We start from the raw sequence: 56,724 nt of genomic DNA, 5'->3' as shown, positions 1-56,724 counted from the left end.
CAAAACGATCGCGACTGGACCATGCTGCTGGCGAGTCATGGCGCCACCGCCCTGACGGGATATCACCCGGATGAGTTAGTGGGGAGCCGTGTCATTAGCTTTGCTGAGCTGGTGCAGCCAGACGACTTTCCGCGTCTGGTGGCTGCCTCGCAGAAAGCCATCGAAGAGCGTTGCCCTTTTCGGGTGACCTATCGGCTGCGGCATCGTGATGGCCGCGAACGCTGGGTCTGGGAGCAGGGCCAGGCCATTTATACGCAGAGCGGCGAGCCGCTCTGCTTTGAAGGCTTCATCACCGATGTGACCGATCAGCAAGTGTCACAGCGAGTACAGCAAGCCGTGGTGGAGGTGGCATCCACGGTGACCTCGCGGATCGGGGACGACTACTTTTTACAGCTGATCACGACCCTGACGCGCCTGCTGGAGGCAGATGCAGGCTTGATTGCCCTGCTGGAGCCCCCTCTGCCCGGTGACGCTCTGCCTGATGCAACCGGTGCCATGGCTGCGACGACCGCCAGTCTGGTCAGCCTGGTCGTGGGCGGCGAGGCTCAGGCGAGCGGGCACTTTGCCTTGCCTGGCACGCCCGCCGAACGAGTGGTCATCGAACAGGAAGGTACCGAACTGCACAGTGCTGACTACTGGCTGCCGGGCAGCGCCCTGAGGGCTGAGGCCTGGATCGGGCGTCGGCTGGATAATGCCCAGGGCGATGCCATTGGGGTCATGATGGTGTTCTACCGACAGCCGCTGTCCACCAATGCCTTCGCCACATCGGTACTGCAAATACTCTCGACCGGTGCGGCGGCCGAGCTGGAGCGGCGCCGAGATCATCGCCGTATTCACCAGTTGGCCTATACGGATACCATCACCGAGCTGCCCAATCGTGCCCATTTCATGGAGCTGTTGGCGACACTGGGCGCCCAGGCCCAGCGTGAGCGTAAGTCGCTGACGCTAGTGCTGCTGGACCTGCGTCGTTTCAAGGAGATCAATGACCTGCATGGCCATCAGGTGGGCGACGTATTGTTGGCCACCGTCGCCAAGCGCCTCCAACACCTGCATGACCTGAGCGGCCACTGCGCACGTCTCTCCAGTGATGAGTTCGCACTACTTCTGCCGCAGCATCAGGGAGTTGCACTGGAAGCCTTCATCAGGCAAGTGATCGAGGCCATCAGGCACCCGATTCATCTGGAGCACCGTGAGTTTCAGTTGGATGCCAGCATCGGTTTCGCGCGCTACCCCAGTGACGTGGCCGCCCCCGCCGAGCTGTTCAACGCCGCTAGTATTGCGCTGCACGATGCCAAGCAGCGCGATACGGGCATATCTCCCTATACGCAGACCATGCGCCGCACGTTGGAGCGCCAGCAGTGGATGACCGAACGCCTGCACCGCGCCATCATCGAGCGTCGTCTGGAACTCTACTTTCAGCCGCAGGTAGACCTTGAGACCTATGCACTGACCGGTGCCGAAGTGCTCTGCCGCTGGCATGACCCGGAGTGGGGCTGGGTCAGCCCCGGTGAGTTCATCCCCCTTGCCGAACAGCGTGGGTTGATACGCCTGCTGAGCGATTGGGTATTGGAAGCATCGGCGCGTCAATGGTCGGCTTGGCAGGCGTCGGGCACCCCCTTGCCTGGGCGGCTGTCGATCAACATGGCCGCCCAGCAGTTTGCCGACCCACGGCTGACCGAGCACGTCGCGCGGCTCACCCAAGGAGTGCCGCCGCAAGCGCTGGCCCTGGAGCTGACCGAAAGCGACTTCATGCGAGACCCGGACCAGGCGGTCATGATTACCCAGGCCATGCGTCAGGCGGGGTATGCGCTGTTGATCGATGACTTTGGCACCGGATATTCGTCACTCTCCTATTTGCGCCGCTTTGCCGCCGATGCCTTGAAAATCGACATCTCTTTCGTGCGCGACATGCTGGACAACCCCCATGATCGTGCCATCGTGCAGACCATCATCGCCATGGCCAACGCGCTGGGCATGAAAACCCTGGCCGAGGGCGTCGAGCAACAGGCTCAAGCAGAACTGCTGGCCCAGCTGGGCTGCCACCAGGCACAAGGGTTCTGGTTTGGCAGGCCATTACCCGCTGCGGAGTTTGCGGCGACCTGGCTAAGCTGCTAGAACACGCGGCACGTCATCTTGCTGTCATCATCCATGGCATACCCTACGCGCGCCATACCGCGACGAGAGGAGTTTGCCATGCGCCTGGCCCTGTTCGACCTTGATGACACCCTCCTGGATGGAGACTGCAGCGACCGCTGGAATTTATGGATGATAGAGCAAGGCTGGGTCAGCGATGCCGAAGGGTTCATGGCCCGCGCGGAAGTGATGCAGCAGGCTTATCATGCGGGCAAGCTGAAACTGGAAGAGTACCTGGCGATGACGCTGGCGCCGTTGCGTGGCCGCCGGGTCGACGACGTTCAAAAAGAAGTCGAGCGCTTCGTGGCCACCCACCTGCAGCCACGCATCTTCGAGCAGGCATGGCGCTGTCTCGATGCGCACCGACAGGCGGGCGATACGCTGATCCTGATCTCGGCGTCGGCCTGCCATCTGGTCGCGCCCATAGCGGCCATGCTGGGGATCGACCACGTGCTGGCGGTGGAGCTGGAACAGGACCGCTTGCCAGGCGGCGCCGTGTACACCGGGCGCAGCGTGGGGGTGCTTTCCTACCGTGGCGGCAAGGTCACGCGGCTACAGCAGTGGCTGGCGGAGCAGGGGCGTCCAGCGTGCCATACCACCTTCTATTCCGATTCCCGCAACGACCTGCCGCTGCTGCAATATGTCGATTGTGCGATTGCCGTCAACCCGGACCCGGTGCTGGCGGAGGTGGCTGGCGTCGAAGGCTGGCGACGCTTAGACTGGCGAGCCGATACCGAGCAGAGCATTTAGCTTTGTGAACCGTCAACTCACCACTCATTTGCCAGCCCATGACGCACGACCCGCCTGATTACCGTTTCGTAGAACACTCCGCTGATCCTGTCCTGGTGGACTCCGTATGAGCCCCACCGCGCTCGCGCTGGTGCTGGTCTCGGTGTGCATGCACGCAGGGTGGAACGTGCTGGGCAAGCGCAACGCGCCCTCGCTTGGGTCGTTTGCGCTGGCTTATGGCGCTGGGGGTGTGGCGCTGTTGCCGTTGCTGGTGCTGGGCCCCTCCTTGACGGCGCTGCCGGGTGCCTTCTGGGGCTGGCTGGTGCTGTCCGGGTTTTGCCAGATGCTCTATATGGGAGGGCTCGCCTGGGCCTACGCCCGGGGAGAAGTGAGCGTCCTCTATCCCATTGCCCGTGCCTTGCCGGTGGTGATGGTGCCACTGGTATCGATTGCCTGGCTGGGCAATCGTGGCCTTGGCCTCTGGGATGGCGTCGGCATGCTGCTGATCATGCTAGGGGCGCTGGGCTTGCCGCTCAGCCGACCCGAGGCTCGCCGTCTTGCTTCGTATCTTTCCCCCGCCATGGGCTTTGCGCTGCTGGCGGCGGTGGGCACCGTGGGGTACTCGCTGATCGACAAGCAAGCCCTGGGCGTCATGCAAGGCGCTGGCCATAGCAGCCTGACGGCAGGGGCGGTCTTCATGGTTCTGCAGGCATTGATGACGCTGCTGTGGGCGCTCCCGCTGTTGGCCGTGTTGCCGGCAGAGCGCCGCCGATTGCCTGCGCTGCGACAGCAGGGGCTGACGATGCTGGTGGCCACGGGCTTGATGATGACCTGCACCTATGGGCTGGTGCTCATGGCCATGGCGCTGACCGACGAGGTCAGCTACGTGGTGGCGCTGCGCCAGCTCTCGATTCCGGTTGGCGTACTGATGGGGGTGCTGTGGCTCAAGGAGCCTGCCTCCAGCGCCAAGACGCTGAGCACGCTGGTGATGCTGCTGGGGCTGTTGATCGTGGCGCTGTAATGCTTGCCGCTAGCGCAGCGCCTGCCAGACCAGATTGAGGCCCACCACGAACATGGCCATGATCACCAGACGATAAAACAGCTTTTCATTGACGCGGCTTTGCAGCCAGAGGCCGTTGCGCACCCCGATCCAGGCAACCGGTACCAGCAGCAGCGAGGCCCAGGCGCTGGTCATGTTGACCTCGCCAAGCCATACGTAAGGGCCCAGCTTGATGCTGTTGACCACGGCGTAGGTCACCGTGCAGGTGGCAATGAACGTCTCCTTGGAGAGCTGGCGAGGCATGAGGTACATGTTCATGGGCGGTGCGCCCGCGTGGGCGATGAAACTGGTAAACCCGCAAACGCTGGCGGCGGGCAGGGCCCAATGGGTGGAAATGGGTTTCTTCGCCACGGGCTTGAGCAGCATGTAGGCCGCAAAGGCCACGGAGAGAATGCCCAACACCAAACGCACGCCCTCTTCGCTGAGACTGCCAAACAGCAGCGTGCCGACGGTCACCCCAATGAACAGGCCCGGCACGAAACGCCATACCTCCGCGCGGGAGTGCTTGCCCCACCATGCCTTGACGGCAAAGGCATCCATGACCAGCAGCAGCGGCAGCAGCAGCCCCGCCGCCTGGGTAGGGCTGATTGCCAGGGCCATCAAGGGCACCGAGAGCGTGCCGAACCCGCCTGCGAATCCGCCCTTGGACACCCCGGTCAAATAGACAGAAAAGATGATCAACAGCCAGGCGATGACGGAGTAATCAGGAAGCATGGGCGCCTCGAATGCTTGGGTCGGTGATATGAAAAGCCCCGCGAAAGCGGGGCAAAAGCATACCATTAGATAAAGGTTAGCGGGCGAAGGTGCTTCCTCAGACGTGCGTCAACCATTCATGATCGGGATCATTGTGAAACTTCCATACTCGCTTGGGCCCCGCCATGACGTTCAAGTAGTACAGTGAGTAGCCATGCGCTGCGCCCACGGGGTGATAGCCTCTGGGGACCAGCACGCAGCAGCCATTTTCTACGGCCATGGTTTCATCAAGGGATCGGTCATCCGTGTAAACGCGCTGGAAAGCAAACCCTTGCTCAGGGTTAAGGCGGTGATAGTACGTCTCCTCCAGCAACGACTCCCGGGGTAAGTCATCCACATCGTGTTTATGGGGCGGATAGCTCGACCAGTTGCCTGCTGGGGTAAATACTTCAACTACCAGCAGACTGTCTGCTGGCTCGCCTTCCGGCAAGATATCGTGAATATGACGTGTGTTGGCTCCTGTCCCGCGAGTACTCTTCTTGATGCTGTCGGGAGAGATCAGTCGTGGGGTGTGATTGCCGTACCCCGGCGCAGCGCATACCGCTAGTTCTAAATCCGTGGTCGCTTCCACCGTGTAACGTACATGGTCTGGCAGGTAAACCGCATAGGGTGGAATCTGCTCGAAGATATCCATGCGCTCGCCGATGTCTTCAAAGCGGTGCTCGCCGCAGACCACATTGGCGCGCCCGCTCAACAACACTAGGCAAATTTCTTGGTCATGGCTATGTGACTCAAAACGCTCTCCTTTGCCGAGTTTATGAACACGAAAGCCAATGTGCTTCCAGCCTGCTGACGCTGGAGTAATGTTAAGCACCTTGCCCTGTTCGTCGGGTGTGCTGGGATGAACCAGTAGTGAGCTCATGACGGCTCCCTTGTTGGTGAAGAATGGTAACCAGGCCGTATTACGAGGCTGCTTTCAGGCGACGACGTTGACGATACTGGTCGATGACGACGGCGGCGACGATGATGGCGCCCTTCACGATATCTTGGTAATAGGCATCGACCCCCAAAAAGGTGAAGCCACTGAGCATGACGCCAAGAATGAGAGCACCAATGACCGTGCCAGCTATGCGCCCGACACCACCGGCTAAGCTCGTTCCGCCAATCACGGCGGCGGCGATGGCATCCAGCTCGTACATTAGGCCCATACCTGCTTGGCCGGTGCCCGCGCGAGCGGAAGCCACAACGCCAGCTAAGCCCGCAAGCAGGCCTGCAATGGTGTACACCAAGATCAAGTGACGACGAACATTGATACCTGAAACGCGTGCCGCTTGGGGGTTGGCACCGATGGCGTAGGTGTATTTACCGTAGCGCGTGTATTTCAGCGCGATATGGAACAGCACCGCCACGGCTAAAAAGATAATGACGGGATTGGCGCCCGAGCCGATCCAGGTAAACTGATCAGTCAACATACTGACCGGTTGACCATCGGTATACGCTCGAGCTATGCCGCGAGCACTCACCATCATGCCCAGCGTGGCGATAAAGGGGGGAATCATCGCAAAGGCGATCAGGGCGCCGTTAACCAGCCCCGCCAATGCACCTATCAAAAGGCCTGCGATTAACGGCAGAAACCAGGGTAGGTCGGTAAGTGCCGGATAGACCGCCCGTAGGTAATCGGATTGCTGGGCAAAGCTAGCAGTGACCATGGCGGTTAGGGCTAGTACGGAGCCTGAAGAGAGGTCGATGCCGCCAGTAATGATCACTTGGGTGACTCCAATGGCGATAATACCAATGATCGACATTTGCAGGATCATGATGAGTAGACGCTGCGGATTCAACAGAAAGGAGTCGCCACGAACGACCCAGCCGAGCGCCTCGAATAAGAGGGCAATGCCCACCAGAACGAGAAAGATGCTTACTTCCGTGGGGATTTTTTTCTTGCGCTTTTTGACCATGCCCAGCTGATCGGCGGTGTCCACTGAATTATTCATTGTTGTTTACCTCAAGATGACCCATCTAGGGAAATATCAGCGCTCGACGACCGGTTCATCCGCCGGTGACGAGGCAAGCTCCATGATATTGACTTGGTTGGCTTCACTGCGGCTTAAGAAGCCCGTGACGCGGCCTTGGTGCATCACCATGATGCGGTCGCTCATTCCCAGCACTTCCGGCAGTTCAGACGAGATCATGATGACAGCGACGCCCTGCTTGACGAGTTCGGTGATGAGCTTATGAATTTCAGCCTTGGCCCCCACGTCGATACCGCGAGTGGGCTCGTCGAGTATCAGGATGCGGGGTTTGGTGAGCAGCCAGCGACCAATTAATACCTTCTGCTGGTTGCCGCCTGATAGGTTGCCAATTCGTTCCTCCATAGAGGGGGTTTTCACTCGCAGACGCTCCTTCATGGCGTCACACTCTTGGTCGAGCCGGTGTTGCTCCACAAAGGTGCCGCGAGTGTAGCCGTCGCGTAGTACGGCCAACTCCATGTTCTCTTCGACGGTCAGCCCAAGAAATAAGCCCGTCTCTTTTCGATCTTCGGTGAGCAATGCCAGACCACGCAGCATGGCTTGGTGGGGGGAGCTAATGAGCACTTCTTGACCATCAATTACAATGCTGCCTGAGGTGGGTGGCGTCACGCCGAATAACGTTTCGGCAATATTGGTACGCCCCGACCCGACGAGTCCCGCGAGCCCCAATATTTCTCCAGCCCGCAGGTTAAAGCTAACGTCCTCAAAAACGTCTTCCAAACCGAGGTTATTGACCGATAACACCACGTCACCGATCGGCACCTCTTCTTTTGGAAACATTTGTGTGACTTCACGTCCTACCATGAGCTTGATGATTTCGCTGGAGGTCATCTGCGAAGCAGGAGCAGAGTGGATAAACTGACCATCACGGAAAACCGAGATATCATCAGCTATTTCGAACACCTCATCCATCTTGTGCGTGATGTAGATGATGCCTTTGCCCTGCGAGCGCAGGTCGTTGATGATTCGAAACAGATGTTCTACTTCTCGGTCGGCCAATGACGACGTAGGCTCATCCATGATGAGCACATCAGACTCGTACGACACCGCTTTGGCGATCTCGATCATTTGTCGGCCCGCCACAGTGAGTTTTCGAACCTCCATGTCCGGGTCCATGTCGATGCCTAGCCGCTCGAACAATACCTCCGTCATCTGGTTCATTTTGTCGTGATTGATCATGCCAAACGCGTTGAGCGGCTCGCGTCGTATCCAGATATTCTCTGCGATGGTCATGAACGGCATCAGGTTGAGTTCCTGATGGATCATGGCAATACCGGCCTCAAGCGCATCCAAAGGACCTTCTAGTGCAAGCGACTGTCCCTTGAGACGTACTTCCCCCTGATCAGGAATATAAACGCCAGCAATAATTTTCATCAGAGTCGACTTGCCTGCGCCATTCTCACCCATCAGGGCATGAACAGTACCTCGGCGCACTTTCAGTTGAACGTTGTCGAGTGCCACCACGCCAGGAAACGCTTTACGTACGTTGGCAACTTCCAGAATGTAATTAGCGGGGGCGGGCGACAGTTTTTCTGCGGTCATTGACGCCATGTTGGCTTCTCCTGAAACATCAAGACTGGCTCGCCAAGAGGCGAGCCATTTGCCTTACTGATTAGCAAGAAATTCATCTAGCGTTTCGGGAGTCACCAATTGGAAAGGCACCAAGGTAGTTTTCTCGACCTCATCGCCTTCGGCGAGACCAATGGCAGCTTTAACCGCGCCACCGCCCTGGCCAACGGGATCTTGGAAAACGGTCACCGCTAACCCACCGCTTTGCACGGACTCGATGGCATCGCGCGTCGCATCTATACCGCCCACAATGATGTTATCGGGACTGATGCCCAGCTGGCGCATAGCGTTCAGGGCGCCAATGGCCATTTCGTCATTGTTGGCGGCGATGGCGTTGATTTCCTGGCCACCCACTATCCAGTTGGTCATCAGGTCGATGGCTTGAGTGCGCTGATAATCGGCTGGTTGCTCGGCAACAATCTCAATACCAGGATACTCAGCGGCTACCTCTTTCACCCCTGCCGTACGTTGGTGTGTGGCACCCGAGGAGAGCTCACCAAGCATAATGGCCACGTTGCCTTCGCCACCGATCCTCTCGGCGAGAGCGCGCATTTGCATTTCGCCCGACAGCTTCTGATCGGAGCCCACAAACACCACGCCGTCGTTCTCTAGATCATTGCCCTCCGGCTCACGGTTGACATACACCAGGGGAATATCTTGAAGCACGGCCTCTCCCGTCATTCGAGAAGTGGCGGCCGTATCGACGGGGTTAATAATAATGGCATCGACGCCCTGCGCCGCCAGACTCTGCACTTGATTGAGCTGGCGTCCGATATCGCCCTGGGCATCCAAAAATTGTATTTCATAGCCTTGCGCCTGCGCTTCGGCCTCCATCGCTTGACGCATCGAGGTCAGAAAGTTGTCGTCGAACCAAGCGACGGAGACGCCGATCGACTGAGCCATGGCAGATGAACAGGTCGCAAAAAGAGCAGCACCGAGCAGTAAGCGTTTCATTGAGCTATCTCCAGAGAGTTATTGTTGTGATGGTTGAAGCCGTTGCGAGCTTGGTTGTAGCGGGAATGAGGTTAGTCAAAACCCATGAATGGAATTTAGATTCCATTTTGAATAAATGCAAAATTATTGTTCTATACTTTGGTATAAATGGAATTTTTGTTCTCTTTGCGTGTGGGTGAGACGTCGCTCTTACAAAAAAATGCCCGGCCAATCGCCGGGCGTCGTAACGTAGGTCAATGCAAGCACGGCTAGGCGCGTTTGGGACTATCGCTTTTAGGCTGCTGTTCAAGCGCTTTGTCTTGGCGCATGCCAAGCGCGATGGCTAGCGTTTGAGACAGGCATAGAGAGGCGGTGAGGCCACGAAAGCTCTTGACTTCCGCTTCGTGGACCAGCAAGGCGACGTTGGCCAAAGGTACTAATGGACTGAGGTTGGAGTCGGTAATGACCACGACAGGAATGTCGCGCTCGTGTGCCGCTTCCGCCACACTTCGTGACTCCTGAGCATAGGGGGCAAAGCTTATAATCAGCAGAGCATCGTTGTGATCGATCGACTGCACTTGCTCGCCATACATTCCGCCTAGGCCGTTAACAAGAAAAGCCGGTTTTTCAATATGGTGAAGTGCATACGTCATCCCGGCTTATTCATGAGGCCGACCTGAAAACGAAGATGGCGAGTGGTTTTCTCTTGTAGAATCAGGATATTCCTGCCAGAACACGATTCAAGAGGACCACTCGCCATGGGTGAAAGCCTATCCACCTGGACGCCCTCATGCAACGGCTCTGTCCGTGTTGAGCTGAGCGGCCAGCGCACCACCAGCGACAGCGGCGCTCTGCTGTTGCGTGAGGCCCTCGACAACAGCGGCGTGATTGAGGCGCTGGAAGACAATCTGGTCGATCGACGCCACCCGCTGCGCATCCTTCATTCGCTGGCCAGCCAGTTGCGTACCCTGGTGCTGCAGCGTGCGATGGGCTGGATCGATCTCAGCGATACCGACACGCTGCGCCGTGACCCGCTTTGGCAGTTGGCCTGCAGCGATGCACGCGGGACGACGCCATTGGCGCAGGACAGGCCGTCTCAAGCCACGCTGTCGCGGCTGCTGACCTGCCTCGGCCGAGACGACAACATCGATGCCGTGCACGAAGGCCTGCTGCGACTGGTGGTCTGGCGCCTGACCTCGCTGAAGAACGGCGAGCGCCCCAAACAGCTGACGCTGGACATCGATGGCCTGCCGATCGAGGTGCATGGCCATCAGGGCGGGTCGGCCTATCATGGCCTTTACGGGGCCCGCATCTACTCGCCGCTGGTCGCATCGTTGGCGGAGACCGGCGACATGGTGGGCGGCCTGCTGCGCGAGGGCAACGCCGGCCCGGCAGAGAACGCCGACACCTGGATCCCGCATCTGGTACGACGACTCAACGAGAGCACCGGGGCACAGGTTCGTGTGCGCATCGACGCCGGTTTTACCGATAACGCGACGCTGGAGGCCCTGGAGGATCGGGAGATCGAATACCTGGGCCGGTTGCGCAGTCACACCGGTCTACAGAAGCTGGCAGCACCGCTCCTGAAGCGGCCACCCGGCCGGCCACCCGAGCAGCCTCGCGAGTGGTGCCACGATCTGGAGTACCAAGCCGGCTCCTGGTCGGCACCGCGGCGCGTAGTGCTGGTGGTGCAGGAACGCCCCGATGACCTGCTGCTGCATGCCTTCTTCCTGGTCACCAACCTCAGCAAGTTCGACTGGCCGCCAGAGAAGGTCCTGGCACTCTATCGCAAGCGCGGCAGCGCCGAGGCGCACATGGGCGAAGTGAAGTCGGCGCTCGACGTGCACCTCTCGTCGACCGATCGCGGCGCCTCCACCGTTCAGAACGTGATGGCGCGCAACGAGGTGAGCCTGCTGCTCAGCCTCTACGCCTACCAGGTCCTGCATGGCCTGCGCTGCCTCCTGGAGCGGCAAACCCGACAAGGCTGGAGTCTGAGTCGGATGCGCGAGCAGGTGCTCAAGGTCGCCGCCACGCTGAGGCTGCACGCTCGGCGAATCACCGTTCATCTGGGTGCCGCCGCCGACAAGTGGTGGCCGACGCTGCTGAAGGGGCTACCGAAGCTGACCGCACTGAGCTGACGCTCCTGCGAGACCACCACAGCATCAGAAAGCGAGCGACCGGAGCGGCGGTCGGCGATCACGGCTGCTTGGACGGCCACCATTGATTCCAAAGAGCTATAAGTAAGTAGGAAAAGGGCTGCGTTCAGGCATTACTCAACAGCCACTCGCGCTGAAAAGGCGAATCCTGATGAGCAATGCCAACAGCCAGTACCTTCAGACCGCTCAATCAGCGCCCTCGTGAATAAGGCGGGGTCATGTAGCTGGCCACCACAAAGCTACGGCGAGCACCCATGACATGGACGGCTCTAGCTTTTTCGAAAATATCTAAAGCACTTTCTAAATGTTGCTCGTTAATGCGGCTCGGTAGTTGGTTCAATGCCTCTTGGTTAGCATCCGCGAACTCCCAGAGCAACTGAGTGCTATTGGGGGTTTCTCCCGTTGCGGTACGAACGGCGCGTATGCGCTCATTGTAATTAGGTAATTCGTCAAATAGTCGCGCCCGAAAGAGCTGCTGCATCTCTGAGAAGCCAGAAAACCCGAAGCTATTAGAGAATCGGATCAGCGTTGAAGGCGTGACACCGGCCTTTTGTGCTAGCTGAGCGACGGTGGCAAAAGCAACCTCCTGAGGGTTGTCTAAAAGAAACTGCGCTGTTTGCTTCAAGCGGCGACTCAAAGTGGGGTAGTCAGCGGTGATACGCGCTTCGAGGGTCGCAAAGCTTTGCGGTACTTGGGTCATGAGGTTGCCCTGCCGGTCGCAGTGAATGTTGTCATCGTTGGAATCTATTCATAGCGTAGTGAAATGGGAATATAAATTCTATATGTAGACGCCATGCTGCTTTGCTAGAACGTGAAATAGCTGCTGCTTTGGTCGAACATTGAGCCGATTTTAGATGTATTTTTATTTTTAAGATATTGATTTAATTGAACATTATCGATTTGCTAAACAATTTTTTTTGAATTGAATATTCTGTGTATTGAACGACTGGAATGTATGTTCTATTCTGTTTTCAGCGTTGGTTAGCGCTGCCTCTACGTTCGTCTAACGTGTTGGGCGTCGGCTTATCCTTACTTCACAGCGATACACTCACTATCTGGAGACCACCATGGCGCAGCACAATATAAAATTAGCGCTAAATCATATGGTAAACCCCCGTTGGTCACCGCAGCAGTTAATCGAAACTGCCTCTGAAATGGGCATTGGTGCCGTAGAGTTACGTAACGATGTCGGCGAGAACAGCATCAACGATGTGGCGTCCGCACAGCGTGCCGGTGAGCGAGCAGCGGCGCTAGGGATTGAGGTGTTGAGCCTGAACGCGCTTTACCCTTTCAATAGTTGGAATGAAGAGCGCAAGGCGCAAGCAGAAACCTTAGCGCAGTGGGTGCACGCCGCAGGAGGGAAAGGGTTGGTGCTTTGCCCATTGGTGGATGCCAATACGCAATACAGCGCCAGTGAACGACGAGTGAATCTCGAACACGCCCTTACGGCCTTGGAAAGCATTTTGGGTCAGTATAACCTTCAGGGCTTTGTTGAGCCGCTGGGCTTTCCGATTTCCTCATTGCGCTATAAAGCTGAGGCCGTAGACGTGATCCGCTCGCTTGGCCTCTCCTCTCGCTTCTCGCTAGTACACGATACCTTTCATCATCAGGGGGCAGGGGAAGTGGAGTTTTTTGCCGATCAAACGGGCCTGGTCCATATTTCGGGCCTGGAAGACCGAGGCGTCACGTTTTCTGAGATGTTGGATGGGCACCGCGTTCTGGTCGGTGAGCGTGATCGGCTTGATAACCTCGGCCAGCTAAAGCAGCTACTGAGTGATGGTTACGCTGGCTATGTCTCTTTCGAGCCTTTTGCTGAGTCGGTGCACGCCGCTCAAGACCCGGTGAAATCACTACGAGACAGCATGGATTTTATCCAAAAATTCATTAACTGATTCGTGAGTGTCTACTTGCCAGCTCGTCAAACGATAAAGATGAGAGGAGAGTTCGATGAAAATCGCCCTTGACCCGCATATGCATCGGCATCTTTCTTTACCCGAAATCTGCCGCCTAACGAAAGAGCTTGGATACGACTATATCGAGCTATCGCCACGTCCCGACTTTATGGTGTGGTGGACGCGTCCTCGCGCTTATCCAGAGGCCATCAAGGCGTTTAAGAAGGCTATGAAAGAGCATGACGTTGGCCTAGCCACCATGCAGCCCATGTACCGCTGGTCCAGTCCCTACCGCGACGAGTGGGAAATGGCCATGGATAACTGGAAGCGGATTATCGAGGTAGCGGTAGAGCTGGATAACCCGCTGTTGATCTCTGAGTTTGGTCGCGGTGGCTCTGTGGAACGCTCGCAGGCAGACCGCTCGGGTCTTCATACGCCTGAAGCGTGTGAGAACGCATTTTGGCGCTCCATGGATGTATTGGTGCCCATCCTGGAGCGCGAAGGGCTAACGCTGAGTATTGAGCCACACCCCGAGGACTGGATCGAGACCATGGAGCCGGCGGTTGAGATCATCAAGACCATTAATTCTCCGGCTATCAAAAGCTCTTATATTGCCCCGCACTGTTTCTTCTATGGCAATGATTTGGAAACCACCCTGCGCTCGACTCAAGGTGAGTTGGTCCATGCCAGGGTTGCTGACACGTTCAATCATAAGGCCTCTTCCGAATTGCGCTATATCGTGAATCCCCCGGGCTCTACGGCGCGCGTTCACCAGCACCTGGATATGGGGGAGGGAGAAATTGATTGGGATGTCTTCTTTAAGACGCTGCATGACATTGGGTTCGACGGCGTGCTCTCCAGTTGCGTCTTCGGTTGGGAAGAGCGAGCGGAAGCCTCCAACCGGTTCATGCGTAGCGAGATTCAGCGTTACGTAGACAAGTACTGGAAATAAAAAGGAAAATAATCATGTCTGTAAATATCGGAATCATTGGCACCGGGATGATCGGTGAAGAGCACGCCCGTCGTATTACCCAGCAGCTGACTGGCGCCCGCATTGTCGCCGTGACGGACGTCAATCTCGAGCAGGCCAAAGCCGTGGTCGAGCGTCTGGGCGTTGATGCCAAGGTCTATGAAGACGGTCAGTCGCTGATCGTAGCTCAGGAAGTGGATGCCGTGATGGTGACCTCTTGGGGACCTACCCACGAAGAGTACGTATTAGCCGCCATCAAGGCGGGTAAGCCCGTTTTTTGTGAGAAGCCATTGGCCACCACGGCGGAAGGATGCCGCCATATCATCGATGCGGAGATGCAGGCAGGTAAACGTCTTGTTCAGGTTGGCTTCATGCGTCGGTACGACAGTGGCTATCGCCTGATGAAAGATGCTATCGATAACAATCGACTGGGCGAGCCGCTGATGGTTCACGCTGCTCACCGTAATCCGGAAGTGCCTGAGCGGTACATCACTCCGATGGCGATTCATGACACGCTGATTCATGAGCTGGATACATTCCGCTGGTTGCTGGACGACGACTATAAAAGTGCTCAGGTGGTGTTCCCACGTAAGACACGCCACGCCCATAGTCAGGTAGCCGACCCTCAGATTGTCCTGCTGGAGACGGTGAAAGGGGTGCGTATTGACGTCGAAGTTTTTGTCAACTGCAAATACGGCTATGACATCCAGTGTGATGTGGTCGGCGAAGAGGGCGTTGCCCGCTTACCCGAGCCGCAAGCCTTGCAGTTCCGTCAAGCTGGGCAGCTCTCCAATGAAATTCTCATGGATTGGAAAAAACGTTTCGGCGACGCCTTTGATGTCGAACTGCAGGCCTTCATTGATGGTGCTGCTGTTGGCGAACTGAGTGGCCCTTCTTCTTGGGATGGCTATGCAGCGGCCGTCGTGGGTGATGTCTGTGTTAAAGCCCAAGAAACCGGCGCCATCGAAGCAGTCGATATGCCCGAACGCCCTGCCTTTTACGCTTAACTACCGGCATGCGGTACCTCGGCTCCGCGTTGAATGGCGGGGCCGTTTTTTCTCTTAAGTGTGTTCGCACCCCCGCCTTTACCACCCAGTGGTAAGCGTATTGATTACGACCAAAGCATATGGAATGCTTGTTTTCATTTGTTGAATTTTTGGAATAAAAATTCTATATTGAGTTGAGTATCATCCAATAACAACGCCCACTCTTAGCCACCTGCATTCAAGTAACTCAAGTATCAGGCACTGCAGGTATGAGAACGGATAATGCGCAGGACGAGATGTCATGAACAAGACCAAGACACTGGACCTAATTTGCCTCGGTCGAGCGGCTGTTGACCTCTACGGCAACCAAGTGGGTAGCCGCTTGGAGGACATGAGCAGTTTCGCCAAATACCTGGGGGGGTCATCAGGGAATATCGCTTACGGAACGGCGCGACTAGGATTGAAATCGGCCATGTTGACGCGGGTTGGTGACGAGCACATGGGCCGCTTTGTCCGCGAGGAGTTGTCACGGGCAGGCGTCGATGTCAGCCATGTCGTCACCGATAAAGAGCGACTGACGGGCTTGGTTATTCTTGGCATCAAAGATCGTGAGACTTTTCCGCTGATTTTTTATCGCCATGAGTGCGCGGACATGGCCGTCGATAGCGGTGATTTCGATCCTGAGTTCATCGCATCCAGTAAAGCGTTGCTCATCACAGGAACGCACTTCTCCACCGAGCAAACCTACCGTACCAGCAAAACTGCGATTGAGTATGCAAAGGCTGCGGGCACCAAGGTGGTCTTGGATATTGATTATCGTCCTGTGCTGTGGGGATTGACCACCCTTGGAGATGGCGAAACCCGGTTCATTTCCGACGAGGGCGTCAGCCGTCACCTGCAAACTATCTTGCCTGATCTCGACTTGGTCGTGGGGACAGAAGAAGAGGTGCATATCGCAGGTGGAAGCACGGATACCATAACTGCGCTGAAAAAAATCCGTGAGCTGACCGACGCGACCATTGTGCTGAAACTCGGTGCCCAAGGATGCACCGTGCTAGATGGCGAGATCCCTGACACCGAGGCGGAGTTTGTTGTGCATACGGGCGTCAAGGTGGATGTACTCAACGTGTTGGGCGCAGGCGATGCATTTATCAGCGGCTTTCTGCGCGGCTGGTTGAATCAAGCGTCCCACACGCAAAGCTGTGCTTATGCCAATGCCTGTGGTGCCTTGGTCGTATCGCGCCACGGCTGCGCGCCTGCCATACCCAGCGCCGAAGAGCTGGACGACTATTTGTCGCGCGCCGAGAGCATTCCCCGTCCAGACCTCGACACACGGCTGAACTATTTACATCGCGTCACCACGCAGCGTCATCCGCAGCAGTGGGATGACTTATGCATCTTGGCTTTTGATCATCGCAAACAGCTATTTGATATGGCCCGCGAGGAAGGGGCCGACGTTGCACGAATCCCCTACCTAAAACAGCTGCTCGTCAAGGCTGCTGAGCAGGGTAGTGAGCGGCTAGGCAACAGCCAAGTAGGGGTATTGATCGATGATACTTATGGGCAGGATGCGCTTAACGATGTCACGGGACGCAATTGGTGGATTGCACGCCCGGTAGAGCTGCCAAGCTCACGCCCGATCGAGTTGGAAGGCGGACGCAGCATTGGTTCACGTTTACAGCATTGGCCGAAAGAGCACATCGTTAAATGCCTGGTGTTTTACCACCCTGAGGATCAAGTCGCGTTACGCCAAGCGCAAGAGCGGCAGGTTATAGAGCTTTATCGCGCCTGTGCGGACGCCGGTAACGAGCTGCTGCTTGAAATCATTCCCCCCCGTGATGTAGAGGCTGATGACGATATCTTCATCAATGTCATGCAGCGTTTTTACAACCTGGGCGTGCAGCCCGACTGGTGGAAGCTTCCCCCGCAAACGCCCCTCTCTTGGCAACACATCAGCGCTTTGTTGAAAGCGCGTGCGCCCCACTGTCGTGGCGTTGTCATGCTGGGCTTGGACGCCCCTTTGGAAGAGCTGAAACAAGGCTTGATGGACAGCAAAGGAGTCGACGTGTGCAAAGGCTTTGCCGTAGGTCGCTCCATTTTTGGTGAACCTAGCCGACGCTGGCTGCGTGGCGATTACGATGACGAACAGTTTGTCCAAGCGGTGTTAGATAACTACATGGCACTGGTGAATGCTTGGCAGATGCGCCAGCAAGCAGCCTAACGTATTCCTAATGATGACAAGAGTGATAGGGCTATGAATACTATTCGACTCACCATGGCGCAGGCTGTTGTACGCTACATGATGGCCCAAAAAGTAGAGGTCAATGGCGATATCAAGCCACTGTTTCCGGGCGTTTGGGCCATTTTTGGTCACGGTAACGTAGCGGGATTGGGCGAAGCGCTGTACCAAGCGCGTGAGACACTGCCCACTTACCGGGCCCACAACGAGCAAGGCATGGCGCATGCGGCCATCGCTTATGCCAAAACCCTCAATCGTCGGCAGGTCATGGCATGCACCGCCTCTGCAGGCCCTGGGGCGACGAATATGGTCACCGCTGCAGCAGTGGCCCATGTTAATCGGCTGCCCGTCCTATTTCTGCCGGGAGATACTTTCGCCACGCGCATGCCCGACCCCGTACTTCAGCAGGTGGAGAACTTCCACGATCATACGCTGACGTCCAATGATTGCTTCAAGCCGGTCAGCCGCTTCTTTGATCGTATTACGCGTCCTGAACAGTTGCTGACGTCGCTGCCTCAGGCGGTGCGGGTGCTCACGGACCCGGTCGAGTGTGGCCCGGTGACACTCGCCTTACCGCAGGATATCCAAACCTTTGCCTTTGATTATCCAGAGCACTTTTTCGACGAGAAAGTACACCGAATGCGTCGTCAATCTGCGGACCGTCGAGAGTTGGACGATGCGCTGCAACTCATTCGTCAGGCCAAAAAGCCGCTGGTCATCGCGGGTGGTGGTGCCCATTACTCAGGCGCGCTGCCGGAATTGGACACGCTGGTCTCACGTTACCAGCTCCCCGTGGGTGAAACCCAGGCGGGTAAAGGCGCCTTGCCCTGGGACCACGCCCAAAACGTGGGCAGTATCGGTGTGACCGGCGGCGCGGCAGCCAACGCGCTCGCCGCAGAAGCCGATCTCATCATTGCCGTAGGCACTCGGCTCGGCGACTTTGCCTCGGGCTCTCGAGCCATGATCAACCCCCACGCCAAACTATTGAGCATTAACGTGGCTTCATTCGACGCGGTGAAGCACAAAGGCCAGTCGCTGGTAGGTGATGCCAAGCTCACGTTATCAGCATTAGTCGATGGTTTAGACGGCTGGAAGCCTGCTGACAGCTGGGTTGAGCAAGCCGCGGAGCTACGCGCCGACTGGAATGACACGGTCAATAGAGTGACCGCTGATCGTGGCACGAAGTTACCCTGCGATGCGGAAGTCGTTGGCGCGGTTAACCGGGCAGCCGGTGAGCAGGATATCGTGGTTTGTGCTGCCGGTGGCCTGCCGGGCGAGCTGCAAAAACTCTGGCGTACCCGGTTTGATCGCGGCTATCACATGGAGTACGGCTATTCGTGCATGGGGTATGAGTTGGCCGGTGGCTTGGGCGTCAAGATGGCGAAGCCCGATTCAGACGTCTTCGTCATGGTAGGCGATGGCTCTTATCTGATGCTGAATTCGGAAATCGCGACGTCCGTGATGCTTGGTCACAAGATTATCGCAGTGGTGCTGGATAACCGTGGCTACGGCTGTATTCATCGACTGCAACAATTCTGCGGTGGACCCGGCTTCAACAACATGCTGGAAGATTGTCTTACCGTCGAGGCGGGTGCACCGAAAACCGATTTTGCTGCCCATGCAGCGGCTCTCGGGGCCCGCAGTGAGCAGGTAGAAAACATTCAAGCGCTGGAAGCCGCGTTAGAACGTGCCAAGGCCTCTGACACGAGTTATGTGATCGCCATTGATACCGATGCCTTGGCGGATACACAAGATGGAGGCTCTTGGTGGGACGTCGCGGTGCCCGAGGTGTCCGATCGCGCTGAAGTGCGCACGGCTCGAGAACGCTACGAAACCTATAAAGCGCGTCAATTCCAGAACCTGTAAACGATCCACTTTCCTCTTGATGTCATCGACATAATAACAGTACCGGAGACCGCCATGAGCGTAAGACTCGGAATTAACCCGCTCACCTGGACCAATGACGACATGCCCGCCTTGGGAGGCGATACGCCGCTGGAGACCTGTCTTTCAGAAGGTAAAAAAGCAGGCTTTTCTGGTTTTGAGCTAGGTCATAAGTTTCCCCGTGAACCGGACGTGCTGGGGCCGATTTTAGACAAACAGGGGCTTTCCCTGGTCTCTGGGTGGTACAGCAGTGAGCTGCTTACCCGCAGTGCCGAGGAGGAAATTGAAGCGCTCAAACCTCACCTGCATTTGCTCAAGTCCCTGGGTGCGACTGTGATGGTGTTTTGTGAGGTGACCCACTGTGTTCACGGCCAGCGTGAGACACCTCTTTCGCATTCGCCTCGTATGAGTGAGGAGGGCTGGAAAACCTTCATTCCCCGGCTTAATCAAGTGGCTGATTACTGCCTAGAGCAGGGCGTGCAGATGGCTTATCACTACCATCTGGGCACCGTGGTGGAAACACCCAGCGAGATCGACCGGCTGATGTCCGAGGCCGCACCGTCGGTGGGGCTACTTCTCGATACCGGTCACTTGGTGGCCGCAGGCGGCGATCCGGTGGCCTTACAGAGGCAATATGCAGACCGAATCGTCCATGTGCATTGCAAGGATATTCGCAAGGAAGTGCTGGCTGATGTTCGGAACCGGGATCTTAGTTTCCTCGACGGTGTATTGAATGGCATGTTCACCGTGCCGGGAGATGGCTATATCGATTACACCACCCTATTTGAAGGGCTTCGCGAAAGCGGTTACTCCGGGTGGATGGTGGTGGAAGCAGAGCAAGATCCTTCCGTAGCCCATCCGCTTACTTACGCCTGTTTAGGCCATGACAATTTGCGTCGTTTTTGTGCCGACGCTCGTTTGACCGTAGACGCGTAACCCGACCACCAAGAGGACTGCATCATGAGTACGCTAGGTAACTTCATTAACGGCCACATCGTGACCAGCCAGAGCGGTCGTACAGCCCCCGTTTATAACCCCGCCACAGGGGAGAAGGCGCTGGACGTGTCCCTCTCGACCGCTGCAGAAACCGCCGAAGCGGTGCGTGTTGCCCATGAGGCGTTTGCCGCTTGGGCCAAAGTGTCGCCCCTCAAGCGCTCACGTATTTTGTTTAAGTTCAAATCGCTGGTAGAAGAGCATACCGACGAGCTAGCGCGCCTGATCTCGAGCGAACACGGCAAGGTGTTCTCGGACGCCAAAGGAGAGGTCACGCGTGGACTCGAGGTCGTCGAGTTCGCCTGTGGCATTCCGCATCTGCAAAAGGGCGAGCACTCCATGAACGTGGGTACTGGAGTGGACAGCTACTCGATGATGCAGCCGCTCGGCGTGTGCGCGGGTATCTCACCCTTCAACTTCCCGGCGATGGTGCCGATGTGGATGTTCCCGATTGCACTGGCCTGTGGCAACACCTTCGTCATGAAGCCCTCGGAGAAAGACCCTTCCACGCCGATGCGTCTGGCGGAGCTTCTCAAGCAAGCCGGTCTGCCGGACGGCGTATTCAACGTAGTGAACGGCGATAAAGAGTCGGTCGACGTTCTGCTCACTGATGAGCGGGTGCAGGCGGTGAGCTTCGTTGGCTCGACGCCGATTGCTGAGTACATCTACGCCACGGCATCTGCCCACGGCAAGCGAGTGCAAGCCCTAGGGGGCGCCAAGAACCACATGGTGATTATGCCCGATGCCGATCTCGACCAGGCGGTGGGCGCGCTGATGGGGGCGGCCTACGGATCGGCGGGTGAGCGGTGCATGGCAATCTCCGTCGCCGTCCCGGTCGGTGAAGAGACCGCCAATCGCTTGCGTGAGAAACTCGAGGCAGAGCTTGCCAACCTGCGCGTCGGGCCTGGCCTGGTCGACGGCCCGGACAACGATATGGGGCCATTGATTACGCGGGAGCACCTGGAGAAAGTCAAAGGGTACATTCAAACCGGTGTAGATGAGGGTGCCGAGCTGGTGGTCGATGGTCGTGAGACACGTATCGACGGCGCGGGAGACGGTTACTTCGTTGGCGGCACGCTGTTTGATCATGTGACGCCCGGCATGCGCATCCACTCTGAAGAGATTTTTGGTCCAGTGCTGGCCATTAGTCGCGTCGCAAGTTTCGACGAGGCGGTCGCGATGATCAACGCCCACGAGTACGGCAACGGTACGGCGATCTTCACCCGGGACGGCGACGCGGCGCGCCAGTACTGCGAGCAAATCCAGGTCGGCATGGTTGGCGTCAACGTACCGATCCCGGTGCCGATGGCGTTCCACAGCTTTGGCGGCTGGAAGCGTTCGCTGTTCGGTCCCTTGCATATGCATGGCCCGGATGGAGTGCGTTTCAATACGCGCATGAAGACCATTACTCAGCGCTGGCCGAGCGGCATCCGTGAAGAGACTAATCACTTTACCATGCCGACTCTCTAAACCCTGCACATGGCCCCAACGTGTAAAACGCTGGGGCCATCACAAGGGAGCTAAGGCATACTGACATGTCGAGGTGCCACTAAGGGCGCCTATAGGCTTTCCGGTGTGTAAATATCGATCGGCAAGATGAATTGCCGCGTCCCTTCCAGTCTATTCTTCGATGTAAACCAGTCCATCATGGCGTCCACGGTGCGCTCTGCCAGCTCCCGACGGGGCAGAGAGAGCAGCATATTTAGGGTGCCGTCTATCAGCGCTCCACGTGTCGTCGCGGTCAAATCATGCCCTAAGACGAAGAGGTCGCTTCGTCCGCTGGCACGCAGTGTTGCCACCACGCCCTCAATGCCACCTCCCGCGACATAAAGCCCTGTTAGATGTGGTTCGGCTTCTAGCAGCGCCTGAGTCGCTTGGGCAGCCAGCGTGGCTTCCTCTTGGCTAAATATCGGCTCGATGACGCTAAACTGCGGTGCCTTCTCGCGAAAATAGCCGCGAAACCCTATCTCGTAGAGTTCCTGGCAAACGTAGCGATGACTGCCGGTGATAATGCCCACCGGGCCCGGTTGGGTCATCTGGCTCATGGCCCATCCGGCAGTGCGCCCCATTTTTCGAGCATCCTGACCAATAAACCCGGCACTGTGCCCGCCTGCCGGTAGTTCCGACAAGAGTGCAAAGACGGGAATGTCGCGCTGGCGAAGCCGCGCAATGGCTTGCGATACCTCGGGATGATCGGTCGCCACCACGCCAATCGCATCCACTTGTTCGCCAAGACGTGACAGCGCCTCAGAGACCTGTAGCGGGTCCAGCGTGTCGCAATACTCGATTACCGGTGTGATGATGCATTCTTGATAGTTTTTTGATGCTTCGATCAAAGAGTCTGCAATCAGGCGATACACCGGGGAACGACGCTTCTGAAGGAGAAAGCCAAGTCGTCTCGCTGGGCGATTCATTGACTGAAATAATGCGTGTTCCTCTGTTTTCTTTGATTCGTAACCTAATGATTTAGCTGCTTTTACAACCCTTTCGTAAGTGTCCTTTCGCACCTTTGCGCGGCCGCTGAAAACGCGATCAACGGTTGCAACACCGACGCCTGCTGTTTTAGCAATATCGACCATAGTAGGGGTCGACGAGGGCTTCCTGGTCATGGATTATCGCCTTCAATGATGTTTTTATCAATAATCTATCATTATCTATCAAAAATCAACGGTCAGAGGTCGATATGCAGCCCACACTCGCCGATCTACTAACGCCCCACCAGTTAATGCTGGGTATTAATCCGCTGAGCTGGACCAACGACGTCATTACCGAGTTTGGTGACCACACCCCCGTGGAAACCTTCTTGAGGGAAGCGGCAGAGTGCGGTTATCAGGGCGTAGAAATGGGACGACACTTTCCTCGCAATGCGGCTGTGCTCAAGCCATTACTCGCCGATTTTAACCTATTGTTGGCCAGCGGCTGGTACTCCGGGTTTTTGGCAGAGAGAGATGTGGACACCGAACTTGAGGAGGTGGCACCGCATGCCGACCTTCTGGCGGCATGCGGTGCCAGCGTCATGGTGTACGGCGAGTGCGGCCTGATGCCTGGGAGCGCGCCGCTGGATGCCTCGTTGTCACAATCACCCGCGATAGCGCAAGCCGACTGGCAGCGCTATGGCGAACGCATGACGCGCTTTGCCGAAACGCTCAAGGCTCGTCACGGGATCGCGCTGGCCTATCATGCCCATCTTATGATGGTGGTTGAAACCGAAGCCGAAATAGACGCCCTGATGGCTCACACGGGGGAATCCGTCGGCCTTTTATTCGATGCCGGTCACGTCGTTGCCGGTGGCGGAGACTTGAGAGGCCTTCTTTCGCGGCATGGCAAGCGTATCAATCATCTGCACTTTAAAGATATTCGTCGCGACGTCATGGCAAATGTTCGTCAGAACGATCTCAGCTTCAATCAAGGCGTGCGCAACGGCATGTTCACCGTGCCTGGCGATGGCTACCTGGACTTTTCACCGTTGATCGATTTTGCCATGAGCGCAGATTACCAGGGCTGGATGATCGTCGAAGCGGAGCAGGACCCAAGCAAAGCGCCGCCTAAGCAGATGGCCCAGATCGCCTACCGTCACATGACGAATCTACTCGCGCATCGTTAAGTACTTGACGTGCAAAGAACGCTAACAGCGCCGTCTGGCGTTTCGTAATGGACAGGAGATACCCACATGACAAAAACACTCAATATTGGGTTGATTGGTAGCGGTTTTATGGGGCAAGCACATGCGGATGCCTATCACCGGGCGCGGATGTTGTATCGGGATTTGCCGCTCTCGCCACACCTCTATGCTATCGCTGATCAGGGGGCCGAGGCAGCCGAGATGGCGCGCAGCCGTTTAGGGTTTGAGAAGGCCTACGGGGACTGGCGCCAGCTAGTGGACGACCCCTGCGTCGATGTGATCGATATCACATCGCCCAACTCACTGCATCATGAGATGGCAATGGCCGCGATTGCCGCAGGTAAGCACGTGTATTGCGAGAAGCCGTTGGCGATGAACGACGAACAGGCCCGTGAGATGCATGAGGCTGCCGAGCGCGCTGGTGTGAAAACCATGGTGGCCTTCAACAATATCAAAACCCCTGCCGCACTGCTGGCCAAGCAGCTGATCGATGCAGGTGATATCGGGCGCCCGATTCGTTTCCGCGGGACCTTTGATCAGGGCTTTTTCAACGATCCCGCGCTGCCTTGGTCGTGGCGTTGCTCTCGAGAGGGGGCCGGTACGGGGGCCTTGGGCGATCTGGGCGCGCACATCATCAGCGTAGCCCAATTTCTGATGGGCGATGTTGATCAGGTCAACTGCCAGACGCAAACACAGATTACCGAACGCCCCGTGCCCACCAATGATGCCGGGTACGCCAGCAAGGTAGACAAGGATGCGCAGATGCGTCGGGTGGATAACGACGACCAGACGCAGGCGCTAGTGAAGTTCACCTCTGGCGCCGCAGGCGTCATTGAAAGCTCCCGCGTCGCGGCAGGACGTGTGTTCGGCGTGTACTGGGAAGTGTCAGGTACCGAGGGCACGCTCTACATGGACGGTGAGCGTTTCAACGAACTTCAGGTGTATCGCTTTAATGACGATAAACGCGATCGTGGTTTTAAAACCCTGTTGGCTGGTTCTCAGGTGCCTCAATACAGCGCTTTCTTCGGCTTTGACTTTGCTGGCGGTGGCCTTGGTTTCTTCGATATCAAAGTCATCGAAATTTACGACCTTATACAAGGCATTGCTCACCTGAACGACTGTTATCCGAATTTTGCCTTTGGGCGCGATAACCAGCGCATCATTACGGCAATGGACGATTCCTCACAAAGCGGCCAGTGGGTTTGTATTTAAGAGACTTAATAGAAGGAGCACGACATGGTGGCGCAAAAAATTCGTGTCGGCATGGTGGGCGGTGGTCCTGGCGCTGGCATCGCGAAGGCACACCGGATGGGCATGCGGCTGGATAATCGCTATGAACTGGTGGCAGGGGCTTTCTCCCGATCAAGGGAGAAGTCACAGCAAGCGGCAGACGAGCTGGGGGTGGATGCCTCGCGGGTCTACGAAAACTACGCACAAATGGCCCAGGAAGAGGGGCGTCGAGAGGACGGTATCGAGGCCGTTGTCATCGTCACGCCCAATGATAGTCACTATCCGGTATCTCTCGCTTTTCTGGACGCTGGCATTCATGTGATCTGTGACAAGCCCATGACGGGAGATCTGCAGGAGGCAGAGCAATTGCATGCGTTGGCCGAGTCGCGGGGGCTGGTGTTCGCTTTGACACATAACTACAGCGCCTATGCCATGGTTCGTGAAGCTGCTCATCTGGTGCGAACGGGGGGGATCGGGGCCCTGCGAATTGCCATGGTGGAGCATGCTTCTGGCTGGGCCGCCGCCAAAGAGGAGGATGATCCCAATAACAAGCAGGCAGCTTGGCGGCTCGACCCGTCGCAATCCGGCACCACCAGTCTCATCTCTGATTTGGGGACTCATGCGCACCAACTCTTGCGCTTCGTCAGTGGTCAGGAAATAACCGCTGTTTCCGCAGAACTGAGTACGTGTGTCCCTGGCAGGCGTGTGTTTGACGATGCCCAGCTGCAGGTACGTTTAGCCAATGGTGCTCGCGGCTCGGTATGGGTCAGCATGGCGGCAACTGGCCATGAGCATGGCTTGCGCATCCGCTTGTTTGGCGATAAGGCCTCGCTGGAGTGGTGCCAGATGGATCCACACTATCTGGTCATGAAATATCCTGACGGGCGACGAGAAACCCTTGTGCAGGGGCACGCGAGTCAGAGCCATGCCCAGGCGCGGCTGACGCGCGTAGGACTGGGCCACCCTGAGGGATTTATCGAATCGTTCGCCAATCTGTATAGCGATATCGCCGATGTCATTACGCGTTATCGTCACACGGGACAGGCGGAGCACCCGGAAGTGCCGCTTCCAAACAGTCGCGATGGGCTGCTTGGTGTGCGCTTTGTCAGCGCTGTCGAGACGTCCTATCAGCGAGAGGGTCGCTGGGTCGATATCCCTTTGTCCACACCCCTTTAAAGGAGGGAGTTACATGCAACGTTTTGCCTTAATAGGAGCTGGTTTCATTGGCTCCCTCCACGCCCGGAACTTGTTTCGTCACCCTGGCGTTTCATTAGAGGTCATTGCTGACATTGATGCCGACAAAGCGGTATCACTGGCCAAGCAGTATCAGACGAGGCCGGCATCCATCGATGAGGTATTTGCAAGTGATGTCGATGCCGTGCTGATCGCTTCCTCAACCGCTACACATGCCGAGTATGTTGAGCGTGCTGCCAATGCGGGTAAGGCGATTTACTGTGAAAAGCCGATTGACTTGAGTACCCAGAGAGCCGAGCAAGCGGTAGCGGCCGTCCGTGAGGCGAAAGTCCCCTTTATGATCGGTTTCAACCGCCGCTTTGATGAAAGCCATGCTGCTCTAAAAGAGGCCATGATGGCGGGAGAGATCGGTCGCGTTGAGCTGGTTCAGATGACCTGTCGATCACAGGCCACCCCACCGATGGAGTACATAAAAACGTCGGGAGGACAAATGCACGACCAAGCCATCCACTTTTTTGATCTGCTTTGCTGGCTCACCAATGATGAGCCGGTGGAAATCCATGTCTTTGGTGGCGCGTTGTCGGATCCAAAGATCGGCCAGCTTGGTGATGTGGACACGTCGATCATCACGTTACGTATGGCCTCTGGTGCGCTGGCGCAAATCGATTGTACTCGGCGTACTGGTTACGGTTACGACGAGCGAATAGAGCTTTTTGGTTCAGAAGGCATGGCTGAGTCGCGTCGCCAGCCTTCTCGACACTTATCGGTATATCGTGGGAAACACGAAAGACGTGATGGGCTGGATGATGACTGGCTCGCACGCATCGAGACATCGTTCTCTATTGGGTTAAATGCCTTTGTGCGTGGTTTGGAAGGTGAGGACGTCAGCTACCCCAACGTGACGTCAGCGCTTCGAGCACAAGCTATCGCAGATGCTGCTGTACGCTCTTTACAAATAGGGGAGCGAGTAGCAATCGCAGGACTGATAACGTGAGAGGTCGACCAAAGTATTGAACGTTAAGTTTGAAAATGGGAATAATAGAATATAAATTCCAATCATGATCTGATTGTTGATTATATTCAAACTCTCAGTGCTTATAGCCCCAACAACAATAGGAGATGCGCATGAGCACCCACTCTCCAGCGCTGGCGTCCCATACTCGAATGGGCGCCCAATCCGCTGCCTCAACGCCGTCAGGTGAATTCGAACGCCAGCGTATCCCGACTAGCCACCAATTGAGCGGTAAATACTTTCTGGGCTCTTATGCCGGTGAGCATGTAGCAGGCACCGAGTTTGTGATCGGCGCTTCACTCGTTGCGCTCGGTGTCAGCACCAGCGACCTGCTGTGGGGGTTGCTGATTGGTAACCTGCTGGCAGTCCTGTCCTGGGCATGGGTTTGTAGCCCGGTGGCCGTTCGCTCAAGAATGACGATCTACTGGTATCTGGAACGGCTGGCCGGTAAGCGGTTCTCGACGATTTATAATTTGCTTAACGGCTTAATCTTTGCGGTGGTCTCGGGGGCGATGATTACGGTCTCGGCCTCTGCCTTTCGAGTAGTGACCTCTATCCCACCCCAAACCGCTTGGTATCCGCAGAGCCTGAGCTTCGTCGCGCTAGTGCTGTTCGTAGGTGCGATCACCGTGTGGATGACCCTGAAAGGGTTCAAGTTGATTGCGAACTTCTCCACCGTCTGCTCACCCTGGATGGCGACGATGTTCTTGGCCAGCGGCGTGGTAGCGATACCGGTGCTAATGCACATGGGCGAGCTGGATGGCTTAACCACGCTGTCCGGCGTGGTAGACACGTTTGTATGGACAGGTGCGACGCCTGATGGAGCACCGGGCATTTCGGTTTGGGTCATTGCGGCCTGGGCCTGGGGGGCGAATCTACCCATGCATCTTGGTATGAGTGACATGTCGATTCTGCGCTTTGCGCGTAAGTCCTCCTACGGCTACTTTTCTGCAGCAGGCATGTACATTGGTCACTACATGGCGTGGGTGTGCGCGGGCTTGATGGGCGCCACTGCCGCACTGCTGGCAGGCGATCAGTTGACCCAAATGGACCCCGGTGGCGTTGCCTTCCGTATTCTTGGCGCAATGGGGCTCATTGCGGTGGTGATCGCGGGGTGGACGACATCAATTCCAAGCCTTTACCGTGCAGGCCTTGCTTTTCAGGCGGTTTTTCCCCAGCACTCCCGCGTTCGAGTGACGGCGATTACTGGCGTTGCCACCACGCTAATTGCGTGTTTCCCGTTTGTGTTTACTCAATGGCTGAACGTGCTGTCCTACTTCATTATGCTCATTGCCCCGGTGGGTGCCATCATTGCTGCTGAGCACTTTTTGCTGCCGCGTATGAACATTCGTCCCTTCTGGCGTGAACACCAAGGCCTAGCCAACAACCGTCCCGCCTTCATGGCCTGGGGCATCGGGGTATTGGCGGGTGTGATGCTGCTCGTCGAGGGGTCGCTGCATCTGTTTACGCTGTTTATTCCCGTGTGGATTACGAGCTTCATCGCGTATCCGCTGCTTTGTCGACTCCAAACCGGCATGGTCGAGGACAGCATTGACTTCTATCATGAGGCCTACGGACCGACGAATCCGAGCGCGCCAGGAAGCGATAAAGCGGCTTCCCACCTGGCGGTACGTCGGCGCGACCCCTGGTACTTTATCTCTGTTGCTTGCTTGGTCGTCATTTTGGGCATGGCGGGTTGGTCTTGGTGGCAAGGCGTTGATGCCACGTCTCATTTAGACAGTTTCCAAGTGCTGATCGTAGTGCCCACTTTGGTTTACTTCGTGGCAGCCACGGTATGGATGAAGCGCCGCCGTTTACCGCGTAGCCAGTAAACAACCTCGTTGATCTAGACACGCAGTCGCCACCCCTAGTGGGTGGCGATTGTCTGAAAGGGAAACTGCTTCCTTCTCAATCCTTATAAGATAATCATCGTCGCCAGCCCCAAGAATGATAGAAAGCCCACCACATCCGTGACCGTCGTCAGAATGACCGCGCCAGACAGCGCCGGGTCGATCTGCAGGCGCTTCAGCACCAGCGGGATCAGTACGCCCGAGAGGTTGGCGAGGCTCATGTTGATGAAGATGGCGAGGGTAATGACCAGCGTGATCAGGGTCTGGCCAAACCACAGGTAGGAAATACCGCCCACCACCAGGGCCCATACCAGGCCGTTGCTCATGCCGACCCAAAGCTCCTTGTTATAGAGCCAGCGTTTGTTGTTACCGGCAATTTGCCCCAAGGCCAAACCGCGTATGACCACGGTCAGGGTCTGGCTTCCGGCAATCCCACCCATGCTGGCCACGACCGGCATGAGAATGGCGAGCGCCACGATCTGGTCCAGCACCGCCTCGAACTGGCCAATGACGAAGGCCGCCAGAAACGCCGTCAGCAAATTGATGCCCAGCCAGATACCCCGGCTTTTCGCGCTGCGTACGATGGGGGTGAACACTTCTTCTTCATCGCTGACGCCGGACATGTGTTTCAGCGTCAGGTCTGCGTCATCCTGGGTGATTTCGAGTATGTCGGCGGCATTCAATTGGCCCACCAACTGCCCTTCGCTGTTGCACACGGGCACGAAGTGAAGCTCTTTCGAGCGCAGCAGGCTGGCAGCGTCGCTGACCTTCATCTGGTCATGCAAGGTATAAGGCGCGCTATCCATGAATTCGTCGACGGAGCGCTCCTGCTACTGCTTGACCAGGTCGATCAGCGTCAGCGTACCGAGCAGGCGTTTATCCTTGTCGGTCACCATGACCTGCTGAGAGTCGACATCCAGCAGCCGGTGTATACGAATGTAGCGCTGAACGGCCTCCAGGGAGACGCCTTGTTTTACATTGACCGTTTCCGGGTCCATGTAACGGCCCACCATGTCCTCTTCATAGGTGTAGAGGTTTTCGACCTGGGCGCGAATCTCCTGGTCCAGGCTGGCATAAACGGACGTTTTGATCTCTTCGTCCGCAACATCGAGAACCTCGGCGACTTCCTGAGCGTCCAGGCCTTTGACGATCTGCTCGACATCGCTGGCGGTCAGGTCTTCGATGTAGTCGGCGCGGATGTCTTCGTCGACTTCCGCCAGCACCTCACCAATGATGGTTTCGGGAATGTAGTCCCATAGCTGGTCTCGGGTTTTGGCAGGGAACGACTCGAGGGTGCGCGCGATGGCCAGAAAGTCGAGCTCATTGAACAGTTCGTGCAGGGCTAGGGTGTCTTCGTCATCCAACAACTTTTGCAGGTACAGCAGTTGTTCTTCGGTATTGGTGTACTTCTCTTCGTCACGCATAGAGCCCATCCTCTGGGAAAACTTTTTGAAACAACTGCTTGGAAGCCCATGATGGCTCATTGACCATCTTATCGGCAGGTCAGGTCGAAAGCCACGAGGGGATTGCGCCTTGGGCAGGGTTGACCGCGATGGCCGCAACGGCCGCGACGGGTGATGCCTCAATGCCGCGTGGCAAAGGCCACGCGGACGCCCTGCTGAAGGCGCTGTTGGTCAGAGACGGGGGGCGTGGGGTGGCCAATCATTTCATCGGCAGCCTCTGCCCAGGTCAGCGTGCCATGGGTAAAGCCCAGGGGCGCCAGGGCGCGGCTGACCCACTGGGTGCCGCTGAAGCGCTGAGTGTCGCCTTGGGCCGTGCTGAGCAGGCTGACGGAGTGGTCACGATGGAGCCGGACGATATACCAGCCCATGTCGAGCCCGTGCAGTTCGACCTCGGGCCGCGGTTCGGCAAGATGGGCCAGTTCGTCCAGGGTCAGGCGAAGGGGGAGTGGCGATGGCATGGTGTCACCTCATTGGCTTGCAGGCATGCCAGATGAGTCTAATAAATGTGACATATTTGTATAGCTTTTGTTGGATTGGCCACCCCTCGCCAAAAAGCCCGAGCAGTTGCCCGCTCGGGCGTGGGCATGGCCCAACCGCACTCGTCCTGGTCAGCCGTTGCGGAACAGGAAGCTGTAGGCATTGAGGGCGGGCACGCCGCCCAGGTGGGCATACAGCACCTTGGAGCCTGCCGGGAACTCGCCGTTGCGCACCCTATCGATCATGCCGTGCATGGACTTGCCTTCGTACACCGGGTCGGTGAGCACGCCTTCCAGGCGGGCGCAGAGGCGAATGGCCTCTAGGGTGCCTTCATTGGGCAGGCCGTATTCGGGGCCGCCGTAGCGGGTGTCCAGGATCACGTCGTCATCGGCAATGCCGCCTTCCAGTTCGACCAGCTCGGCGGTGTGGCGGGCAATGCGCAGAATCTGCGCCCGAGTTTGCTCGGGCTTGGCCGAGGCGTCGATGCCGATCACACGCTGGGCGCGGCCATCGGCGGCAAAGCCCACCACCATCCCGGCCTGGGTGCTGCCGGTCACCGAGCACACCACGATATAGTCGAAGGTGAAGCCCAGCTCTTTTTCCTGCTGGCGCACCTCTTCGGCAAAGCCGACGAAGCCCAAACCGCCGTAGGGGTGTTCGGAACAGCCCGCGGGAATGGGGAACGGCTTGCCGCCCTGCTGGCGCACATCCTCCATGGCCTGCTCCCAGCTAGGGCGAATGCCGATATCGAAACCGGCAGCATCCAGGCGAACGTCGGCCCCCATGATGCGCGACATCTCGATATTGCCGACCCGGTCATACACCGCATCGGAGTAGTTCACCCAGTTCTCCTGAACGAGAACGCACTTCATGCCCAGGTGCGCCGCGACGGCAGCCACCTGACGCGTCTGGTTGGACTGGATTCCGCCAATCGACACCAGCGTATCGCAGCCTTGCTCCAGCGCTTCGGGAATGAGGTACTCCAGCTTGCGGGTCTTGTTGCCGCCGAAGGCCAGGCCGCTGTTGCAGTCCTCGCGCTTGGCATACAGCTCGACCTCGCCGCCCAGATGGGCGCTCAGCCGTTTGAGAGGTGTGATCGGGGAGGGGCCGAACGTCAGTGGATAACGGGGGTAGCGTTCAAGGTTCATGGCAAGCTCCTGCATTGGCAGTCAACGCGATAGACAAGGATCGCGGGGTAACGGTGGTTGGAACGTTGGCGTGCTCCCTGAGGTTTATAGTAGGCGCTTGCCTATCCTGGCGGGTTGCGAAATGAGGGCTTTATAAACAACAATGGATTGTCTAGTTGCGTTTGTAGGTTTGATTAATTCGTAAATTCGTTATTTTAGTAAATAATAATGTGTGCCAAGCGAGCGGGAGGGGCCTCAGAGCCCCATGCCATGGGCGGTGAGCTGGATCGTATCGACAAGCGTATTCTCAAGCTGCTTCAGGAGGATGCGACGCTTTCCAATGTGGCGCTGGCCGAGCAGGTGAACCTCAGCCCTGCGGCCTGTTTGCGGCGTGTCGAAAAACTGAAGCGAGACGGGGTGATCAGCCGAATCGTGGCCCACCTGAACCCGGAGCCCCTGCAGGCAGGCATGGTGGTGTTGATTGGCGTAGTGCTGGACCGCTCGACGCCAGAATCTTTCGCGGCGTTCGAGGCGGCGGCTCAAAAAGTGTCGGGCTGCATGGAGTGCCACGTGGTCACCGGGGAGTTCGACTACTTCATGCTGGTGCGCACCAGGGATAGCCAAAGCTTCAACCGGCTACACGCCGAGCAGTTGCTCTACCTGCCCGGCGTGCGTCAGATTCGTTCGTTCATGGGGCTGCGGGAGGTGGTGTCGACTCATAAGGTGCCGATCTAATCCCTGGGAAAACGCGCTTCCAGCTCGGCGACCTGCTCCGGCGTCAACCCGCGCGGGTTCTCGCCTCGCAGCAGCAGGTACAGCTTGGCGGTCTCTTCCAGCTCTTCGGTGGCATACACCGCCGCTTCGAGGGTATTCCCCGCCACCACCGGGCCGTGGTTGGCCAGCAGCACCGCGCTGTGCTTGCCCGCTAGCCCACGCACGGCCTCCCCCAGCTGAGGGTCTCCAGGAATGTGATAAGGCACCAGCGGCAGCTTGCCCACCCGCATCACGTAGTAGGCGGTGAGCGGTGGAATACAGTCGCAGGGGTCTACCCCCGGCAGGCACGACACCGCCACCGAGTGGGTGGAGTGCAGGTGCACGATGGCGCCAGACTGCGGGCGCTCGTCGTACATGGCCATGTGCAGGAACTGCTCCTTGGTGGGCGCATCACCGCTGAGCAGCTGGCCCTGCGGGTCCAGGTGCGAAATACGGGCCGGATCTAGCCGCCCCAGGCAGGCGTTGGTGGGGGTCATCAGCCAGCCGCCATCGTCCAGCCGCACGCTGATATTGCCGCTGGAGCCCATGGTCAGGCCCCGGTCGAACAAGGATTTACCGAGCGTGCTGATCTGCTCGCGCAGGGCGTTCTGATGCCGGTGGCGAAGGGGCGTGCTCATGCCAGCACCTCGAAGGCCCGGGTGAAGAAGTCCACGCCGCCAAAGTTGCCGGACTTCAGCGCCAGCGACAGCGGCGCCTCACGGCCTAGCCACGGGGACTGGGTCCAAGGTACGCCGGGGTCGATCTGCTCACCGATGCGCAGCGTGGTAATGCCCAGCGCCGAAACCACCGCGCCGGAGGTTTCGCCCCCCGCCACCAGCAAGCGGCCCACGCCTTCATTGACCAGCGTGACCGCCAAGTGGCTCAGTGCGGTTTCCACCAGGTGCCCGGCCTGGGCAACGCCCAACGCCGCCTGGGCCGCTTTCACCTTGTCCGGGTCGGCCGAAGCGTAGATCAGGGTGGGGGCCTGCAACGGCAAGCGCTCCAGGGCGAAGGCCAGCGCCTGCTCCCACTGCTTGTCGCCTTCGCTCAGCGATAAAGGGTCCAGTGCAAAGCCACCGTCCGGGTGCTTGGCCAGGAAGTCGGCCACTTGCGCCAGGGTGGCCCGTGAGCAGCTACCCGACAGTACCAGCGCCCCGCCCGCCGCAGGCGCTAAACGCCCCGGTTCGGTGATCGTCTCCAGCCAGCCTTGGGCTCGGTACTGCGCGGGCAGCGCCTGGCCCAGGCCTGAACCGCCAGTGACCAGCGCCATCGAGACGGTGGCTTCGGCCAGCACGTCCAAATCCTGCTCATCCAGGGTGTCACAGATCACATGGCGTACGCCCTGTTCGGCCAGGGACGACAAATGCGCCCCGGTGGCCTCGGCACCGTTCGCCAGCACTTGGCGGCTGGCCAGCCCCACGGCGTGAGGCGTTTGGCGGGAGAGCACGCGGACCAGATCGGCATCCTGCATGGGGGTGAGCGGGTGGTGCTGCATGCCGCTGTCGTTGAGCAAACGGTCGCCGACGAACAGGTGCCCCTGGTATACCGTGCGGCCATTGACCGGGAAGGCTGGCACCATCACGGTTTGAGCTGCGCCCAATGCCTCCAGCAGGGCATCGGCCACGGGGCCGATGTTGCCCTCGTCGGTGGAGTCGAAGGTGGAGCAGTACTTGAAGAACAGCTGTCGGGCGCCCTGGGCGCGCAGCCAATCGAGGGCGGCCAGGGAGTCGGTCACGGCCTCTTCCACCGGGCAGGAGCGCGACTTGAGCGCCACCACCACGGCATCGATGTCGCGAAGGTCCACCGCTTCTTGCGGCACGCCGATCACCTGCAGGCAGCGCATGCCGCCGCGCACCAGGTTATTGGCCAGATCGGTGGCGCCGGTGAAGTCATCGGCGATGGCACCAAGGAGAAGAGTCATGGGTCGCTTCCGTGGTCAGAGGTTAAGAAGTCGCTTTATTCAGGCGCGCGCGCTTGATGAGCGGCATGACAATGGTGATGGTCAGCAGCAGCGCTGCCACGGCCAGTAACGAAGCGCTGATGGGTCGCGTGAAGAAAATCGACAGATCCCCCTGCGACATGGAGAGCGCACGGCGAAGCTCGCTCTCGGCGATGGGCCCCAGTACCAAGCCAAGAATGATGGAGACCAGCGGGAATTTGAGTTTCTCCAGCAGGAACCCCAGCACACCGAAGCCAAGCATCAGCCACACATCGAACATCGAGTTGCGCACCGAGTAGGTGCCCACGATGCAGCACATGATGATGATGGGCCCAAGAGCGGAATACGGAACGTTCAGCAGCTTGGTAAACAGGGTGATGAAGGGCTTGGAGAACAGCAGGATCATGAAGTTGACGATGAACAGGCCCGCAAACACGGCATAGATCAGACTGCTGTGCGTCATCATGAACATGGGCCCTGGCTGCAGGCCGTGCATGATGAACGCCCCCAGAATCACGGCCGTCGTGCCACTGCCGGGAATGCCCAGAGCAAACAGCGGCACCAAGGCGCCCATGGCGGCGGCATTGTTGGCCGACTCAGGCGCCGCAATGCCCTCGGGTGCCCCTTTGCCAAACTTTTCAGGATGTTTGGACCAGCGCACCGTCTCGCTATAGCTGACCATGGCGGCGGTGCTGGCACCGATGCCCGGCAGAATGCCGATGATGACGCCAATCAAGGAAGAGCGCGTCAGCGTCGGGCCGATCTTGCGCAGGATGGGCAGGTCGAAGATCTTGACCTTCACCTTCTTGAGCGGCTGATGGGTATCTTGATCCAGCGCGCGCTTCATGACCTCCGAGACGGCAAACAGGCCCACGATCATGGGAATCAGCCCGACACCTTCCATCAGGTTCAGGTTGTCGAAGGTGTAGCGGCTGGTGCCGGTGAGCGGGTCGATCCCGATGGTGGCGATGAATAGCCCCAAGGTCGCGCCGATCAGGCCATATATCAAGCGTCCGCCGAGTGACGCCACCACCGTCAGCCCTAAAACCGCCAGAGCAAAATACTCCGGGGACGAAAAGCGCAGCGCCATGGTGGCCAGCATCGGTGTGAAAATGATCAAGGCAATGGTGCCGACCAGCCCGCCAATGGCCGAACTGAGCACGCCGATGCCCAGCGCTTTGCCAGCCTGGCCTTGCTGCGTCATGGGGTAGCCATCGAACGCGGTCATGACCGCTTCCGGGGTGCCCGGCGCACGGTAGAGAATGGCCGTGATCAGCCCCGAGAAAACCGTGGCTCCATAAATGGCCGTCAGCACCATGAAGGCCGTGGTGGAGTCCATGCCGTACGTGATGGGCAGCAGAATCACGACCAGAATCACACCGCTGATGCCCGGCAGGGCGCCACCGATGAAGCCGATGAACACGGCAGAAGTCAGCAGCAGCAGGTTCAGGGGCTGCATCACGACGGCTAACCCGCCAAGAAAATTCTCAAGCATGGGTAGCTCCTTGACAGAAAACAGTGATGACAAGGGAGAGCATCAGGCGTAACGCGCTCATAGCGGTATCCCCAGCAGCATGACGAAGACGCCTTGCATCAGCAGCGCGGCGATGACCACCGTGGCCGCGATGACCCGCCAGGAGCGTGCGCCCAGCAACAGCGTACATACCAGCGTGAACGCCACGCTGGCCGCCAGAAAACCGATCAGGCCAATCAGCCAGGTGTAGACGAGCGTGGCAGCGATCAGCCACCAATGGCGCGTCGATGCCAGCGTAAAGCGCCACGGCGGTGGGGTTTCGTCAACGGGGTCGTCGTCATAGCGCTTGCCTTGTTTGGCATCCCGCCAGGTGGTCAGCAAAAGCGCCGCGCCCAAGCCAATCAGCGCTAACAAGAGGATCAGCGGCCAGACACGCGGGCCGATGAAGGTCGACACTTGCTCCGAACTGGGAAACTGCAAGGTAGGCACGAGGCTGGCAAGGCCGAGCACTACGATGGCTATCGCAAAGAAAGAAATCCTGGCGTACATGATCAACCCCGAAGGGAGCATGGCGCGAACAACCCGCAACGCATTGCTCGTGCCGATGAATATCGAAAGGCAAGCAGCGGTGGCTGCCTGCCTTGCCCTGGTACGAGTGGCTTACTGCTCGTTGTTGAGCAGCCGCGAGTAAAGCTCGTAGTTGTGCTCGAGTCGCTCGCGGTAAGCGTCGCCTGCCATCCAGCCGTCGCGGTAGGTCAGGTTCACGCGCTCGGCATAGGCCTGGTAGTCTTCCGAATCGAAAATGCCCTTCAGCACTTCTTCCAGCCGTTGAACGAGCGGGGCCGGGGTATCCGCATGGACGAACACGGCCCGGTCGTTGCCATCGGTCAGGTCCCAGTCATGCTCCACGGTAGTGGGGACATCGGGAAAATCTGCCAGGCGCTCATCGCTGAACACGAGAATCGGCATCATTTGACCCGCTTCGATGTAGCTCAGCAGTGGGCTCAGCGAGGTCGTGGTGGCATCGATATTGTTGCCCAGGACATTGGCCGTGGCGTTGCCGGTGCTGTCGTAGGGAATGAAGCTCATGTCCAGGCCAGACGCGTCACGCAAGGAGAGAAAAGCCACGTGGTCGGGGCTCGCCGTGTGCGTGCCGCCCACGGTGACCTTGCCGGGGTTGGCTTGGGCATACTCCAGGAACGACTCGAAATCCGGGTAACGCTGCGGATTGACGAACAGCGCCATGACGTCCGACTGCATGCGGGCCACGGGGGTGATCTGATCCAGGCCCACCGGGTTCTGCCCAGCCGCCAACGAAGTCACGTAAGTGGTCGAGGCAAAGTCCAGCGTATGACCATCCGGAGCGCCATTGGCGGTGCGCTGGTGGGCCAGTGCGCCAGAAGCCGAGGGCAGGTTGACCACCGTGATGCGCGCGCCTCCCAGGGCCTCTTCGAACATGGGGCGAACCACGCGGGCGAAGTTATCCACGCCGCCTCCGGCACCCGCGGCCACCAGGAACTGGATCGGCTTGGTCGGGTAGTCGGCGGCTTCATCGGCCTGGGCGACCATGGCGGTGCTGATCAGGGCAACGCCCAGGGTCGTCATTTTCAGTGCGTGCGGTGTGAGCAAGAGCTTGGTAAGCATGGTGTTTCTCCTGACGGATTATTGTTGCTTTATTGTTTTGCGCTAGGTGCGCAATGGGCCCGTGGCACCAGCGACCCTCAGGCCAGCGTGCTGGCGTGTTCGGCGTTATCGACAGCGTATTGTTGCTTGAACAGCTCATCCTGCTGGTATCGCAGCTGCCTGAGTGTAGAGTCCGGCAGGGCGACATCGGCCAGCGTGATGGGCTGCTGGGGTGCGATATCACGAATGACCTCGGCACCGGGTAGTAGGTAAAAGGGCACCTTGGCGCTGGGTGAGAGCGGCTCGGCGGGATGAATTTCAGGGCGCAGGCCTTCGATGTGGCGATGATGCCCGCGCATCTCCAGGCGCTGGCCAGCCGCGATGGGCTGGGTAGCCCGTGCGGTCAGGTCGAAGCTCGGTGTGGTGGCGTGGCCGCCGCCGGAGGTCTGTTGATTGAGCACCACATCGAGCAGCGAGATGGGTGCTTCCAGCCCCAGCAGGTGGCGCGGCAGGTAGATCATGGCGCTACGCTCGCTGCGGCTCAGCACATGCCCCTTGTCGCGCAGCAGTGTCCAGACATGCGGGTCTTCACAGCGCACCACCACGAATACCCCACCGGCAAAGCTCAGCTCATCCGGGCGGCGCAGGCAGTTGAACACCTCAAGGCGCTTCAGCCCTTGCAGCATACCCCCTTCCGCCTGCAGGTCGAGCAACGTAGGGACTTCGGCGGTACGCAAGACCATGGCGTGAAACTCAGGCCGATCCGGGCACAGCCCGGTGGCGTTGGCCACGTTGACCATTTCGCACAGGTCCGGCACAGAAATTTGCGGAATGTCGGCCAGCAGGCGGCTGCGTGCCTCGACCACCTCGCGTTCGCCCCCTGGAGGCAGTTCCCACAGGTCGCTCAGGCCTGCGGCAGGGTAGCGCACGCCATTGCACTCGACCGTGGCGTTGGCCTCATCCCAGATGAAGTCGTACTCGCTGCTCTTGCCCGCCGCAATGATCTCGAAACCCAGTGTCTTGGCCCAGGTGAGCAGGCCAATCAGCAGGCTGGGCTGGTCGCCATCCATCGGGGTAAACAAGCGGCCCTGCTGATAGGCCAGGCGGGTCAGGTAAGGGCCCACCACGGACTCGGTCTCCTTGGTGGCAATGCCAACGTGTTTGCCGGCCAGCAAGGCCGCTTCGGCGTAGCGTGCGCCAACGTCCGGAATGCCCGTGGACTCGACCAGGATATCGAACGGCAGCGCCTTGATGGTTTCAAACGAAGCGGTGGCGATAAAAAAGCCGCTTTCCCAGGCCTGTTCGGCGTCGCTGGCAGAATGGCATACCATTATTTGAGCTTCTGGAACCCCCGCATGGCGAAGCGCCTCGACCGCTTTATCGGCATGGATATCGATGGCGATACGCGCCGATAGGCCACGCATCTGGCGTGCCTGACGCAATACGCCACGACCAAAATCCCCTGCGCCTGCGATGCAGGCTTCTACCACCTTGTCGGTATCGAAATGTTGTAAGTAGTTCATGAGGTGTGGGTCTTCCTGTGTCGGGACGCTCAGCCGAGGCCATCGCTTGGAGTGGCGTTGTGTGGCGGCAAGGCCTGGGTTGTCATTTGCATGAAATGTAGTGGTATACCATTTTGAGGGTCAAATTCTGAAGGGTTATACTTTGGTATCTGTTGGTCTGTTTTTGGCTCTATATGGCTGAAAATAATGATTTTTAATTTTCACCTAAATAGCCTTTAGCTATTTGAAAGCCAAGTTATGGTATGCCATTCTTGTGGCTCGCACATCACATGAAGACAGCCATGGAAGACATCACCCCGCCGAGCCAGCCGGGCCTGGTCGAAAAAGTCGCTCATTACCTGCGTGAACACATCGTGATGGATCATTTTCAGCCAGGGCAGCGGCTGCCTGAACGCACCCTGGCAGACGAGCTCCAGGTATCGCGCACGCCCATGCGCGAGGCCTTCAAGATCCTCGCTGCCGAAGGGTTGGTGGTGCTGTCGCCCAATCGTGGAGCCGTAGTGGCCGAGGTGAGCCCCGAAGACATGCAGGAGAAGCTGTATGTCTTGAGTGTGCTGGAGCAGGCGGCGGCAGAACTCACCTGTTCCCACGCCAGCGATGACGAGCTGGCAGAGCTTCAGGCGCTGCATTTCGAGATGAAAGCGGCCTTTCTGCGCCGCGACCGACAGAACTACTTCCGTCTGAATCAGGCCATCCATCGCCGTATCGTCGAGCTGGCCCGCAACCCGACGCTGACGGACATGCACGCCACCCTGAGTCGGCAGCTGTACCGCGTTCGCTACCTCTCCAACGACAAGAACGAAAAGTGGGCCAAAGCCATGGAGGAGCACGAAGCCATCATGGCCGCGCTGGAATCGCGCGACGCAGAGCGAGTAGGCCAAGAGCTGCGCCGCCACCTGGCCAAGACATGGGTGAAATATACCGATGACGATGTAACGGCATCGGGGTGAGGTAGTGGTCATGCAACGACGTCATGCTTTGAGCGCTTTGCTGATAAAATCTAAAAAGCGATGGTCGTTGGCATGCGCAATATTGATGCGCATGGAGTTGGCGTCAGTACTGTCGGGGCGAAGCGAGAAAATGGCACCAGGGGCAATGAAAATGCCTTGTTCGGATGCCTGTTTGGCCAGCTCGGTGGTATTGATGTGCAGAGGAAGTCTGGCCCATAGGTAGTAGCCTCCACCGGGGCCAGTTACATCGCTGACCCCGATCTGGCCGAGCACTCTGATGGCAGTGGCGCTTGCCTTGGCTACACGTTCGCGAAGCTGTGCCAGATGGCGCCGATAGCGCCCTCTTGCCAGCAGGTCATGAATGATCATCTCATTGAACGTCGAGGTATTCACGACCGTCAGCATCTTGATATCGATCAGTGCTCGGATCACTGAGCGGCTGCCCGCTACATACCCGCAGCGCAGGCCAGTGGAGAGCGTTTTCGAGAAAGTACCCACATAGATGACTCTTTCCAGGCCATCCAGTGCGGCAAGGTGGGGGCTGCCTTTGGGTAAAATATCTGCGAACACATCGTCTTCTACCAGTGTGACTCCATAGTGGTCCGCGAGCTTCAAGAGCCGATGCATGTTGCTCAGTGACATGGAGCTGCCGGTAGGGTTATGAGCGTTGGGCTGCAAGAAAAACAGCCTCGGCCGATATTGCCTGGCTTTTCTCTCGAACTCTTCCAGGTCTGGGCCACTCGCGGTACGTGGCACGCCCACCAATTTGGCTTTTGCAAGCCGCAGCTTTCCGAAAAGAGGGTAGTAACCTGGTGTTTCAACCAGCACGTTCTCGCCGGGTGCAATGAAGTGGCGGATAATCAGATCAAAAGCGTGGTTCGCTCCGAAGGTCATCATGATTTGATCATGTGAGGCGTGAATCGAACGCCCCGCCAGTGACATTGCCAGGCTCTCTCGTAAAGGAGAGTAGCCCTGAGGCATGCCGTATTCGACATCACTCATTTCATCGGATAAGCCGGTGCGGCGTCTTATTAAACGCATCAATTCGGTGCCGCCCATCCAACTGGCTGGTGCGCGTCCATCCCCCACACGTACTGCGAAGTTGCCGACCAGCTGTTCTCGCAGTAGTGAGACGCTGTCGACTGCCTCAGAAAGGTCGTGCGTGGACTTATCCATGGGTGAGGGACGTGGGCGCGTGACAAAGAATCCTGCCCCCTGGCGAGCGCTCAAGTGCCCCTGCGCCACTAGCTGATCATAAGCATCTATTACTGTGTTTTTAGATACGCCAAATTGTTGGGCTGCTTCTCGGATAGAGGCTACTCGTGTGCCCGGAGAAAGCCGCCCATCGTCGATGGCTTTCAAAAGAGCAGTGGCGACTTGGCGAGATTTTGACATGAATGCTCTCAAGGGAGGTAAAACTGTACCCTTCATTGGATGGGTACAGTACTTCGTACAATTCCAGTCTTTGTACCTTACTCAGCGCCTTGTCTTTCCACAAGCTAGGGTCAGCCTAATTGGGTATACAACACTAATAATGATCTCCGCGGAGAATAGGCATGTCTGATAAAATAACGAACTACCTTACCGTTTGGGACGATACGGTGACAGGTAAAGACCTGATCATTGCGCTATCGATCTCTACCCCACTGACACTGGGCGGGTTCATTTTTACTCCGTGGCCAGCCCCTATGCCGTTAATTATCGGCCTGTGTGGAGCGCTGCTGGGATTTTTCATCAATGCGATCTGTCTGCGTCCTAAGCGCCAGCTGGATATCGAAGGTGAGGTGTAGTCATGGATGCACTTATCCTCCTGCAGATGTTGATCGCCGCGTTGATAGGCGTGGTTGTCTATACCGCTATTGGGGTGGCGCCGGGTACCGATGAAACGGCAGTCCTTGCCCCCGTCACACTGGCATTAGTCGTCGCAGGCATCCCTTTGCCTGTCGTGCTGGCTTTTTTCATGGCGGCGATTGTGGCGAAAAAATTGACGGATTCGATACCCGTGTCGGTCGCAGGTATACCCGGTGGGGTCATGTCGGCTCCCATGGTCGAGCATGCCATGATTTTGAAGCGTGAAGGGCATGCTACCTTGGCGATTCGCAAGATGGCTTCGGGGTCGGTCATCGGAACGCTCGTGGCGATTCCGGTCAGCTTGTTTCTGGCTTTCCTGCTGACACCCTTGGCGGATGTATTGAGCCAATATGCCAGCCAGATATTCTTCGTAGGTGCCGTTTTTTTGGCGCTGATGAGTCGCGAGAAAGTCATCAGTCTGATCAGCATTGTCATACTGGCTGCGCTGATTCAGGCCCTGCGTCATTTCTACTGGGGAATGGGCGTCATCCCTGAAGGGCAGGTCGTCTTTATCTCTTTCTTCCTGGGCATCACGATCGGCCCGATGATTTTCAATCTGGCCCAGCTAACCGTTCGTGAAGAGCGGCGCAAAATGTCGGTACCCGAGCCCAAGACCATCAAGATTTACGCGGCAAATGATGGTAGTGATGACCAGCGAATTCCCAATCCATTTCGGATTCTGACGCGACAGGAAGCGGTATCCGCGACGGCTGCCTCGGTGCTTGGCTCGGCTACTTTCTTCATGAGCCCGGTTGGGATCACCATTTTTCTGGGCGAAGTGGTGTCGAGCTGGGTGAAAGGTACGGTGGAAAAGGCGAGTCGTGCACTCTCGTCAATGGATGCGGTCACCAATGCTGCCTATATCGCGGGCATTTTGATACCGCTGGCGGCCTTGGGTATTCCGATGAGCCCCATGGCCATCGGTCCTGGTAATGCATTCTTTAATGCTCCTCCCGTGCTCACTCTGGAGCAGAATGCCCACCATCTTATGAGCTTTGGAGAGATCGCCATCGCCACCATTCTGGGTGCTGGGGTCGCTCTGTTGATTACCTATCCCATTGCCGTTCGCTATGCACGGCATATATGCGTCTTCGTGTTCCAACGTATCCCCCATGAGGCATTTCTGGCGATGTTCTTCTCGCTGGTGATGCTGCTGGCTTATATGGATGCCGGGGTGATGGGCATTCTGGGGGTGGGCGTGCTCGCTCTGGTGGCTGGGCTTTTGAACCGCTGGGGCGTGAACTACGGCGTACAGTTCATGACCCTCTACGCAGCTCCTTGGCTAATGGGCTGGATGGCTTGAAAGCACGATAGAGTACGGCAACGAAATTTTATCCACATGTAGGTACCAATGATGACAACAACGACTTCACGCATACCGGGCTTTTATCAACTTTCTCCACGCGAGCGGCTGCGCAAAGTGGCTGCCATGAGTGGGCTGGATGCCGACGGCGAGGCACATCTGGCAGACACCGGTAATCTCCCAGCCGAGATCGCTGATAGCATGATCGAAAATGTGATTGGTACCTTGAATCTGCCGATTGGGGTGGCCACTAATTTATTGATCGATGGTGAAGAACCTCTTGTACCCATGGCAACGGAAGAGTCATCGGTGGTGGCAGCCGTATGTAATGCGGCGCGGCAGTGTCGCGAGTCAGGCGGTTTTCATACCGATACCTCCTCTCCTGTCATGATCGCTCAAGTGCAATTGATTGGCGTGCCTAACCCCGTTTTTGCTCGCCTGCGGCTGCTGGAGGCGCGAGCTGAAATCAAGCGAATCTGTGACGCTACAGACCCCGTACTGTTAAAGCACGGAGGGGGCTTTCGTGATCTGGAAGTGCGTGTCCTGGAGGATATGGTGATCGTACATCTACTGGTGGATGTGCGTGATGCCATGGGTGCCAATGCCGTGAACTCAATGGCTGAAGCGGTGGCACCCTCACTGGCAGAATGGTCGGGGGGTGAAAGCCGTTTGCGAATCCTTTCCAACTTGGCGGACCGCCGTATAGCCAGGGCACGAGCCACGTGGCGCCTGGATGAAATCGGGGGTGAGTCGGTGCGCGATGGCATGCTGCAGGCATTTCGCTTCGCCGATTTAGATCCTTATCGGGCGGCGACCCATAATAAAGGGATCATGAATGGGGTCAGCGCGGTGGTGCTGGCAACCGGCAACGATACTCGGGCAGTGGAAGCTGGCGCGCATGCCTATGCTGCACGTACAGGGCGTTATCGCTCGTTGACTCACTGGGAAGCAGATGGCGATGGCAACTTGACCGGCACCTTGGAAATGCCCATGCCCGTAGGGTTGATCGGCGGAGCCACCCGTGCGCACCCAACCGCTCGCCGCTGTCTCGATATCCTGGGTGTTAGTAGTGCGGATAAATTGGCACGTATCATCGTTGCGGTAGGGCTGGCGCAGAATTTTGCAGCGATGAAAGCGCTGGCGACGACCGGAATCCAAAAAGGGCATATGGCGCTGCATGCTAAAAACATCGCTTTGATGGCCGGGGCCGAAGGGGAGGAGGTGTCTCAAGTCGCCGATGCGCTGGTGCGCCGGGGCAGTGTGCGAGTCGATGTTGCCCAGGGTGAGTTGGCTCTGTTGCGCAAACAACGTGCCTCCACGTGAAATGACGTCGCCTTTCAGGAGGATAAAACCAGTACGTGCTGCCCCTTGGGACCTCGTGGCGTCTGCTGCAGTTCGGCATCATAGATCTCAGCGATAGTGGAAGATGTGAGTACGGAGTGTGGTAAGCCACGCGCCACCCGCTGCCCACGATGCATCAGCCATACGTGGTCCGCGAAGGTGCTGGCCAGGTTCAGGTCGTGCAGGACGCAGGCGATGGCCATCTGGTGTTGGCTGGCCCAGCGGCGTAGCTGGCGCATGAGGCGTTGCTGTTGGCCAATGTCCAGTGCGCTGGTGGGTTCGTCCAGCAGCAGCAGGCCGCCGTCGGTGGCGTCAGGCAAGCGGCGTGACAGCAGTTGGCAGGCACCTCGGGCAATCATCACGCGCTGGCGTTCGCCGCCGGATAGTGAGAGGACGCTGCGGCGAGCCAGGTGAGTCAGGTCCAGCTCGTCCAGCAACTGTGCCACCAGCGCCTTCGACGGCTGGCTGCCCAGGCTCACCAGCTCTTCGGTGTGCCAGTCAAAGCCTGGGGGCTCCTGCTGGGCGACCAGTGCGCGACGGTTGGCCAGTGCCGCGATGGGCCACGTAGGCAGGGGGTGGCCATCGAGCAACAGCTGCCCGGTTTCGCAGGGACGAAAGCCCGAGAGCAGGCTGAGGAGCGTACTTTTGCCTGCGCCGTTGGGGCCGACGATGGCCAGCAGTTCTCCCGGCAGCAGCGTGCCGCTGAGCGGTGTAAGGGCGGGGGCACGCAGCAGGCCTGCGTCGCAAAGCGTCAGCATGGTCGGTTCCGGCGCATCAGCAAATAGAGAAAGTAGGGGCCGCCCAACAGGCTGGTGAGCAGCCCCACGGGCATTTCGGCCGGTGCCCCCAGCGTGCGTGCCAGGGCGTCGGCCGCGACCAGCAGAATCGCACCGCCCAGCATGGAAGCCGGTAACAGCAGGCGATGCCCTGGGCCTAGCCATAGGCGCAAGCAGTGGGGCACCAGCAAGCCAAGAAAACCGATGACCCCGGTCAAAGCCACGCATAGGCCGACCCCAAGCGAGGTGGCGATCACGACCCGGCGCTTCAGGTGCGCGATTTCCAGCCCGGCGGCGTGGGCGGTGGCTTCGCCCAGCTGGAGTAAGTCGAGCTGCGTCGCGCTGCGCAGCAGTAGCCAAAGCGAGAAGGCCACCACTCCCAGGGCAACGGCGGTAGTACGCCATAGCGCATTGGTCAGTGTGCCCATGCCCCACAGGCTAAGCTGGCGCAGCTGCTCGTCGCTGGCCAGAAAGGCCAACACTCCGCCGCCAGCGCCTGCCAGGGTATTGATGGCCAGCCCCGCCAGCAGCAGCGACATCACCGCCGCACTGCCGCCGCCTTGACGGCTGGCGATACCAAAAATCAGCAGGCAAACGCACAATGCTCCCAGAAACCCTGCGGCAAACTGACCATACAGGCTGCTGGCAGCGCTGCCCTGTACCAGCACAATCCAGAGCGCCACGAACAGACCGGCTCCGCTGGCCAAGCCCAGCAGCGTGGGGTCGGCCAGCGGGTTGCGAAATAGCCCCTGCATGGCGGCCCCGCTGCCTGCCAACATGGCCCCCACGGCCATGCCCAGCAGGAGCCTGGGCAGGCGAAGTTGCCACCATACTTGCAGGCTCAAGGAGTCTGCCGTGCCGCTCAGCGCTGCCCACGGGGAGATGCCGAGCACGCCGGTGCTGGCGCTGATGGCCAGCGTGGCTACCAATGCCAACGCCAGGCCGCTCAGAACCCGGGTGGAGCGGCTCATGGTCGGTCGGCCTGGGCGCACGGAGATATAAGCGGGTTGTCGTGGGTTCATCGGCTGGCCTGTGCGGCGTGGTGACTGAGCAGGGCTTCCACCTGCTGGCGCAGCGTCAACAGGGCCTCGGGCGTGCGAGGCCCAAATCCCAGCAGTGCCTGATCATCCACCACGATCAGGCGCTGGTCGCTTCCCGCCGGGGTCATGGCCATGCCGGGCAGGCTCCAGAGTGCCGCCTCTCCGCCGAGTGCCTCCAGGCCTCGTGTGGACATGACGACGACCTCGGGGGAGTGCTGAACCAGGGCTTCTGCCGACACATTGTGGTAGCCCGTCATTTCCGCAAAAGCATTGTGCAATCCCACGGCTTGCAAAGCGGTATGGACGGCTGTCTCACGTCCGGCAGCCCTCGGGGTCAGGCCGCTGCGTTGCAGGATGAACATGGCTTGAATGTCGGGCAGTGGGGGCAGGGCGGCCAATCGCTCAAGGTCGCTGGTCAGCGACTCCGCCAGCGCTGAGCCGGCCTGCGGTTCGCCGATGTATTCACTGATATGGCGCACCTTGTGGGCAATGGCCTCCAGTGAGGCTGGGGCACTGACGACCTCTACCGCCACGCCCACCGCAGCCAACTGCTCCAGGACTTCGCGGGGGCCCGCCTGCTCGGCGGCCAGAATGCGTGTAGGCGAGACGGAGAGCACGCTTTCTGCCGAGAGCTGACGCAAATAGCCCACGGAGGGCAAGGCCGCCATCTCGGGAGGGTAGACCACCGTATCGTCCCGGGCGACGACGTGCTGCTCGGCGCCCAGGGCGCTCAGGGTTTCGGCGATATCGCCTCCCAGTACCAGCCAGCGCTCGCTGGCCAGCGCGGAGGCGCTCAGCGCTAGGCTCAGCAGAGCGACTCCCATGGCTCGAAACGGCCTGAATGCAAAGGCGTGGCCTACGAGTCTCATGCCACGGCCTCACGCTGGCTCAAGGTGTTCAAGAGTTGCCGCCACTCCCGCCGTTCGCTGCGCCCTTCCTGACGCTCTGCGTAGAGCTGCAGCACCAGTGAGCCCTGCGCATCGAAGGCCTCGACACTGGTGACGCCGCCATCGCGGTTGGGTTTGTTGACTACCCATAGCTGCTCGATAGCCGTGTCGTTGAGGTGCAGCGTGAACTGCTCGCCAAATAGGTTCAGCCAGCCTCTGGCGCGCACGGCTGCGGGCAGCGTGCCCGTTCGGATCTGCACGCAGCCTGGGCTGGCTACAAATAGCATCAGCGGTAGCGCTTGCCGGTGGACCTCCAGGAACAGAGTCTCCAGCGCATGGACAGGGAGCGTGTAGGTGTATTGGCCTTCCATGAGCTGATTGGCTTCCAGCCGCTCCAGGCGATGGCGCTGTAACAGAGCAAAGAACTGGTGGACGTCGCTCATGGCCGCCCACTCCTGGGCCAGGGTGGGGGCGCTGGGGAGCGGTCGCTGGGGGCGCGGCATGCTGTGAGTAAAGGCCGGGGTGTCCAGTGTGCCCAGGGCGGCCAGCGTCTCCCAGGCCTCGGTGCGCGGTTCGTCCAGTGCGAAGCACTTGTGAATGGCGCAGCCGTGCTGATCGAATACCTGCAGGCTCCAGCGGTGCGTGATGGTGCCTGTATCGGTAGGCATGGGGTCGCGTATCAGGCAGGCCCAATGCCAGTGGCTGTATAGCAGGCGCAAATCCAGCCCGCCGGGGTCGAGCATCAAGCCGGTGTGGGTGCCTCCCGCCAGGCTTGGGTAGGTGCCGTGCTGCTCCAGCACGGCCAGCCGCGAGCGGGTCAGTGCCTTGACGTGGCCCAACTGATGCCACCAGGCTGCCAGCGCCCTGGGGGCGAGTGGCAGTGTCCATACTTCCCTGCCCAGCCGGGCGGCCTGAAGCTCGCCCTCACTGATGCCAAGCCGTTCGGCGATCTCGATGGCCGGTAGGCGGGGTTGGGCAGCCCGTGCGCTGCTGAAGGCTTCCAGAATCGCGGTTTGTTGGGGGTGTGTCATGGTCGGTCTCCTGATTACCACTGCCAGTTCAGCGTGGCGAACAGGCTGCGGCCATCGCCCAGACTGCCATCCGGGCGGTACCACTCCTTGTCGCCCACGTTGGCCAGGCGCAGCGATGTGTCGAGGGCAGGGGTGACTTGCCAGGCCAGATGCAGGTCGTGCAGGCCATATCCTGGCAGCCGTTCGTCGCTGCTCTGTTTGTCGAAGTCGCGGGCGAACCGGCCCTGCCAGCCCACGCGCAACGCGCGGTCGTAAAGGGCCAGCTCGCTGCCCAGGGTCATTTCCAGAGGCGTCTGGCTGCCTAGCGCTTCGCCGCTATCGCGGTCCTTGCCCGAGACCTCGGAAAGGCCTGCAAAGCTGGTGAGTAGCGGGAAGGCGCTGGGCTGCCAGGCAAGGCGAGCGTCGTATCCCCATAGCTGGGCACGCTGCACGTTCACCGCCTGGGTGGTGCCCGCCATGATATCGACCTGGGTATCGATGAAGTCGTCTGCCCGCGTATCGAAATAGCTGGCGCGCGCTTGCCAGTCGCCCTGGTGCCATACCACACCGCTCTCCCAGGTATGGCTGGTTTCCGGGGCCAGCTCCGGGTTGGGGATCCAGAAGTTGTCCGGAGTACAGAAGAACGGGCCTGCACAGAAGCCCGCAAAGTGCCGCTCACTGGCGTACAGCTCGGACAGGCTTGGCGCGCGGAAGGCCTCGGCATAACCCGAGAACAGCATCACGCCTTGCTGCGGTCGCCAGGCCACTCGGAAACGTGGCGATACTCGGTCGTGGACGCTGGCATCGCTGGCTTGGCCTGAGGCGTCGTAGCGGTCATAGCGCGCGCCCACACCCAAATCCCACTGCCCGGCGCCGCCCTCTGCCAGATAACGCCCCGCCGTGAGGGTGGTATCCAGATAGGCCGCTTGCGTGTCGATGTCGGCATGCGGGAAGCCGTTGGCACTGCCTTCCGGACGCTGGCGTGCCTGCTCCAGTTCGGCCCCGAAAACCAGCGTTTGTGATAACCAGCCATGCTCCAGGCGGTGATAGCCGTCGCTTTGCAGGCCTACGCGCTCCAGCGTGCGGCTTGTCTGAGGCTCGCTAATCTCCTGCTGGCTGAAACTGAGGCGTGAGGTGATGTCGGTTACCGGGCTGGGCTGCCAGCGATGACCCAGCTGCAGGTTATGGCTCTCCACCTCGCGATCACGCAGCGGATTGCTGGTGGTGACATCGCGCTGCTGAGGGTTGGCGGGCTGGGTAGTGTCCTCATCGTAATACTGCCAGCCGATGAACAGCCGGTGCTCGTCGTTGGGTTCCCAGCCACCTTTGACGAGCAGGCTGTTGAGGCTGGCATCCTCCTCGGCCTTATCGCCCCCCGCCCGACGTATATCTCCCGACTCGCTGCGCCCCACGGAGAACAGTCCATCTACCTGTCCTCTCGATGTGTCCTGTCGGCCAAAGGCGCTCAGGTTGCCGCGCAGTTCACCGCTGGCGGTCGCCCCGCCCACTGACAGCCGAGCCCCGCTGTTTTCCCCAGCGGCCAGTAAGTCGCTGGCTTCCACCGTGGTGAAGCTCACCACGCCTCCCATGGCATTGCTGCCGTACAGGCTGGAGAGCGCCCCCCGCGCCACCTGCACCTCCTGAACAAGGGCCGGGTCAAGGAAGAAGTTGCCAATGTGGCCTGTGGTAATGTCCTGGCGCACGCCATCCAGCCGCACCAACACGCCATTGCGCCCAAAGCCGCGCATGCTCAGGGTCTGGCCGTTGCGACGCCCTTGGCCTGCCACATGCAAGCCAGGCTGACGGCTGAGAATGTCCTCCACGCGGCTGGCGGTTGCGAGTTCCGTATCCGTGCGGTCAATGATGTCGATGATCAGCGGAGCGGAGGAGAGGTCTGTCGGTGCCCGTGTACCGGTGACCGTCACCAGATGAAGCGACGAGTCGTCAGCCTGTACCGAAAGCAGCGGCAATAGGGTGAGGCAAATGCCCAGAGAGTAGGATGGTTTCATGAGCCAGCAATATCCAACGTAGCGTGATGGAGTAATTCGCTGGCTGGGTACGCAGGTTACCTGGCTGGCTGAAGCAAAAGGAAAATCAAGCGGTCAGGATCAATTTGCCGCTTTTCGTACGACGAAGCACATAGCGCCGCTGTTCGTGATGAATTACCAGTTGGCCATCCTGATCGAGCAGTGCCTGACTGGTAACCTCACGGGGCGAGCCAGATGAGCCTTCTGTCGGGGCATCTTTTTTATCGGGCTGCATGAGAGGATATTCCCTGTGTTAATGATAACTATTGCTATTAAGTTAACAGGGTTTGGCAATGTGCTCAAGAGGGGGAGGATCGAAAGGCTGGCAACACTCGGTTCATGTTGATGGGAAGGGGAAGAAGAAGGGGGGAAGGGTAAAAGCATCGCCGAGCAGTCTCGCCTGCTCGGCGATGGGGTACAAAAGCCGAGGGTGTGAACGATCACGCCACTTGTTGAGCGTGTTCCGTCGACGTCGATAGCAGGAAGCCGCGCAGTATCTTTTCCATGCGCCTGCGCGCATCTGCATGTTCCAGATCGAGAAAGTGGCCAGCGCCAGGCACTTCCTCAAACAGGCAATTTGGCATGTAATGGCTGGCCGCCTGGATATCTTCGGGGGATGTGTACTCATCCAGCGTACCATTGACGAACAGAGTGGGTACTTCGATATTGCTGAGTACTTCTTTATAGTCGGTATCGTTCATGGACAAGATCTGCTCGATATGAAAGCACGTTTGTGATAGTTCTTGTTCATCCAATCTGGATAAGTGTCTATAGTTGATATGCTTGAGCAGGCGAGGCAAGTATTTGCCCACTTCGTCATTTAACAAGTGTGCAGCTGCCTGGATTTCACCTGTCTGGATATAGTGTCTTGCGCCATGTATATAGCGCAGCATGTCATCATTCAACTGCGTGGAAAACGATGCAAGTACCGCTTTTTTGATGGAGCTGGGTGACTGGGCAAGTGCCATCATGGCGGCATATCCCCCCCAGGAAACCGACAGCAATGACGTGGGTTCGTAGCGTTCGATCAACGCCATGAGAATGGCGACTTCGTCTTCCTTGGTAATGATGTCCGTGTTTGGGTTGTGCGGCTTGGATTGCCCGGAGAAGGGGAGGTCGAACAGAATGACGTTCATGTCTCCACTTAAGTATTTGACACAGTTGGTAAAGGAGGCTGTGGTCGCGAGTGCCCCGTTGACCATGATGACGCTTTCCGCATGGCTGGGGTGTTGGTACGTTTCTACGTGAATGCGGTACTTGCCTATCGGTATGACGCTTTTATCGGCTTTCATGATGTTTCCTCACTGCGGCTTGTACATCGGATGATGTGAGCTCGTGCGTGCTGGTATCAGTGCTGAAAAAAGTCAGCGCATTTGCTGTCACGGAGATCGCAAGTAAGGTTGTTATTGTTGGAGAGTTGTTGTTTCTCTCTGATCTTCATCCAACGGGACTGTCATGTATGTAAGAGAAAGACGATAAAGCTTGTAGGAAATACGCTACTTCAATGTAAGTTTTATCTTATATGTAATATTTAAAATGAATTTTGTGTGGTTGTGTAATGAGATGGCATTAAAGGGTAATGGGAGGTTTTGATAAGCAAGGAACGTTTGGTGAAGCAATGCAACGCCGTTTTGCGGCATGATCAACGAGCGGCCCCATTTCCTGACGGAGAAGAGGGCCGCTCATGCTTGTTCACCGTCAGCGCGTGGCTGCACTCAAGTCGCTGTCGCCTTCGTAGGTCAGGTTGGTTTCCCAACTTTCACTGCTGACGGCAATGGCGGCGTGAATGCTTGGGCTATCACCTGCCTTGAAGGCCTTGTAAATCGCTTTGTGGTCTTTCAAGGCGGTTTCAGGGAGAGAGCGCATGGATGTTTCCAGTGCTGCTTCGATCAGTTGCAGCAGCGTTTCTCCCACTCGAATCGTCATGGGATTATGGGTGCTGTGCAAGATGGCGCGATGGAAGGCAATGTCGTGTCGTGACGTTTGCTCGCCTGCTCGGATGGCTTCTCCGCACCGCCATCGGGGTGGCGACGCTGCCCGGCAATGCTGCGGTGGAAGTCGAAGCGATCTTTGAAGTGCGCTAAGTACCCCCTCGGAGGAGAACGCATGCAGGATTCAGTGATTTTTTTACCGTTACGTGAGCAGCGCGCGCGCCTGCGGGCTGGCACTCTCACCGCCACCGAGCTGGCCGAGGCTGCGATAGCGGCTTACCACCAGCGCGGCCAACACGATCATGCCTATCTTACCTGGAACGGAGAGCAGGCACTGGCGATGGCAAAGGCGGCCGATGCCGTGCTGGCACAGGGGGGCGATGCGGGGGCGCTCATGGGGATGGCGGTATCGATCAAGGATATCTACGCCGTGAAAGGGCTGCCGACGTATGCAGGCTCGGCCCAGCAACTTCCCAAGCGCTGGGAGCATTCAGGCCCGGTGGTGAGTGCGTTGCTGAAGCAGCTGCCTTCCGTCATGGGTAAAACCCATACCGTCGAGTTTGCTTTTGGCGGATTGGGCACCAACGCCCATTGGGGAGCCCCGCGCAACCCCTGGGACGCGATGGCTCACCGCACGCCCGGCGGCTCCAGTTCCGGGGCGGGGGTGTCGCTGGTGGGAGGCACCGCCAGCCTGGCATTCGGTACGGATACCGCAGGCTCTGTACGTATCCCTGCTGCCATGACCGGCGTCGTTGGTCTGAAGACCACTGCCGGGCGCTGGTCCACGGAGCAGATCGTACCGCTCTCCAGCACGCTGGATACCCCAGGGCTGCTGGCGCGCCGAGTGGATGATATCGCTTTTGCGTTCGATGCCCTCGACCCGGTCCTGAGCGGCAGCGATAGTGGTGTTCCAGCGACCCCCTGTCTTGCGGGCCTGACCTTTGGCGTGCCGGAGACGTTTTTCTGGGACAACTGCAGCCCCGGTATTGCGGAAACGGTGCGCGCTGCAATCAAGCGATTGGAAGCTGCCGGTGCTCGGATCGTGACGCTGGAGCTGCCCGGTATCGATGAGGCGTATGAATTGTTCAAGCTGGGCGGGGTGGCAGCTGCGGAGCTGGCAGCGTTCCTGAAGAGTGAGTTGCCCGAGATGATCGACTCCCTCGACCCCAATGTCGCGGCTCGGGGGGCGGCAGCCGATACGATGCCTGCCTGGGAGTATGTGCGTCGTCGCACGATCCTGGATTCGCTCTATCAAACTGCCGCTGCGCGTATGGCGGATGTGGATGCGGTGCTGACCCCTACCGTGGCGATTACCCCGCCTACCCTGGAGAGTCTGCAGCCCGAAGGCGCATACCCCAAGGCCAATATGCACGCCTTGCGCAATACGGTCATTGCCAACTTTCTGGGGCTCTGTGCCTTGACGCTGCCGGTAGGAAAAGACGCCGAAGGCATGCCGGTGGGCCTGCAAGTGCTGGCCGGGCCATGGCAGGACGCGAAACTGCTGGCCATCGGGCAGGCCATTGAAAACGAGCTGGGCACAGGTCTGGACATTCTTGGCCAGCCGCCCGCAGTGTGACGGCCGGAGCTAGGCTTTGTACGAAAAGTCGGCGAGCGTAGGCAGTATTCGTACAAAGCCTAAGTGCTCCCGCCTACCTGCAGCGTGAACCCCACATCGTGTTGGCGGCGGTAGACGTGTTTACCGCTTAGCCTGCGGATCAGCTCTTTGGCGGCCAGCCGCCCCATCTCTTCTCTGGGCGACAGAATGGTGGTGAGCGGTGGGGTCACGTGTTGGCCAAGGGGCAGGCCGTTGAAGCCAGCAATGGCGATGTCGCCCGGCACATCGAGCCCCTGGCGCTGCGCAGCCAGCAGCGCACCGGCGGCCAGGTCGTCGTTGGCGAAATGGATGGCCTGGGTGCGCGGGTAATGCGCCAGTACCTGGGCCAGGCTGTCTGCGCCCGCTTGCAGGCTGCCCAGCGTGTCCAGCTCCACCAGCGAGGCGTCCAGGCCGTGGGCCGTCAACACCGCCTTGTGCCCTTCGTAGCGCATGCCCGCTCGGTAATCCTGAGACAAGCGTGCGCCGACATAGACAATATGGCGATAGCCTCTGTCGATCAGGTGGGTAGCCATGCAGCGCCCCGCCGCCACGTGGTCCAGCCCGACGTTCAAGTCCATGCCCTTGCCCAGCTCCATCACCTCCATGATGGGATGATCCCAGTTGTTCAGCAGGGTCTGGCAGGCGTGGTTATGTCGCAGCCCTGCGGTAATCAGGGCCGAGCATGACCAGCCCAGAAAAGTGCGCACTAACTGATATTCGCGGTCCAGGTCGTAGTCGGTGTTGCCCAGCAGTATCTGATACCCCTCGGCCTCCAGGGTGTCTTGCAGTCCCTTGATCACTTCCACGAACACGGTGTTGATCAGGGAAGGCACGATGACGGCGATCAGCCTGGAGCGTGAGGAAGCGAGACTGCCCGCCACCAGGTTGGGCACATAGCCCAACTGCTCCACGGCATCGAGCACGCGCTCTCGGGTCTGGTCGCTGACTTTCTCGGGCGTGTTCAGCGCCCGTGATGCGGTAATCGGCGAAACACTGGCCAATTCAGCCACCTGGCTGAGGGTGATCTGGTCCGTGCGGCGGCGTGCTCTCGCTGGGCTGGAAGCATCTTTAGACATTGGTCGCACGTCCCTATCGTTCAGCTTGTGATGAGAGAAAGAATAATCTAAAACGAATGTTAGCGCTATCATGACAGCGCTAACATAAACCGCCGTGAGCATGCCCTTGTGAGCATATGCCCATGATCTGCCCTTGCGAACACGGCGCGCGGTATTCAGAACGATGCTGCAGTCAAAACAATATTTAAAATAACAACAGTGAGGTAGCCGCCGGTGAGTCACGATACACAGCAATCCCCGTCAGTCGGTGTGATCGGGTTAGGTGCCATGGGAATGGGCACCGCTACGGCGCTGCTGGAGCGCGGCTTCAAGGTTATCGGGTGCGATATTTCAGCGGCTGCCCGCGAAGCCTTCATCACGGCCGGTGGCCACAGCGTGGCCACGCCGCAAGCGCTGTCAGGGTGCGAGGTGGTGCTGGTCATCGTGGTCAATGGCCAGCAGGTGGAAGACGTACTGTTTGGCGAGCAGGGCGTGGTGCCCCACCTTGCGCCCGGGAGTGTGATCGTGCAGTGCGCCACGGTAGCGCCCAGCCAGGCCAGGCAACTGGGTGAGCGCCTGGCCGCAGCGGGCATGGCGATGCTGGATGCCCCTATCAGTGGCGGTGCCGCCAAGGCCAGAAGCGGTGATTTATCAGTGATGGCCTCCGGCCTGCCGGATGTGTTCAAGAAGGCCCAGCTGATACTGGATGCCATGGCCGCCAAAGTGTATCGCCTGGGCGACGCGCCTGGGGTGGGTTCCAGCATGAAGCTGGTCAATCAGCTGCTGGCCGGGGTGCATATCGCCACTGCCGCCGAAGCCATGGCGCTGGGCATCCGCATGGGCCTCGACCCCGAGGTGATCTATGAGGTGATCACCCACTCGGCGGGCAACTCCTGGATGTTCGAGAACCGCGTACCGCACATCTTGAGCGGCGACTACACGCCGCTGTCTGCCGTCGATATCTTCGTCAAGGACCTCAATATCGTCCACCAGACGGGCCGTGAGCTGTCACTGGCCACGCCGGTGGCCGCCAGTGCATTGCAGCAATTTACCGCGGCCAGCGGCGCAGGCTTCGGGCGCGAAGATGACTCGGCGGTGATCAAGGTCTATCAACGCCTGTCAGGCATCGCCTTGCCAGACGCGGCCAACGACGCTGAAGGTGGCGCGCCATGAGCCGGGGGATCGTACTGGGCGCTATCGCCGACGACTTCACCGGCGCCACCGATCTGGCCAATAACCTGGTGCGCGGCGGCATGCGCTGCCTGCAGGTGATCGGCGTGCCGCAAGAAACGGTAGACCTTCGCGACATCGATGCCGTGGTGGTGGCGCTCAAGTCGCGCTCCTGCCCGGTGGAAGAGGCCGTGGCCGACTCCCTGGCCGCCCTCGATTGGCTGCGCGCCCAGGG

At 58.7% G+C, this 56,724-nt stretch carries 52 protein-coding genes (1 of these 52 only partly in view); 24 read left to right on the top strand and 28 right to left on the bottom strand.

Annotation, left to right across the window (positions count from 1 at the left end; all coding sequences use genetic code 11):
• The 3 genes from HSS18214_RS0110610 to HSS18214_RS0110595 form a co-directional block, all read left to right on the top strand.
• Positions 1-2,115, top strand: partial view of a bifunctional diguanylate cyclase/phosphodiesterase gene (locus tag HSS18214_RS0110610; protein WP_040461060.1) — the 3' portion only. Its footprint begins 579 nt before the window's first position; the window shows 2,115 of its 2,694 coding nt (coding positions 580-2,694); the start codon falls outside the window, past its left edge; its stop codon occupies positions 2,113-2,115.
• A gap of 78 nt (positions 2,116-2,193) precedes the next feature.
• Positions 2,194-2,883 carry an HAD family hydrolase gene (locus HSS18214_RS0110600; RefSeq protein ID WP_016915279.1) on the top strand — a complete coding sequence of 230 codons (690 nt, stop codon included), beginning with the start codon at positions 2,194-2,196 and terminating at the stop codon, positions 2,881-2,883.
• 106 nt (positions 2,884-2,989) lie between these two features.
• Positions 2,990-3,883 (top strand): EamA family transporter, encoded by an 894-nt coding sequence (locus tag HSS18214_RS0110595; RefSeq protein ID WP_016915278.1) that lies wholly within the window; start codon positions 2,990-2,992, stop codon positions 3,881-3,883.
• 9 nt (positions 3,884-3,892) lie between these two features.
• Here the strand turns inward: HSS18214_RS0110595 and HSS18214_RS0110590 are convergent, their stop codons facing one another.
• The 6 genes from HSS18214_RS0110590 to HSS18214_RS18100 all read right to left on the bottom strand — a co-directional run bounded on the left by HSS18214_RS0110590 (position 3,893) and on the right by HSS18214_RS18100 (position 9,800).
• Entirely contained in the window at positions 3,893-4,636 is a 744-nt protein-coding gene (locus HSS18214_RS0110590; RefSeq protein WP_026001876.1) for a sulfite exporter TauE/SafE family protein, read from the bottom strand.
• A gap of 97 nt (positions 4,637-4,733) precedes the next feature.
• On the bottom strand, positions 4,734-5,537 hold the full coding sequence (gene iolB / locus HSS18214_RS0110585; RefSeq protein WP_016915276.1) for a 5-deoxy-glucuronate isomerase: 804 nt from the start codon (positions 5,535-5,537) through the stop codon (positions 4,734-4,736).
• 40 nt (positions 5,538-5,577) lie between these two features.
• On the bottom strand, positions 5,578-6,609 hold the full coding sequence (locus HSS18214_RS0110580; RefSeq protein WP_026001875.1) for an ABC transporter permease: 1,032 nt from the start codon (positions 6,607-6,609) through the stop codon (positions 5,578-5,580).
• Between the two features lie 36 nt (positions 6,610-6,645).
• Positions 6,646-8,196 (bottom strand): sugar ABC transporter ATP-binding protein, encoded by a 1,551-nt coding sequence (locus HSS18214_RS0110575; RefSeq protein WP_016915274.1) that lies wholly within the window; start codon positions 8,194-8,196, stop codon positions 6,646-6,648.
• A 54-nt stretch (positions 8,197-8,250) separates the two neighbouring features.
• On the bottom strand, positions 8,251-9,168 hold the full coding sequence (locus tag HSS18214_RS0110570) for a sugar ABC transporter substrate-binding protein (protein ID WP_016915273.1): 918 nt from the start codon (positions 9,166-9,168) through the stop codon (positions 8,251-8,253).
• A 248-nt stretch (positions 9,169-9,416) separates the two neighbouring features.
• The gene (locus HSS18214_RS18100; protein ID WP_040461026.1) at positions 9,417-9,800 is read right to left on the bottom strand and encodes a MurR/RpiR family transcriptional regulator; all 384 of its coding nucleotides are present in this window, start codon (positions 9,798-9,800) and stop codon (positions 9,417-9,419) included.
• Between the two features lie 66 nt (positions 9,801-9,866).
• Here HSS18214_RS18100 and HSS18214_RS0110560 point away from each other — a divergent pair, with 66 nt between their 5' ends.
• Entirely contained in the window at positions 9,867-11,285 is a 1,419-nt protein-coding gene (locus tag HSS18214_RS0110560; RefSeq protein WP_083844143.1) for an IS1380-like element ISPsp9 family transposase, read from the top strand.
• Between the two features lie 208 nt (positions 11,286-11,493).
• Here HSS18214_RS0110560 and HSS18214_RS18095 read toward each other — a convergent pair whose 3' ends face one another.
• The gene (locus HSS18214_RS18095; protein WP_016915271.1) at positions 11,494-12,003 is read right to left on the bottom strand and encodes a MurR/RpiR family transcriptional regulator; all 510 of its coding nucleotides are present in this window, start codon (positions 12,001-12,003) and stop codon (positions 11,494-11,496) included.
• A 367-nt stretch (positions 12,004-12,370) separates the two neighbouring features.
• On the opposite strand from HSS18214_RS18095, the gene HSS18214_RS0110545 reads away from it, so the two are divergent.
• The 7 genes from HSS18214_RS0110545 to HSS18214_RS0110515 all read left to right on the top strand — a co-directional run bounded on the left by HSS18214_RS0110545 (position 12,371) and on the right by HSS18214_RS0110515 (position 21,737).
• Positions 12,371-13,195: a TIM barrel protein gene (locus tag HSS18214_RS0110545; protein WP_016915270.1), complete on the top strand. Its 825-nt coding sequence runs from the start codon at positions 12,371-12,373 to the stop codon at positions 13,193-13,195.
• A gap of 55 nt (positions 13,196-13,250) precedes the next feature.
• Positions 13,251-14,147, top strand: coding sequence for a sugar phosphate isomerase/epimerase family protein (locus HSS18214_RS0110540; RefSeq protein WP_016915269.1), 897 nt, complete (start codon positions 13,251-13,253; stop codon positions 14,145-14,147).
• A gap of 14 nt (positions 14,148-14,161) precedes the next feature.
• Complete coding sequence (gene iolG, locus HSS18214_RS0110535; RefSeq protein ID WP_016915268.1) at positions 14,162-15,172, top strand: bifunctional inositol 2-dehydrogenase/D-chiro-inositol 1-dehydrogenase; 1,011 nt, start codon at positions 14,162-14,164, stop codon at positions 15,170-15,172.
• A gap of 280 nt (positions 15,173-15,452) precedes the next feature.
• The gene (locus HSS18214_RS0110530; protein WP_026001874.1) at positions 15,453-17,372 is read left to right on the top strand and encodes a bifunctional 5-dehydro-2-deoxygluconokinase/5-dehydro-2-deoxyphosphogluconate aldolase; all 1,920 of its coding nucleotides are present in this window, start codon (positions 15,453-15,455) and stop codon (positions 17,370-17,372) included.
• A 33-nt stretch (positions 17,373-17,405) separates the two neighbouring features.
• Positions 17,406-19,256 carry a 3D-(3,5/4)-trihydroxycyclohexane-1,2-dione acylhydrolase (decyclizing) gene (gene iolD, locus HSS18214_RS0110525; protein WP_016915266.1) on the top strand — a complete coding sequence of 617 codons (1,851 nt, stop codon included), beginning with the start codon at positions 17,406-17,408 and terminating at the stop codon, positions 19,254-19,256.
• Between the two features lie 54 nt (positions 19,257-19,310).
• Positions 19,311-20,210 carry a myo-inosose-2 dehydratase gene (gene iolE / locus HSS18214_RS0110520; RefSeq protein WP_016915265.1) on the top strand — a complete coding sequence of 300 codons (900 nt, stop codon included), beginning with the start codon at positions 19,311-19,313 and terminating at the stop codon, positions 20,208-20,210.
• Positions 20,211-20,234: 24 nt separating this feature from the next.
• A complete protein-coding gene (locus HSS18214_RS0110515) occupies positions 20,235-21,737 on the top strand; it encodes a CoA-acylating methylmalonate-semialdehyde dehydrogenase (RefSeq protein WP_016915264.1) in 1,503 nt (500 codons plus the stop codon).
• Positions 21,738-21,826: 89 nt separating this feature from the next.
• Here the strand turns inward: HSS18214_RS0110515 and HSS18214_RS0110510 are convergent, their stop codons facing one another.
• On the bottom strand, positions 21,827-22,876 hold the full coding sequence (locus HSS18214_RS0110510; protein ID WP_016915263.1) for a LacI family DNA-binding transcriptional regulator: 1,050 nt from the start codon (positions 22,874-22,876) through the stop codon (positions 21,827-21,829).
• Between the two features lie 74 nt (positions 22,877-22,950).
• Between HSS18214_RS0110510 and iolE (HSS18214_RS0110505) the strand changes: the two genes are divergently transcribed.
• The 5 genes from iolE (HSS18214_RS0110505) to HSS18214_RS0110485 all read left to right on the top strand — a co-directional run bounded on the left by iolE (HSS18214_RS0110505) (position 22,951) and on the right by HSS18214_RS0110485 (position 29,157).
• A complete protein-coding gene (gene iolE, locus HSS18214_RS0110505; RefSeq protein WP_050980305.1) occupies positions 22,951-23,871 on the top strand; it encodes a myo-inosose-2 dehydratase in 921 nt (306 codons plus the stop codon).
• Between the two features lie 66 nt (positions 23,872-23,937).
• Positions 23,938-25,101, top strand: a complete 1,164-nt coding sequence (locus tag HSS18214_RS0110500) for a Gfo/Idh/MocA family protein (RefSeq protein WP_016915261.1) — start codon at positions 23,938-23,940, stop codon at positions 25,099-25,101.
• A gap of 24 nt (positions 25,102-25,125) precedes the next feature.
• Positions 25,126-26,295 carry a Gfo/Idh/MocA family protein gene (locus HSS18214_RS0110495; RefSeq protein ID WP_016915260.1) on the top strand — a complete coding sequence of 390 codons (1,170 nt, stop codon included), beginning with the start codon at positions 25,126-25,128 and terminating at the stop codon, positions 26,293-26,295.
• 13 nt (positions 26,296-26,308) lie between these two features.
• Entirely contained in the window at positions 26,309-27,307 is a 999-nt protein-coding gene (locus tag HSS18214_RS0110490; RefSeq protein WP_016915259.1) for a Gfo/Idh/MocA family protein, read from the top strand.
• Between the two features lie 170 nt (positions 27,308-27,477).
• Complete coding sequence (locus HSS18214_RS0110485) at positions 27,478-29,157, top strand: purine-cytosine permease family protein (RefSeq protein WP_040461023.1); 1,680 nt, start codon at positions 27,478-27,480, stop codon at positions 29,155-29,157.
• Positions 29,158-29,240: 83 nt separating this feature from the next.
• Here the strand turns inward: HSS18214_RS0110485 and HSS18214_RS19540 are convergent, their stop codons facing one another.
• From HSS18214_RS19540 to HSS18214_RS0110470, 4 genes are all read right to left on the bottom strand, one after another.
• The gene (locus HSS18214_RS19540) at positions 29,241-29,981 is read right to left on the bottom strand and encodes a magnesium transporter (protein WP_016915257.1); all 741 of its coding nucleotides are present in this window, start codon (positions 29,979-29,981) and stop codon (positions 29,241-29,243) included.
• Positions 29,982-30,005: 24 nt separating this feature from the next.
• Entirely contained in the window at positions 30,006-30,599 is a 594-nt protein-coding gene (locus HSS18214_RS19535; protein ID WP_016915256.1) for a magnesium transporter MgtE N-terminal domain-containing protein, read from the bottom strand.
• Positions 30,600-30,757: 158 nt separating this feature from the next.
• The gene (locus HSS18214_RS0110475) at positions 30,758-31,096 is read right to left on the bottom strand and encodes a DUF6482 family protein (protein ID WP_016915255.1); all 339 of its coding nucleotides are present in this window, start codon (positions 31,094-31,096) and stop codon (positions 30,758-30,760) included.
• A gap of 150 nt (positions 31,097-31,246) precedes the next feature.
• Positions 31,247-32,263 carry a 1-aminocyclopropane-1-carboxylate deaminase gene (locus tag HSS18214_RS0110470; protein WP_016915254.1) on the bottom strand — a complete coding sequence of 339 codons (1,017 nt, stop codon included), beginning with the start codon at positions 32,261-32,263 and terminating at the stop codon, positions 31,247-31,249.
• Between the two features lie 207 nt (positions 32,264-32,470).
• Here HSS18214_RS0110470 and HSS18214_RS0110465 point away from each other — a divergent pair, with 207 nt between their 5' ends.
• Positions 32,471-32,977 carry an Lrp/AsnC family transcriptional regulator gene (locus HSS18214_RS0110465; RefSeq protein ID WP_083844190.1) on the top strand — a complete coding sequence of 169 codons (507 nt, stop codon included), beginning with the start codon at positions 32,471-32,473 and terminating at the stop codon, positions 32,975-32,977.
• On the opposite strand, the gene otnC is transcribed toward HSS18214_RS0110465, so the two are convergent.
• The 6 genes from otnC to HSS18214_RS0110435 form a co-directional block, all read right to left on the bottom strand.
• Entirely contained in the window at positions 32,974-33,633 is a 660-nt protein-coding gene (otnC, locus tag HSS18214_RS0110460) for a 3-oxo-tetronate 4-phosphate decarboxylase (RefSeq protein WP_016915252.1), read from the bottom strand. The genes HSS18214_RS0110465 and otnC overlap by 4 nt on opposite strands.
• Positions 33,630-34,916, bottom strand: a complete 1,287-nt coding sequence (gene otnK / locus HSS18214_RS0110455; RefSeq protein WP_016915251.1) for a 3-oxo-tetronate kinase — start codon at positions 34,914-34,916, stop codon at positions 33,630-33,632. The genes otnC and otnK overlap by 4 nt, the downstream gene beginning before the upstream one ends.
• Before the next feature lie 22 nt (positions 34,917-34,938).
• Positions 34,939-36,429 (bottom strand): tripartite tricarboxylate transporter permease, encoded by a 1,491-nt coding sequence (locus HSS18214_RS0110450; protein WP_016915250.1) that lies wholly within the window; start codon positions 36,427-36,429, stop codon positions 34,939-34,941.
• Between the two features lie 57 nt (positions 36,430-36,486).
• Positions 36,487-36,957, bottom strand: coding sequence for a tripartite tricarboxylate transporter TctB family protein (locus tag HSS18214_RS0110445; protein WP_026001873.1), 471 nt, complete (start codon positions 36,955-36,957; stop codon positions 36,487-36,489).
• Between the two features lie 111 nt (positions 36,958-37,068).
• Complete coding sequence (locus HSS18214_RS0110440) at positions 37,069-38,052, bottom strand: Bug family tripartite tricarboxylate transporter substrate binding protein (RefSeq protein ID WP_016915248.1); 984 nt, start codon at positions 38,050-38,052, stop codon at positions 37,069-37,071.
• Positions 38,053-38,129: 77 nt separating this feature from the next.
• Positions 38,130-39,554, bottom strand: a complete 1,425-nt coding sequence (locus HSS18214_RS0110435) for a hypothetical protein (protein WP_016915247.1) — start codon at positions 39,552-39,554, stop codon at positions 38,130-38,132.
• A gap of 281 nt (positions 39,555-39,835) precedes the next feature.
• Here HSS18214_RS0110435 and HSS18214_RS0110430 point away from each other — a divergent pair, with 281 nt between their 5' ends.
• Positions 39,836-40,504 carry a GntR family transcriptional regulator gene (locus tag HSS18214_RS0110430; RefSeq protein WP_016915246.1) on the top strand — a complete coding sequence of 223 codons (669 nt, stop codon included), beginning with the start codon at positions 39,836-39,838 and terminating at the stop codon, positions 40,502-40,504.
• Between the two features lie 21 nt (positions 40,505-40,525).
• On the opposite strand, the gene HSS18214_RS0110425 is transcribed toward HSS18214_RS0110430, so the two are convergent.
• Positions 40,526-41,899, bottom strand: coding sequence for an aminotransferase-like domain-containing protein (locus HSS18214_RS0110425; protein ID WP_026001872.1), 1,374 nt, complete (start codon positions 41,897-41,899; stop codon positions 40,526-40,528).
• A gap of 161 nt (positions 41,900-42,060) precedes the next feature.
• Between HSS18214_RS0110425 and HSS18214_RS0110415 the strand changes: the two genes are divergently transcribed.
• From HSS18214_RS0110415 to HSS18214_RS0110405, 3 genes are read left to right on the top strand one after another with little or no spacing between them, the layout of a single operon-like run.
• The gene (locus HSS18214_RS0110415; RefSeq protein WP_016915243.1) at positions 42,061-42,294 is read left to right on the top strand and encodes a hypothetical protein; all 234 of its coding nucleotides are present in this window, start codon (positions 42,061-42,063) and stop codon (positions 42,292-42,294) included.
• 2 nt (positions 42,295-42,296) lie between these two features.
• The gene (locus HSS18214_RS0110410) at positions 42,297-43,658 is read left to right on the top strand and encodes a tripartite tricarboxylate transporter permease (RefSeq protein WP_016915242.1); all 1,362 of its coding nucleotides are present in this window, start codon (positions 42,297-42,299) and stop codon (positions 43,656-43,658) included.
• Between the two features lie 51 nt (positions 43,659-43,709).
• A complete protein-coding gene (locus tag HSS18214_RS0110405) occupies positions 43,710-44,981 on the top strand; it encodes a hydroxymethylglutaryl-CoA reductase, degradative (RefSeq protein WP_026001871.1) in 1,272 nt (423 codons plus the stop codon).
• 14 nt (positions 44,982-44,995) lie between these two features.
• On the opposite strand, the gene HSS18214_RS0110400 is transcribed toward HSS18214_RS0110405, so the two are convergent.
• From HSS18214_RS0110400 to HSS18214_RS18085, 8 genes are all read right to left on the bottom strand, one after another.
• Positions 44,996-45,757, bottom strand: coding sequence for an ATP-binding cassette domain-containing protein (locus tag HSS18214_RS0110400; RefSeq protein ID WP_016915240.1), 762 nt, complete (start codon positions 45,755-45,757; stop codon positions 44,996-44,998).
• The gene (locus HSS18214_RS0110395; protein ID WP_016915239.1) at positions 45,751-46,746 is read right to left on the bottom strand and encodes a FecCD family ABC transporter permease; all 996 of its coding nucleotides are present in this window, start codon (positions 46,744-46,746) and stop codon (positions 45,751-45,753) included. The genes HSS18214_RS0110400 and HSS18214_RS0110395 overlap by 7 nt, the downstream gene beginning before the upstream one ends.
• A 47-nt stretch (positions 46,747-46,793) precedes the next feature.
• A complete protein-coding gene (locus tag HSS18214_RS0110390) occupies positions 46,794-47,684 on the bottom strand; it encodes a heme/hemin ABC transporter substrate-binding protein (RefSeq protein ID WP_016915238.1) in 891 nt (296 codons plus the stop codon).
• Entirely contained in the window at positions 47,681-48,733 is a 1,053-nt protein-coding gene (locus HSS18214_RS0110385) for a heme degradation protein (RefSeq protein WP_016915237.1), read from the bottom strand. The genes HSS18214_RS0110390 and HSS18214_RS0110385 overlap by 4 nt, the downstream gene beginning before the upstream one ends.
• A gap of 14 nt (positions 48,734-48,747) precedes the next feature.
• Positions 48,748-50,721 carry a TonB-dependent receptor domain-containing protein gene (locus HSS18214_RS0110380; RefSeq protein WP_016915236.1) on the bottom strand — a complete coding sequence of 658 codons (1,974 nt, stop codon included), beginning with the start codon at positions 50,719-50,721 and terminating at the stop codon, positions 48,748-48,750.
• A gap of 85 nt (positions 50,722-50,806) precedes the next feature.
• Positions 50,807-50,974: a hemin uptake protein HemP gene (gene hemP / locus HSS18214_RS18745; RefSeq protein WP_016915235.1), complete on the bottom strand. Its 168-nt coding sequence runs from the start codon at positions 50,972-50,974 to the stop codon at positions 50,807-50,809.
• Positions 50,975-51,179: 205 nt separating this feature from the next.
• Entirely contained in the window at positions 51,180-52,031 is an 852-nt protein-coding gene (locus HSS18214_RS0110370) for an alpha/beta fold hydrolase (protein WP_016915234.1), read from the bottom strand.
• Between the two features lie 406 nt (positions 52,032-52,437).
• Entirely contained in the window at positions 52,438-52,689 is a 252-nt protein-coding gene (locus tag HSS18214_RS18085) for a hypothetical protein (protein WP_337459490.1), read from the bottom strand.
• A gap of 156 nt (positions 52,690-52,845) precedes the next feature.
• On the opposite strand from HSS18214_RS18085, the gene HSS18214_RS0110355 reads away from it, so the two are divergent.
• Entirely contained in the window at positions 52,846-54,246 is a 1,401-nt protein-coding gene (locus tag HSS18214_RS0110355) for an amidase (RefSeq protein WP_016915231.1), read from the top strand.
• A 59-nt stretch (positions 54,247-54,305) separates the two neighbouring features.
• On the opposite strand, the gene HSS18214_RS0110350 is transcribed toward HSS18214_RS0110355, so the two are convergent.
• Positions 54,306-55,340, bottom strand: coding sequence for a LacI family DNA-binding transcriptional regulator (locus tag HSS18214_RS0110350; RefSeq protein ID WP_016915230.1), 1,035 nt, complete (start codon positions 55,338-55,340; stop codon positions 54,306-54,308).
• A 213-nt stretch (positions 55,341-55,553) separates the two neighbouring features.
• Here HSS18214_RS0110350 and ltnD point away from each other — a divergent pair, with 213 nt between their 5' ends.
• Positions 55,554-56,492: an L-threonate dehydrogenase gene (gene ltnD, locus HSS18214_RS0110345; protein ID WP_026001870.1), complete on the top strand. Its 939-nt coding sequence runs from the start codon at positions 55,554-55,556 to the stop codon at positions 56,490-56,492.
• Positions 56,489-56,724, top strand: a 236-nt coding sequence (locus tag HSS18214_RS18080) for a four-carbon acid sugar kinase family protein (RefSeq protein WP_040461020.1), incomplete at its 3' end; no start/stop codon positions are given. The genes ltnD and HSS18214_RS18080, both read left to right, overlap by 4 nt.

The sequence above is a fragment of the Vreelandella stevensii S18214 genome (assembly GCF_000275725.1).
GTDB lineage: Bacteria > Pseudomonadota > Gammaproteobacteria > Pseudomonadales > Halomonadaceae > Vreelandella > Vreelandella stevensii.
This window is presented reverse-complemented; position numbering and strand designations above follow the sequence as displayed.

Bases quoted from the DNA above. Each gene is read 5' to 3' on its own strand.
- HSS18214_RS0110580 (WP_026001875.1), bottom strand. From the start codon at position 6,609: ATGAATAATTCAGTGGACACCGCCGATCAGCTGGGCATGGTCAAAAAG.
- HSS18214_RS0110385 (WP_016915237.1), bottom strand. From the start codon at position 48,733: ATGACACACCCCCAACAAACCGCGATTCTGGAAGCCTTCAGCAGCGCA.
- HSS18214_RS0110470 (WP_016915254.1), bottom strand. From the start codon at position 32,263: ATGAACCTTGAACGCTACCCCCGTTATCCACTGACGTTCGGCCCCTCC.
- HSS18214_RS0110530 (WP_026001874.1), top strand. From the start codon at position 15,453: ATGAACAAGACCAAGACACTGGACCTAATTTGCCTCGGTCGAGCGGCT.
- HSS18214_RS0110415 (WP_016915243.1), top strand. From the start codon at position 42,061: ATGTCTGATAAAATAACGAACTACCTTACCGTTTGGGACGATACGGTG.
- HSS18214_RS0110430 (WP_016915246.1), top strand. From the start codon at position 39,836: ATGGAAGACATCACCCCGCCGAGCCAGCCGGGCCTGGTCGAAAAAGTC.
- iolD (WP_016915266.1), top strand. From the start codon at position 17,406: ATGAATACTATTCGACTCACCATGGCGCAGGCTGTTGTACGCTACATG.
- iolG (WP_016915268.1), top strand. From the start codon at position 14,162: ATGTCTGTAAATATCGGAATCATTGGCACCGGGATGATCGGTGAAGAG.
- HSS18214_RS0110350 (WP_016915230.1), bottom strand. From the start codon at position 55,340: ATGTCTAAAGATGCTTCCAGCCCAGCGAGAGCACGCCGCCGCACGGAC.
- otnK (WP_016915251.1), bottom strand. From the start codon at position 34,916: ATGACTCTTCTCCTTGGTGCCATCGCCGATGACTTCACCGGCGCCACC.
- HSS18214_RS0110595 (WP_016915278.1), top strand. From the start codon at position 2,990: ATGAGCCCCACCGCGCTCGCGCTGGTGCTGGTCTCGGTGTGCATGCAC.
- HSS18214_RS0110400 (WP_016915240.1), bottom strand. From the start codon at position 45,757: ATGCTGACGCTTTGCGACGCAGGCCTGCTGCGTGCCCCCGCCCTTACA.
- HSS18214_RS0110510 (WP_016915263.1), bottom strand. From the start codon at position 22,876: ATGACCAGGAAGCCCTCGTCGACCCCTACTATGGTCGATATTGCTAAA.
- HSS18214_RS0110435 (WP_016915247.1), bottom strand. From the start codon at position 39,554: ATGAACTACTTACAACATTTCGATACCGACAAGGTGGTAGAAGCCTGC.
- HSS18214_RS0110475 (WP_016915255.1), bottom strand. From the start codon at position 31,096: ATGCCATCGCCACTCCCCCTTCGCCTGACCCTGGACGAACTGGCCCAT.
- HSS18214_RS0110405 (WP_026001871.1), top strand. From the start codon at position 43,710: ATGACAACAACGACTTCACGCATACCGGGCTTTTATCAACTTTCTCCA.
- HSS18214_RS0110465 (WP_083844190.1), top strand. From the start codon at position 32,471: ATGTGTGCCAAGCGAGCGGGAGGGGCCTCAGAGCCCCATGCCATGGGC.
- HSS18214_RS0110490 (WP_016915259.1), top strand. From the start codon at position 26,309: ATGCAACGTTTTGCCTTAATAGGAGCTGGTTTCATTGGCTCCCTCCAC.
- HSS18214_RS0110570 (WP_016915273.1), bottom strand. From the start codon at position 9,168: ATGAAACGCTTACTGCTCGGTGCTGCTCTTTTTGCGACCTGTTCATCT.
- HSS18214_RS0110500 (WP_016915261.1), top strand. From the start codon at position 23,938: ATGACAAAAACACTCAATATTGGGTTGATTGGTAGCGGTTTTATGGGG.
- HSS18214_RS18095 (WP_016915271.1), bottom strand. From the start codon at position 12,003: ATGACCCAAGTACCGCAAAGCTTTGCGACCCTCGAAGCGCGTATCACC.
- HSS18214_RS0110440 (WP_016915248.1), bottom strand. From the start codon at position 38,052: ATGCTTACCAAGCTCTTGCTCACACCGCACGCACTGAAAATGACGACC.
- iolE (WP_050980305.1), top strand. From the start codon at position 22,951: ATGCAGCCCACACTCGCCGATCTACTAACGCCCCACCAGTTAATGCTG.
- iolE (WP_016915265.1), top strand. From the start codon at position 19,311: ATGAGCGTAAGACTCGGAATTAACCCGCTCACCTGGACCAATGACGAC.
- otnC (WP_016915252.1), bottom strand. From the start codon at position 33,633: ATGAGCACGCCCCTTCGCCACCGGCATCAGAACGCCCTGCGCGAGCAG.
- HSS18214_RS0110370 (WP_016915234.1), bottom strand. From the start codon at position 52,031: ATGAAAGCCGATAAAAGCGTCATACCGATAGGCAAGTACCGCATTCAC.
- HSS18214_RS0110495 (WP_016915260.1), top strand. From the start codon at position 25,126: ATGGTGGCGCAAAAAATTCGTGTCGGCATGGTGGGCGGTGGTCCTGGC.
- HSS18214_RS0110575 (WP_016915274.1), bottom strand. From the start codon at position 8,196: ATGGCGTCAATGACCGCAGAAAAACTGTCGCCCGCCCCCGCTAATTAC.
- iolB (WP_016915276.1), bottom strand. From the start codon at position 5,537: ATGAGCTCACTACTGGTTCATCCCAGCACACCCGACGAACAGGGCAAG.
- hemP (WP_016915235.1), bottom strand. From the start codon at position 50,974: ATGCAGCCCGATAAAAAAGATGCCCCGACAGAAGGCTCATCTGGCTCG.
- HSS18214_RS0110410 (WP_016915242.1), top strand. From the start codon at position 42,297: ATGGATGCACTTATCCTCCTGCAGATGTTGATCGCCGCGTTGATAGGC.
- HSS18214_RS0110545 (WP_016915270.1), top strand. From the start codon at position 12,371: ATGGCGCAGCACAATATAAAATTAGCGCTAAATCATATGGTAAACCCC.
- HSS18214_RS0110395 (WP_016915239.1), bottom strand. From the start codon at position 46,746: ATGAGCCGCTCCACCCGGGTTCTGAGCGGCCTGGCGTTGGCATTGGTA.
- HSS18214_RS0110390 (WP_016915238.1), bottom strand. From the start codon at position 47,684: ATGAGACTCGTAGGCCACGCCTTTGCATTCAGGCCGTTTCGAGCCATG.
- HSS18214_RS19540 (WP_016915257.1), bottom strand. From the start codon at position 29,981: ATGGATAGCGCGCCTTATACCTTGCATGACCAGATGAAGGTCAGCGAC.
- HSS18214_RS0110450 (WP_016915250.1), bottom strand. From the start codon at position 36,429: ATGCTTGAGAATTTTCTTGGCGGGTTAGCCGTCGTGATGCAGCCCCTG.
- HSS18214_RS0110540 (WP_016915269.1), top strand. From the start codon at position 13,251: ATGAAAATCGCCCTTGACCCGCATATGCATCGGCATCTTTCTTTACCC.
- HSS18214_RS0110515 (WP_016915264.1), top strand. From the start codon at position 20,235: ATGAGTACGCTAGGTAACTTCATTAACGGCCACATCGTGACCAGCCAG.
- HSS18214_RS0110445 (WP_026001873.1), bottom strand. From the start codon at position 36,957: ATGTACGCCAGGATTTCTTTCTTTGCGATAGCCATCGTAGTGCTCGGC.
- HSS18214_RS0110590 (WP_026001876.1), bottom strand. From the start codon at position 4,636: ATGCTTCCTGATTACTCCGTCATCGCCTGGCTGTTGATCATCTTTTCT.
- HSS18214_RS0110425 (WP_026001872.1), bottom strand. From the start codon at position 41,899: ATGTCAAAATCTCGCCAAGTCGCCACTGCTCTTTTGAAAGCCATCGAC.
- HSS18214_RS0110600 (WP_016915279.1), top strand. From the start codon at position 2,194: ATGCGCCTGGCCCTGTTCGACCTTGATGACACCCTCCTGGATGGAGAC.
- HSS18214_RS0110355 (WP_016915231.1), top strand. From the start codon at position 52,846: ATGCAGGATTCAGTGATTTTTTTACCGTTACGTGAGCAGCGCGCGCGC.
- HSS18214_RS18100 (WP_040461026.1), bottom strand. From the start codon at position 9,800: ATGACGTATGCACTTCACCATATTGAAAAACCGGCTTTTCTTGTTAAC.
- HSS18214_RS0110380 (WP_016915236.1), bottom strand. From the start codon at position 50,721: ATGAAACCATCCTACTCTCTGGGCATTTGCCTCACCCTATTGCCGCTG.
- HSS18214_RS19535 (WP_016915256.1), bottom strand. From the start codon at position 30,599: ATGCGTGACGAAGAGAAGTACACCAATACCGAAGAACAACTGCTGTAC.
- HSS18214_RS0110485 (WP_040461023.1), top strand. From the start codon at position 27,478: ATGGGCGCCCAATCCGCTGCCTCAACGCCGTCAGGTGAATTCGAACGC.